The sequence below is a fragment of the Frischella perrara genome (assembly GCF_000807275.1).
Classification (GTDB): Bacteria; Pseudomonadota; Gammaproteobacteria; order Enterobacterales; family Orbaceae; genus Frischella; species Frischella perrara.
On sequence record NZ_CP009056.1, the window covers coordinates 1 to 57,671 of the forward strand.

The window sequence follows — 57,671 nt, forward strand, 5'->3', positions numbered from 1 at the left end:
AATTAACCTCAACTGAAATTATTTTTAAAAGATTATGACTGAATAAGGATTTATAAGATCCACAGATTTTACTCGTCTTTTTTATTACGTCAAATGATCTATCTGCGATCACTAAATAATTAAAAAAGGATCTTTTAATCTTTTAGATTATTTTTATTGTTATTAACAGAAAAAGATCTGTGAATAAATTGGGTGATCTTAGTTTTTGCAATGGATTAGGTAGGATCAAAACGTGTTAATAAGTAATATAAAAGCTCTGTTTAAGCTCTGGATAACGATCCTTCTTATCCACAACAGATCACCTCTTATAAGTTATAATCACCTTGATAACAGGATTGTGATCGTTTTAATGACAGAGTTATCCACAAAAATTTATTTTGATCGCTGTTTTTATGTTTATTGTTTGCTTGTTTTTTAACCGCGATCCGATCTTGTTTTTAGGATCTATCTTAGAAGGTTGGCTATTTTTAAATAAGATCTTTATTGGTTTTTATTATGGGATCATTATCAAGATCACATTTTAGAAAGAGATTAAAAACGAAAGATCCAAAGAAATTAAGCAGAGAAGATCCCTGCTTAAATGATCACTTTTTATAATAATGATTTACATTTTATTCGATCTTTTCAATGATCTTGTGATGATCAATGTGCTTCATCCCAATTATTCCCATAACCTACATCTACTTTTAGAGGGATATCTAACTGATAACAATTTTCCATTATTGTTTGTATTTGTTTGCAAATTGTCGCCAGGTGTTCTTCTTTAACTTCAAAAACCAGCTCATCGTGGACTTGCATTACCATTCTAACGTTATTCTCTTGCGTTTGAATATAGTCATTAACAGCTATCATTGCGCTTTTAATGATATCTGCTGCGGTACCTTGCATTGGTGCATTAATTGCTGCTCGCTCAGCGGCTCGTTTCTCTAATCCACTGCTAGAGTTGATTTTAGGGAGATAAAGTCTTCGACCTGATAATGTTTCTACATAGCCTTTTTCTGAAGCTAATTGACGGGTATTTTCCATGTATTTCTCTACACCGGGATAGCGCTCGAAATAACGATCAATATAGAATTTTGCTTCATTTCTTGGGATGTTTATTTGTCTAGATAGACCAAATGCGCTCATTCCATAAATTAAACCAAAATTAACGGCTTTAGCTCGTCGACGTTCTTCAGATGTAACATCCTGCTCAGCTTTACCTAATATTTCACTCGCAGTAAAACGATGAATATCTTTATCGTTAATAAAAGCATCTAAGAGATTTTTATCTCTTGATAGATGAGCCATAATACGCAGTTCAATCTGTGAATAGTCAGCTGACACAATTTTATAACCTTTTGGTGCTATAAATGCCTGACGAATTTTGCGTCCTTCTTCATTACGTACAGGGATATTTTGTAGATTAGGATCGTTGGAAGATAGTCTACCTGTTACAGTACCAATTTGATTGTAATTAGTATGTACTCGATGATCCACAGGGCTTATCATTAATGGCAGTTTATCTGTATAAGTATTTTTTAGTTTAGCCAACCCACGATATTCAAGAATTAACCTTGGTAATTCATAATCATTAGCAAGCTCACTTAATACCTCTTCGTTAGTTGACGGATCGCCTTTTGGCGTTTTTCGAATAATGGGTAATTGATTCTTTTCAAATAAAATGACTTGTAACTGTTTTGGTGAAGCTATATTAAATTTTTCACCCGCTAATTCATGAATTTGTTGTTCAAGTTGGTTGAGTTTTAATTGAATATCTTTTGAATATTGTCTTAATTGGCTTTCATCAATGAAAACACCTGTTCGCTCCATATTAGCTAGAATAATGGCTAATGGTAATTCAATATGATTAAATAAATCAGCTAGTTTTTGGTTTTGTTTGAGCTCTGGCCATAATTTATGGTGAATCATTAATGTTAGATCAGCATCCTCACTAGCATAGCGAGTAGTTTGCTCTATATCAATTTGATCAATGGTTAATTTCTTTTTGTCTATTTTAGTTAATTCATCATAACTAATTGTTTTTACATGGAGGTGTTTGTGTGCCAAGTTATCTAAATCATGACGTTCATTACTGTTAAGAACATAAGATTCTAACATCGTATCGTAGGCAATCCCTTGCACGTTAATGCCGTAATTTGCCAAAATAGCGTAATCAAACTTAACATTTTGACCAACTTTTTTAATATTTTTATTCTCAAATACTGGTTTTAATTTCGAGATAACTTCATCAAGCGCAAGTTGTTTAGGAACGCCTAAATAGTGATGATGAATCGGAATGTAACAGGCATTATTTGCGGAAACACTAAAAGAAATACCAACTAATTGAGCATGAAAATGATCGACATTATTAGTTTCAGTATCGAAAGCAATTAAATCACTATTAGTTAATTTTTCAACCCAATTGTCGAGTTGTTTACTCGTTAATATAGTTTCATAATTTTTTTCAGTTTGTTGTGGATCCGTTTTTGCTACGTGATTATCTGGTTGTAATGTAACAGTTTGATTTGCTGGAAGAAGCTGAGATTTTATAAATCGACCATGATTAAGTTCAGTTAACCAACGATTAAAACCGTGATATTCGAAAATTTGTTTAAGTTTTTCGATATTAGCGGGTTCTGGTTTAAGTTGTTCATTACTAAAATTAAGTGCAACATCGGTTTTTATCGTGGCCAGTAAGTAAGATAAACGCGCATCTTTCTCATTTTCAATTAATTTTTTCTGGATTGATTTTGCACCACGGATAGCTAAAGTTGCAACGTTATTAATATTATTGTAGATATCATCAATACTGTTGAATTCTGTTAGTAAGCTACAAGCTGTTTTTTCTCCTACGCCCGGTACACCAGGAATATTATCAGAACTGTCACCCATCAGCGCTAAATAATCAATAATTTTTGATGGAGGCACCCCAAATTTTTGCTCAACACCATGTGGATCTAGTATGACATTATTCATTGTATTGATTAAGGTCACTTTGTCTGATACTAATTGAGCCATATCTTTATCACCAGTACTGATTAATACGGAAAGCCCTTCTACTTCGGCTTGTTTAGCTAATGTCCCTATCACATCATCAGCTTCAACATTATCAACACACAATAATGGTAACCCCATTGCTTTTAAAATAGTGTGGATTGGTTCAACTTGAACTCGTAAATCCTCTGGCATAGCATCACGGGTTGCTTTATAGTCGGGATAAAGGGTTTTTCTAAACGAACCACCTTTCGCATCAAAGACGACAGCAATATGAGTAGGTTGGTATTGGTTAAGCAAACTTCTTATCATGTTTGTTACCCCATAGATAGCACCGGTGGGTTCTCCTTTGCTATTAGTTAATGAGGGGGTAGCAAAAAAAGCACGGTAAAGATAGGAAGAACCATCAATGAGGATGATAGGATTTTCGGTTTTCATAGCAATTCACTTTATTGAGATAAACAGTTTATTGACTATGAGTATACTAAAAAGTCATAGAAATAAAAGCGATAGCATAGAAAAGGCTAAGTCTTGCGATCAAAAACCAATATATAATTATATTGTCTAGATTAATATCTTAATGGCATAGATTATGATGTTAGGTAAAGATGAGTGGTAAATATTGATTAGAATAAGGATATTAAGCATTATCTTAATATCCTAAACTATAAAATATGACAATTAATCTTTAAGTTCGATTAGATAATTAATAACACGACTATAGTCGTTTATACTTGATTCATTTGAACGATTATCAAGTCCATTAGGATTAATCAGATATCGACCATTGATATAAAAACTTGGAATCTTAGCGGGTTGTAACTCTTCAATGGCTTCATTTTGTTGTAATTCGAAGGCTTTAACTAAAAAGTTATCCTTCATGTTCTCGAATTTTTTTTCATCAATACCTAAGTTTACAAAAACACCTTTTATATCATCAGCCGTTTTAATAGTCTTATCATTATGAATACCATTAAATAACTCAGTGGCGATTTCATCTTGTATTCCTAATACATTTGCAATAGCCCATGCTTGTGCCAGTTCTTTGTCTAACGGACTATAATTACTTAAGTGATAACGTTTGAATTTAACATTTTTAGGTAAATTAGTGCTAACTTTCTGTGTCAAATTAAATGTTGTATCTAATTTGAAACATGTTTCACTATTAAACGAAAAAAACTCAATAACTTCCTTCTCTGGTCCCGCAAACTTCGCTAATGCGTAATACTGTTGACCATCAGTAATTTCAGGTAAGGTTGTTGTTTTTTCTTTATCATCAGCAAGAACTTGAAAAGATAAAATAACGGCAGTTAAGGTGATAAGAAACTTTTTAAACATTTAAGAAAACTCCTAAAATTCATTCCATTAAAACTCTATATAACATTATGGTAGATGATGTTATCAATAGTGATTAAATGATGCCACGTGCTTTTAATAACGCAGATTTAAAATCATCTTCATAATCTTTTTTTAAACCCGGTATTGCTTCAGTTTTATCACTATCGCGCATTTTTAAATGATAAATTAAGACTTCATCACTCAAGTTATTCAATTCTCCGTCAAATCCAGCTTCTTTTGCTAAATTAGCTAAAAATTCAAGGAGATTCAGGTCTGAATCTTTTTGCCAGGCTGGCTCTAAAAGTTCAATAAGTTCTTCAATTCTATGGCAGGCCATAATTATACCTATTTATTTTGTTTAATTTTCCTTATAGTAATAGTATTTGAAATTTTAGCAATGGCAAAAAAGTGAATATTTATGTTTGAGATGCCTATAACAGCAATTATTCTGGCTGGTGGTAAGAGTATGCGAATGCATCAAGATAATAAAGGATTGCAGCTATTAAAAGGTCAACCACTTTATAGCCATGTTATTGCTAGAGTTAAACCTCAAGTTAATTATATATTAATTAATAGTAATCGAGATATTGCACAATATCAGCAATCACAATATCCCGTCATTTCCGATAAAATCGGTGGTTATTTAGGACCGCTAGCTGGAATATATTCGGGGTTGATGGTAACCACGACAGATTGGAATTTGATTGTAAGTTGTGATACACCATTTTTACCTTTTGATTTAGTGAAACGATTACAACAACATTGTAGCGATCATTTAGCCGCTTACGTGTTCGATGGAGAAAGAGCACATCCAACAATCATGTTAATCCATCGCCAATTAGCGTCGCTAATTAAACGATATTTACTACGAGGTGAGCGTAAATTATGCAGTTTACTTGAAGAAATAAATGCTATCCAAGTTGATTTTAGTGATAATCCACAGGCATTTAGTAACATTAATACGTTTGAAGAATTAACATATTGGAATCAGAAAACATGCATATAATTGGCATATGTGGCTTTAGTGGCAGTGGTAAAACGACTTTATTAAAACAGTTAATTCCTTTATTAAAGCAGTACGGTATTAGACTTGCTGTAATTAAACACAGTCACCATAACATGGATATTGATCTACCGGGAAAAGATAGCTATGAGCTTCGTAAATCAGGTGCAGATCAAGTAATCGTTGCAAGTAATCAACGTTGGGCATTAATCAGCGAAACCTACAATAACTCACCGAATTTAACCACTTTAGCTAGTCATTTCAACCAAGTTGATTTAGTTTTAATTGAAGGATTTAAAGATGAAGCTATCAGCAAAATTGTATGTCATCGGCAAGCTAATCAACAACCGGTTTTTTATGATGAAAATACCCTTGCTATTGCCTCTGACGTTGAACTTCCTGTATCACTTCCTCAACTAGATCTTAATAATATTCAATCTATTGGGAAGTGGATTTATGATTATATTACTAAAATGGATCAACAAAGGTCTGAAAGATAATTATCTTTAATCTTGTTTAATGTTATACCGTTTGCTTAAATAACATATCCTTTTAATAAATGAAATGGTTTTATAACAAATAAAGGCTATTGTTAGCCTTTATCTGCTGATAATTCTGCCAATAGTTGCGCTACAAAACTTGGTACGATTTGACTAGCTGGTCCATAAATTTTGCTTGAAAATTGATTTTCTTTTAATGATGGTTCTAAATTAAGCTCAATCGTTTTGACACCATATTCATTAGCAAATTGAACAAATCCAGCAGCAGGATAAACATGTCCAGATGTACCAATAGCTATAAAGTAGTCAGCTTGAGCTAATTGTTGATATATTTGTTCCATGTATAGTGGAATTTCACCAAACCAAACAATATGAGGGCGAATTAATTTATTATCGGTATAGCAAATATCTTGATAACAATCAAAAATTTGGCCTGTTTTTTCATTACGGACTTTTAATAATTCTCCATGCATATGAAGAACATTTTTAGATCCTGCTTGTTCGTGTAAATTATCGACGTTTTGCGTGATAATTGTTACATTATCGCTGCCTAATTTTGTTTCTAATTCAGCTAATGATAGATGAGCTGGATTGGGTTTTACTGTTGGTTGTTGTAATTGATTTCGTAACATATTATAAAAATTATGCACTAAAATAGGATCACGTAAATAACCTTCATAAGTCGCAACATCATTAACATTGTGTCCTTCCCATAAACCATTTTGTGCACGAAAAGTTGCTAGACCTGATTCAGCCGAAATGCCGGCACCAGTTAAAACTACAATCTTGGGTATTGCCATGGTAATTGCCTCTTTAAGGTGATACGAGTTCTATTAAATACATCTATTGTAACGGTTTAATAAGGGAACGGATATGGTAATCTTTAATAGCTTGGTTTTTATGCTTTGATGTTCATGTTAATAAAAACAAACTTAAAAAATTTCATAAAATCAAACAGATATAAATGTAATGGATATTGTGCTAACTGTTTTTTTTGGATAATCTGTATAGTATGTTTTTAGATAAATTTTTGAGTTTTCTACAAAAATTAAAAAGTGATTTAGTTATCACAAACTCATCAACCCGATTTTGATTCTGTATACATTATAAAAGAGTAATTAGGAGCAAATGATGAGTAAAAAGTCTCACAAAGCTGTTATGCCAGACCGTCGCGCTGTACACCCTCACACTTTTGATACTGCACCAAGTGACATTAATATCAAACCCACCCCATCACCAACACAACCCGGTAGTGAGCCCTATGCAGCAGGTTCACAAAAATTACCACAAAATGATAATGCGAAACTACAAGATTTAGATGCGTATCGTAGTTATGACGATAATCAATCTTTAACTACGACAACTGGGGTTAAATTGGCGGATAATCAAAATTCCCTTAAAGCTGGAGTTCGTGGACCAACGTTAATGGAAGATTTTTTATTACGCGATAAAATGATGCATTTCGACCGTGAACGTATTCCTGAAAGAGTTGTACATGCTCGTGGTGCTGCAGCACATGGTTATTTTCATGTATATAAATCGTTAGATAAATATACAAAAGCGGGTTTTTTAAACGATTCTGCCTTAAAAACGCCAGTATTTGTTCGATTTTCTACGGTACAAGGTTCGCGTGGTTCTGCTGATACTGCACGTGATGTACGCGGTTTTGCGGTTAAATTTTATACTCAGGAAGGTAACTTTGATATTGTTGGGGTGAATACACCTACTTTTTTTATTCAAGATGCAATCAAATTTCCTGATTTTGTTCATGCTATTAAACCTGAACCTATTAATGAAGTACCGCAGGGTCAAAGTGCACATGATAGCTTTTGGGATTATGTCTCTTTACAACCCGAGACGATTCAAAATGTTATGGTTGTGATGTCTGACCGTGGCATCCCTCGTAGTTATAGTAATATTGAAGGATTCGGTATTCATACGTTTCGCTTTGTAAATAGTAAAAATGAAAGTTATTTTGTGCGTTTTCATTGGAAACCTGTAGCTGGTACGTGTTCATTAATTTGGGATGAAGCTCAAGTATTAATGGGACGCGATCCTGATTTTCATCGTAAAAATCTCTGGGAGAGTATTGAAGCGGGTAATTATCCTGAATATGAATTAGGTCTACAGATTATTCCTGAAGGGAGTGAACATAATTTTGATTTTGATATTTTAGATCCAACTAAACTTATTCCAGAAGCGCTTGTTCCGGTGCAAAGGATCGGTAAATTAGTATTAAATCGTAATCCAGATAACTATTTTGCTGAAACAGAGCAAGTCGCTTTTTGTCCAGCTAATTTGGTTCCTGGCATTGATTTTTCTAACGATCCATTACTTCAAGGTCGTATATTTTCTTATGTCGATACTCAGATGCACCGATTAGGTGGCGCTAATTTTAATGAAATACCGATTAATAAACCTATTTGTCCTTTCCATAACCAACAGCGTGATGGTTTTCATCGTATGGAAATTAATACAAATCCTGCTAATTACGAACCAAATTCGATTAATAACAATTGGCCACGAGAAACTGCGCCAAAAGCTAAAAATGGTGGATTTAGTAGTTATCATGAGAAAATTGATGCGGATAAAATTCGCCAGCGTAGTGAATCTATGACTAATTTCTATTCTATGCCACGTTTATTTTGGCAAAGTCAGACCCCAACAGAACAACAACATATTATTAACGCATTTAGTTTTGAATTAGGGAAAGTAGCACGACCTTACATTCGTGAACGGGTTGTGGATTTGCTATGTCATATAAATAGCCAACTTGCCCAAAGTGTGGCTAAAAATCTCGGTATTGAATTAACCAGCGAACAAAAAACTCGACCTGCGCCGGTGCTTTTTAATCAGCTAGATAATGATCCAACCTTAAGTCTCTATGCCTGTAAAACTTTACCATTGACCGGTCGTAAAGTAGCGATTTTAGCTACAGATGGTGTTTGCGGAGAATCTGTCGATAATATCCGTGAAATCCTTTCAAAGAATAAAATATATAGTTTACTACTCGCTCCACATATGGGCATGATAAAAACGTTGCAAGGAAAAATGCTTAAAGTCGATGGAACAATTGAAGGTAATCCTTCGGTGACTGTGGATGCTGTCATTGTACCCACTAATCAAAATATGATGATGTTAGTAAAAGATGGCAATGCAAAATATTATTTACAGCAGGCCTATAAGCATCTTAAAGCAATTGCATTGCATGATAACGCTAAAGCTTTATTTGATCATTCTGGACTTGAAGCGGACAATGGAACCTTATTGAGTGATAATATTGAAGATTTGGTTAAGGCACTCATGAAAGTCATGACATTGCATCGTTTTTGGGAACGAGAACAAAAAGTTATGGCTGTGCCAGCTTAAGCTATCCGTTCAGTAAGTGTAAAAGTTTGTGAGTAACTCTACTTTTCTTAAATAAATCAATTAGTTAACCTGTTGATATAACTAATTGATTTATTTATAAATATTTTTAAACCACTTAAACTTTCATTATTTTGCTAAAAATTGTTGTTAAAACAAATAAAAAAGTAATTATTTGTGTTTAAGATCAACACTTATTTTAAAAAAGGTGTATAATTTTGCGCCTAATTATCCTGTTAATGATTCTGGAATCGATATTGTGATTGAAAATATAAGAAATATTGCCATTATTGCGCACGTTGACCATGGTAAAACAACTTTGGTCGATAAACTCCTTAAACAATCGGGAACACTTGATTCACGTGGTGACGATACTGAACGTGTTATGGACTCGAATGCATTAGAGAAAGAACGTGGTATTACAATTTTGGCAAAAAATACCGCTATTGATTGGAATGGTTACCGTATTAATATCGTTGATACCCCGGGCCATGCTGACTTTGGTGGTGAAGTTGAGCGAGTAATGTCTATGGTTGACTCAGTATTATTACTGGTTGATGCCATGGATGGTCCTATGCCTCAAACTCGTTTTGTAACTCAAAAAGCGTTTGCTTATGGTTTAAAACCGATTGTTGTAATTAATAAAGTAGACCGTCCGGGTGCTCGTCCTGATTGGGTTGTAGACCAAGTGTTCGATTTGTTTGTTAATTTAGGTGCAACAGATGAACAACTTGATTTCCCTATTATTTATGCTTCAGCGTTAATGGGAGTTGCGGGTGAAGATCATGAAGCAATGGCTGAAGATATGACACCATTATTTGAAGCGATTGTTAAACATGTTGAGCCTCCAAAGGTTGATGTTGATGGTCCATTCCAAATGCAAATTTCTCAACTAGATTATAATAATTATGTTGGGGTTATAGGTATTGGTCGAGTTAAGCGCGGACGTATTAAACCAAATCAACAAGTAACGATTATTGACGCTCAAGGTAATAAGCGCAATGGTAAAGTTGGTCAAGTGTTAAGACATTTAGGCTTACAACGTTATGAAGCAGAAGTGGCAGAAGCGGGTGATATCATTGCCTTGACTGGCTTAGGTGAATTAAATATTTCAGATACTATTTGTGATGTAACAGCTGTTGAAGCATTACCCGCACTAACTGTAGATGAACCAACAGTAACGATGTTCTTTAATGTTAATACTTCACCGTTTGCCGGTAAAGAAGGTAAATTTGTTACATCTCGTCAAATTTTAGATCGTCTTAAGAAAGAGTTGGTACACAATGTAGCCTTACGCGTTGAAGAAACACCTGATCCTGATGCATTTAAAGTGTCAGGACGTGGTGAATTACACTTGTCAGTATTAATTGAAAATATGCGTCGTGAAGGTTATGAGTTAGCAGTATCACGCCCTAAAGTTATCTTTAAAGAAATTGATGGACGTAAGCAAGAACCGTTTGAACAAGTAACGATTGATGTTGAAGAACAACATCAAGGCCCGGTAATGGAAGCATTAGGTTTACGTAAAGGTAACTTAACTAATATGATGCCAGATGGTAAAGGACGTGTTCGTTTAGATTACGATATTCCAAGCCGAGGTTTAATTGGTTTTAGAACTGAATTTTTAACCATGACATCTGGAACGGGGTTACTTTACTCAACTTTCAGTCATTATGATGATGTACGCCCAGGGGAAATTGGTCAACGTATCAATGGAGTATTAATTTCCAATGGCACAGGTAAGGCATTAGAGTATGCATTACATAGCTTACAAGATCGTGGACGTTTATTCTTAGGTCATGGTGTTGAAGTTTATGAAGGTCAAATTATTGGTATTCATACACGTTCAAACGACTTAACTGTTAACTGTTTAACAGGTAAAAAATTGACAAATATGCGTGCTGCGGGTTCTGATGAAGCAACTACATTATCACCACCAATTAAAATGACATTAGAACAATCATTAGAATTTATTGATGATGATGAATTAGTTGAAGTCACACCATTATCAATTCGTTTACGTAAACGTCATTTAACCGAAAATGACCGTAAGCGAGCTTTCCGAAATAATAACAATAATGATTAATTATCATTAAAGGTTTGTTAATAAGCGCTAACGATACCGTTAGCGCTTTTTTATTGCCATATTTTATATTTGAAAGACTATTACGAAATTCTATTTGCTATATGCCTTGCCCATTAAAAACACTTCTTGCTATTATTTTTTACTATTTTTAACTAATTTATATACTGATTAATCATTAAAAATATCTTACATGTTATATTTACATGTAAGATATTTCTGTTAAGATAACTTCATCTTTCGTATTATATGATTATCTTTGATAAAGAGATTATATGGAAAAAAACAAAGCAATTAAGAATTCTGCATATTATCAGCGGCGATACCGGCAACGTTTACAAGAGCAGGGGTTGGTAAAAAAAGAAGTATGGATCTTGCCGGAAAATACGCATAAATTGCAGGAAATTGAAACTTACTTACGTCAATTACCTAGTCATAGTTTGATTGACAATAATAATATACTACAGGGAAACAAAACGATGAAAAAAAATGAAGTTTGGTTGGTTAACGATTTATATCAAGCTTTAAAGAAAGAGCCACTCTTTGCACAAGGTACAGCAAGTATAGAAATAATTGATGGTATTGATGCTTGTCTTCATATCATTATGCATCAATATGGTGATTTACCGCTGTTTTTAAGTGTTTCAAATCAACAGATTATTGTTGAAGCCTTATTATGGCCAGTCGATATGGTTAAACAAGTTGAACAATTTAATCAAGAGGTATTATGTTCACGTAAACTCTTCCCTCTGTCATCGATTGCGATAGAAAAAGCCGGTGATGGTTCAGTTAATTACATTATGTATGGTGCATTAAGTTCATCATCAATACTAAGTAATATTATTTATGAGCTAGAAACGTTATCAGATAACGTAATTAAAGCGACAGAGGCTTACGAACAATTTTTAAATATTAATGCTTAAGACATATCTATCCAATTAATAAGAAAACGAGGTTAAAGATGGCTATTTTAAATAAACTAATTACAGCATTACGTGGTGGCATTAATGATGTGGGTGAGTCTATCGTTGATTCACAAGCTTTACGTATTTTAGATCAAGAAATTCGTGATGCTGATGCAGAATTAAAACAGGCAAAAGAGTCACTAGCAAATATAATGGCTCAGCAAAAACTAGCAGATAAGCAAGTAGCTGAAATTAAAACAAAAATCGCCGAATATGAAGGTTATGCTATTAAAGCGTTAGAAAATAATAATGATGACTTAGCACTTGAAGTCGCTGAGAAAATAGCAAAACTGGAAAATGATTTAACTAATCAGCAAAAACAAGCAACCTCTTTTGCTGATAGCGTAAGTAGCCTACGTCAAACAATTTCACAAACTGAAATTAATATTCGTAATCTAAAACAACAAGTTGATATTGTTAAAGCAACAGAAAGTGTTCAAAAGGCACAAACTGCGATTTCTCAACGTTATGGTGGTTCAACGGCTAAATTACAAACTGCTTTAGACTCATTAGATAGAATTAAAAAACGTCAGGATAAAACAGCAGCAAAAATAGAAGCTAAAAATGAATTAGCTATGGCAGAAAACAATGATGAACTTGAAGCAAAACTTGAAGCAGCAGGTATAAAAAACGATAGTTCGAAGGCAAATGCGATTTTGGCTAAATTAAAAGATAAACAAAATTTACAAAAGTAGTTATCTATTTTAGTAAATTTAGTTAAAATGGAGCAAAAATAATAAAAGGCAATTTAAAGCTCAGATTATTAGTACAGAAAGGAAACAGCAATGGAAATTTACGTAGGGATATTTTTGTCTTTTCCCGTAGTTATTTTTACCGGCTTGCTAACATTATCAATTTTATATTGGTTATTTGCCGCAATCGGATTATTTTCTATTGATTGCTTAGATTTTGATTTTGGTACCGATATGGATTTTGATATGTATCATGCCGAAATTCCTTCGAGTGGTCTGGGCGGGGTTTTGATGAAATTCGGGTTTAATCAAGTACCGTTAACTTTGATTATTACCTTAATTTCATTAATTGGTTTTATTATTTCTTATTTTTGTCACCACTTCTTTTTACTTCCAATTTACGAAGTGCCTTGGCTATATTATTTAGCTGGGGCGTGTACCTTCTTGATTGTATTAATCATAGCTACATTTCTCACAGCTTATATTATTCGCCCAATTCGCCCATTATTTAAACAGTTAAATAGTACTACTCATAATTCATTACTTGGTCAAAGCGTAGTTATTCGATCCAGTGTTGTTAATGATATTAAGGGCGAAGCGATTTATGAAGATGGTGGGGCTGGATTAATTTTACAAGTAAGATGTTATGTACCTAATCAATTTAAACGTAATGATGTAGTTATTTTGCTAAGTTATGATTCTATTACCAATAGTTATCAGATTGTTAGCGTTGACGAATTTAATGGTTTATAACTAAAAAAATGAACTATAAATATGTCTATTAATGTCTATCTTTTGGGAGTTATCTTAATCATCATTCTTATTGGTGCAGTTGGATTATACCAATTACTATTTATAAAAATTCCTCAAGATAGTGTTTTAATCATAAATGATATGGGGCAAGAACCCAAAATACATTTTTCGGGACCAGTATATTGCCCATTGATCTATAAAAAAACGTTTATCAAAATTAAGTTAATCTCTTTTAAGATCGAGCTAAATAATAACAAAAATCTAGTTTTTAAAGATAATGAGCAAGCCAATATCTGTGTTATTTTTAATTTGAAGGTTAATGAAACATCTGAAGATGTATTAAAAGCGGTTAAAGCAATGGGGGTAAGGCGTATATCCAACCAAAAAACCGTTAGTGCATTTTTTTATGCAAGGTTTATTGAGGCATTAAGAAAAGTTGTAGAACAAACCGAGTTAGTCAATTTATTACAAAATCAAGCGGATTTTTGTGATGATATCATTAATACAATCGGTAGTGATTTAAATGGCTATGTTTTAAAAGAAGTAATTATTAATCATGTCGCACCAACTGTTATTTTCACACAGGAAGGGGAAAATACAGATGAACCAGATGCAATTAGTGAAATGAATGCGATGATCGCAGCAAATCGGGAACAATTAAATAACCGAAACTTGAATAAGATTTAATTTAATCAGATAGTTAGAAGGTTATTTTCTTTATAATTTAATGAGTGATGAAAGTTAATTTTAGGGAGAAGAATAAATATGAGTTTTAGTATGGGCGCCTTTACTTTTTTTGGAATTATCGTTGGTATTATAGCGATAGTTCTGGTCGGATTTGTTGCATTATTCAAATCGTTTTACATAAAAGTTCCACAAGGTACAGCATTAATTGTTAATGATATGACATCAAAACCAAAAGTCCATTTTACTGGTGCTTTAGTTTATCCGATTATTTATAAAAAAGAGTTTATGAAAATCTCCTTAATCTCTTTTGATGTTGAACGTCGTGGAAAAGATGGTTTGATTTGTCGTGATAATTTGCGTGCAGATATTTGTGTTGCATTCTATTTACGCGTTAATGAAACCACAGAAGACGTTTTAAAAGTTGCTAAATCAATTGGTGTTGATCGCGCTTCTGATCAAAAAGCTGTTAGTTCATTATTCAGCGCTAAATTCTCTGAGGCATTAAAAACGGTTGGTAAACAGTTTGAATTAGCAAAATTGTTCGAAGATCGTATGAATTTCCGTGAACGTATTATTGACGTTATTGGTAAAGATCTTAATGGTTATGCACTTGAAGATGTGGCAATCGATTATTTAGAACAAACACCTATTAAATCTCTCGATCCAGATAATATTTTTGATGCAGAAGGTATTAATAAAATTACTTCAATCACGGCTGTTCACAAAGACGAAACTAACAAACGTGAGCGAGATCTTGAATTAGCTTTGAAGAAAAAAGATACGGAAACTATTGAAGCAAAACTTGAGCTTGAGCGTCAACAAGCAGATGCCGAAGCACGTCAAAAACGCGAAATAGAGACAATTAGAGCGCGCGAATTAGCTGAAACCTTAAAAGTTCAAGAAGAAGAACGCCTTAAAGCGGAACAAGCGCGAATCCAATCTCAACAGGAAATAGAAGTAAAAGAAGAAAATCGTCTTCGCGAAGTTGAAGTAGCCCAACAAAACCGTTTACGTGCGGTTGCAATTGAAGAAGAGCGTGTGGAAAGAGCACGTTTATTAGAAGTCGTTGCTCGTGAACGTGAAGTAGAATTACAACGAATTGATAAAGATAAAGCATTAGAAGAAGAACGTAAAAATATTGCTAATGTTATTCGTGAACGTGTTTCAGTTGAAAAAACGGTTGCGATTGAGGAAGAGCACATCAAAGAAGTGCGTGAAATTTCCAAAGCAGATCGTGAAAAACAAGTCACTGTTCTTGAAGCACAAGCTAAGGCTGAACAAGAACTGGTTAAACAGGTTAAACAAGCTGAAGCAAATGAACAAGCAGCTAAACATGAAGCTGTTGAAATTAGTATTATTGCTCAAGCAAAACTTGAAGCCGCAGCGAAAGATGCTGATGCGAAAAAACAATTAGCTCAAGGTGTTGAAGCAGAAGAAGCAGCAATGGGACTTGCAGAAGCAACAGTTCGTAAAGCTAAAGCTGAAGCAGATGAAAAAGAAGGACTTATTCTTGCCCGTATTTCAGCAGAACAAGGTTTAGCAGAAGCAAAAGTTATTGAAGCTAAAGCAGCCGCATTAGAAAAACAAGGTTTAACTGAAGCTAAAATATTAGAAGAGAAACTTTCAGCCCAAGCACGCGGAGATGAAAGAATTGGTATGGCTAAAGCTACAGCTACAAAAGAACAAGGTCTTGCTGATGCGTTAGTCATTCGTGAACGTTTAACTGCTGAAGCGAATGGTTTAGTCGAGAAGTTCCAAGCGTTAGGCACTATGAATGAACAATCGAAGAACCATGAAGAATTCCGTTTAGCTTTAGATAAAGGTTTAGAACAAGCCTTAGCAGGCATTGCTGCTAATAAGGAAATTGCTAAAGAACAAGCGGAAGTACTTGCTGCTGCATTTAGTAAAGCAAATATCGAAATTGTGGGCGGTAATGATAACTTCTTTAATAGCTTCTCTAAAGCGATCACTATAGGTAAAGCAATCGAAGGAACGGTAAATGAAAGTCCGGTTCTGCAATCAGCATTGCAAACAGTGTTATCACGTATAGCTGGTAATGATAAAGATAGTAACAATAAAGGAAATTCTGTTAATACAGATTTAAAAGCTTTAGCTAAACAATTCTTATCTTCACCAGATAATCAAAGCTAATAAAATTGTAGTTTAGATCACTTAATAAAAGGTGATCTTTAGCATCTGTTTTTATTAAGCCTAAATTAGGCTTAATAAAAATGGTTATCCTTTTCTGCATAAAATAATTAATGAGTTTAACATGACAGAAGTTCAACAAGATAATCAACAACAAACAGTGCTTGATAATGCCGTTGCCGAAGGTGGTGCCTATGAGATTCTTCGAAAACGTTTATCATCACTTGGTCAGGAACTTAATCAGAAAACTGAATCTTTAAACCAACAGCGCTTAGCTGAATTTGGTAAAAGTGATACGTCAATTATTAGTCGTATACGGATTCGTACTGAAAATAATTGCATAGCCCGTGATATTGTTCGTTTTGGTGACTGGCTTTTATTTGGTTATAACGTATTTATAGGGCTAAAAAAAGAGACCAAAATAACCGATGTATTTTCACTTTATAAACTAGTCGAACGTGATGGTAGCTATGAAGCTGAATCTGTTGATCTGTCTGATACTTTTTTATCTATTGAACGTTTTGTTCAAGATTTTAGTGAACTCTACACCTATTATAAAAATGCGCAACTATTGCAATTAGTTGAACGGGATGGAAAATTATTAGCTAGTTTCCAAATTGGCGAGCGAGTAAGTGATATTCGCGTATTTCGCTGGTCAATTTCAAGCGATAAGAAAACCATTAATTATATTGATAATCGTGGTGAACGTGATATAGCGTTACCACCGGCTTACGATTTTGAATGGACGGAAACTGTACGGGAAAATATTGTTAACGGCCGTTTTCCCCATATAAATATTCTAGATACTGTTTTTGTGGAAACCATCGGTGGTGATCTCACTATAAAATGTGAAAACAATACTAATGATGGGCTAGGGATTTATCGTGAAGAAGTTCTCGATAAAAATCAATCAATCAATGACGCTAAAATTGAGTATGCCAAAGTAGGGTCGTTAATTTTATTAAAAATATTACCGTATCGCGAAGATAACTGGCGTTACCTTATCTATAATACCTTAACACAGCATGTACAACGTATTGATTCTATTGGTCAAGCCTGTATCCAATTACCCGAGGATCATGGGGTAATCTTCCCTGGGGGTTACTACTTACAAAATGGTGAGTATAAATCCTTTGATCAATCCATGAACGGGATGCGTTTTCGCCGTATTCGTCGTTCACCAAATGGTGAAGATGTGATGTATATTTTCTATGATCCAAGTTCGGGGCGCTTAGCACTGTATAACTATAATATGATTGAGCGTAAGTTGAATAACCCAATTCTAGGTCATGGTTATGCTGTTTTTGAAGATGGTCGTATGGTGGTTTTTGAAGGTGAAAATGACGAGCCAACCCGCGTACATCCAATGCAAATTTGGCAAACACCATTTTATAGTGATGAATTTGCTGCTCAACAACCTACTAATAATTCATTTTTAGGAAAAATTGGTAATGCAGAGTTAGTTCGGGGTATTTCTGATCTTTATTTTATCGCGCGTGAAATTGATAATCAGAGCGTTTCATTATCGTTATATAGTAAATTAATTACCGATACAAAACATTTATTTGATAGCTATTTCTGGCTAAGTGATGAACGTCATTTATCATTTAATACTATCTTACACAATATTTGTCAGACTAGTGAATTGGTTCTTGATGAGTATGAAAAAGTTGAGAGCATTCGCCGCCAGTCAGATAATGCTATGCGCGAAGCCATTACCAATCAAAAAGAGTTATTAACTAAGCTTTATCCTGATACTTGGCAAGAAACCCAATTATATGTTGATGCACTTAATGCCATTAAGATGCAATTAGGTCAACTAGTTACATTAAGAAGTTATCGTTACATTGATCTTGAACAGATCGATGCCATGGAAAAAGAGTTAAAAGAACGCCAATCAATGGTTTCTTTGGCTACAGGCGAATTTTTGGCTGGTGAGCAAGCGTTACAACCATTTTTAAATAAAATTGATGCGTTAGAAAAGACAATTGCAAGTGTTACAACGGCTGGACAACTCAACGAACCGATCAAACAGACTGAACAAATGTCAGCTGATCTCGATATGTTGTCACAATTAATTTCGACATTAAAATTTGATGAAGTCACCTTACAAACGCAAATAATTGATGCTATTGCTGATGTGTATAGTAAGTTAAATCAAACAAAAGCACGTATTAATCAAAAACGTAAAAATCTTGCTAATGTTGAAATGGTGGCGCAATTTGGTGCACAGTTCAAGTTATTTGGTCAAAGTATAGCTAATGCTATAACTATCGCAACCACACCAGAAAAGTGTGATGATGAGTTATCAAGATTATTAGTTCAACTGGAAGAGCTAGAAAATCAGTTTAGTGAAAGTGATGAATTTCTTAATGATATTTTAGCTAAGCGCGAAGAGATTCTAGAAACCTTTGAAACACATAAGCAAGTTTTACTAGAAGAACGCTCCAAAAAAACGCAGTCATTACTTACTGCTGCGCAGCGTATTTTAGATAGTATTCCAAGACGAACGGCAAAATTTATTAATGCAAATGAATTAAATGCCTTTTTTATTGCCGATCCGTTGGCATTAAAAATTAAAGAGTTGGTCGAAAAATTACGTGAATTATCTGATAACGTCAAAGCAGATGATATTGAATCACGTTTTAAAAGTGCCAAAGATCAGGCTGTTCGTGCATTGCGTGATAAATCCGAAATTTTTGAATCGGGTGGCAATATTATTAAACTTGGGCCTCGTCATAAATTTAGCGTTAATACCCAAGAACTTGATTTAACAATGGTCATGAAGGATGAACACCTTTATCTACAACTTACTGGTACTGATTATCAAGAGCGGATTGAAGATCCAAAATTAAATAGTTATAAAGCATTTTGGTCGCTATCTTTAGAATCAGAATCACCAACAGTTTATCGTGCTGAGTATTTAGCTTATAGTATTATTTCCTCTGCATTAAAAAATGAAAATGACTTAACTTATGCTAAATTAAGCTCGCAAATCAATCATGATGATGATTTAAATAAACTCGTTCGTGATTATGCGGCAGTGAGGTATCGTGAAGGTTATGAAAAAGGGATTCATGATCATGATGCGGCTAAAATTATTGCGAAATTGATACCACTTGGTGAATCAGCAGAATTACTCCGTTATAATCCTTTAGCCCGTAGTTTAGCTATTTTGTATTGGCATTATAAACATCAAACCGATATTGCGATGTTATGGCCAGAACGTGCAAAAACGTGTATGGATATTCAGGCACTATTTGGTCATGATGAGGGATTACAGAATCTTCGTTTGGAAATTGCGAACGAATTAGGTGAGTTTTTACGGCAACATCCAATAAAACATGAACCCTATCATATTAAACAGGCTGCTGAGTATCTAAGCTATGCCTTAGCGACAACACCACAAAAATTCGTACTAAGTCGATACAGTAAACGGTTATATGAGGCGCTAAAAGATCACTTAAATCGTTCACATATGTGGTTGGATTTTAACCAATCTCAATTGAACTTAGTTGAGCGAATTACGGATAGATGGCAACTTATTGAGAGTTGGTTAAAAGGATTGTGCACTATCCCACAATTACATAACTTAGCAAATTATATCGCTGAAGCTGTAGTATTACTTATTTTAGATAATGAAAATGAACTTAATATATCAATTAGTGAACTTGAACTTGATGTCACCATTAATGATTTATTAGGTCAGCATCCAACTATTAAACAGGGTAGTTTAACTATTAACTTAGATAATTTCTTCACGCGCATGCGTCATCAATCGCGTGTTGTGATTCCTGAGTTCCAGCATTATCAAGCTATTCGTCAAGAAGTATTAAACGATCAACGCCATCATTTACACCTTGATGAATTCAAGGCGAAGCCATTAAGCTCATTTGTTAGAAATAAACTAATTAATCAGGTTTATCTACCTATTATTGGCGATAACTTAGCCAAGCAAATGGGAACGGTGGGTGAAAATCGTCGAACCGATTTAATGGGATTATTATTATTAATTTCTCCGCCAGGATATGGTAAAACCACATTAATGGAATATGTTGCTAATCGGTTAGGCTTAATTTTTATGAAAATTAATGGTCCGGCTTTGGGGCATAGTGTTTTATCATTTGATCCAGAACAGGCGCCGAATGCAACAGCACGTCAGGAATTGGAAAAACTCAATCTAGCATTAGAGATGGGTAACAATGTCATGTTATATATTGATGATATTCAACATACGAATCCCGAATTCCTACAAAAGTTCATCTCATTATGTGATGGTTCTCGTCGTATTGAAGGGGTATGGCAAAATAAGACTAAGACTTATGATTTAAGAGGTAAAAAATTCTGTGTCATTATGGCAGGTAACCCTTATACTGAATCCGGTGAAGTCTTTAAAATTCCTGATATGTTGGCTAACCGTGCTGACATTTATAATCTTGGTGAAGTATTAGGTGGCATGGATGAGGTATTTGCATCAAGTTATATAGAAAACTGTTTAACTTCTAATAACGTTTTATCACCTTTAGCATTACGTGAGTTAAGTGATCTTTATCACCTTATTGATCATGCTCAAGGTAAACCGCTCAATACCAATGAACTCAGTTATGCTTATAGTCAGGCCGAAATTGGTGAAATTGTTGCTGTGTTAAAGCACTTACTAAAAATACGAGAAGTTGTATTTAAAGTGAACCAACAATATATCATTAGTGCAGCTCAATCTGATAAATATCGTACCGAACCGCCTTTTAAGCTACAAGGTAGTTATCGAAATATGAATAAATTGGCTGAAAAAATCTCTGCTGTCATGAATGACCAAGAGATTAATCAAGTAATTGAAGATCATTATTTGGGCGAAGCACAATTGCTAACCACTGGTGCGGAAGAAAACTTACTGAAATTAGCTGAAATTCGAGGTGTTTTATCAGATGAACAAAAAACTCGATGGCATCAAATTAAACAAGACTTTATGCGTAACAAGGCATTAGGTGGAGATGATGGTGATACTGGTTCACGGATTGTCACACAACTGGCAGATCTAGTACAAAGTGTTCAGTCTTTAAAAGACTAGGTCGTCTATTTATTATGCCGGTCCTAACATAAATTATTTATTTAGGGCTGGCATAACTTATGGCTTAAATAGAGTCATTACTTTAGGCTTTTGTTTAAGCATAATTCTATACACTACATTATTAATACAAAAGTTGTATTGATAATAGTCATACTATTAAAATTAACGATACATAATCTTATTTTTATGTCCAAATCTAAATCATAAAGTCGGTTTAATTGTAGACCTGAAACAATACCTAAAACAATAGCCTTAAATTAGTCGATTTACTTGAGATATAAGTGATAGGCAAAATGAGTCTACCGAATTTGTGATTGGAGTGATTATATTTCACCAAGACTCCGGAAAATATAATCAATCTAATTATACTAATCAAGCAATAGGCGTTAAAACAATAATCTTGCTTTGATGGTTCCGTCAACTTTTTTAAGTTCAGCTAGAATCTGTTCTGATTGTTTTAAATCAACACTATCTATATCAATCACCACATAACCAACCTCTGCGGAAGTTTGTAAATATTGTCCAGCGATATTTAAACCTCGGCTAGCTAATAAATTATTAATAGCATTTAGTACACCGGGTTGATTTTTATGAATATTAATAAAACGGCTTACCCCTTTGCTTGGAATAGGTAATGATACTTCAGGGAAGTTTACAGCACTTAACGTTGATCCTGTATCGGAATATTTTGCTAATTTAGTAGCAACTTCAATACCGATATTCTCTTGTGCTTCAATGGTAGAACCACCAATATGAGGCGTAATAATGACATTATCGAATTGGCATAATGGTGATGTAAATGGCTCGCTATTACTTGCAGGTTCACTTGGGAACACATCAATCGCAGCACCAGCAATATGTTTGTCAGCCAAAGCGTTAGCTAGTGCCTCAATATCCACAACTTTACCCCTTGAGGCATTAACCAATATAGAACGCGGTTTCATCATTTCCAATTCTTTTTTACTAATCATATTGATAGTTGTTGCATTTTCAGGGACATGTAAAGAAATTACATCACTTTCAGCAAACAGTGCCGCTAAACTTGGCATTTGTTTGGCATTTCCTAATGGAAGTTTTGTTTCAATGTCATAGAAAAAGACTTTCATACCGAGTGATTCAGCTAGCACACTAAGTTGGCTACCAATATGCCCATAACCAATAATTCCTAAACTCTTTCCACGTGTTTCATGGGAACCAATGGCGATTTTGTTCCATTTTCCTAAATGTGCTTGAGCATTAGCTTCTGGGACACGGCGTAATAACAAAATAATTTCAGCTAAAACTAACTCAGCCACTGAACGTGTATTAGAAAAGGGAGCATTAAATACAGGGATCCCTTTTTTACTTGCTGCCGAAAGATTCACTTGATTTGTACCGATACAAAAACAACCAATACCCGCTAACTTTGGTGCACAGTTGATAATATCTTCAGTCAGTTGTGTTCGAGAGCGAACACCTATAAAGCGTGCATCTTTTATCGCTTCTTTCAATTCTTGCTCAGTTAAAGCACCTTTGTAATATTCAATGTTTGAATAACCTGCATTTTTTAATATTTCAATAGCACTTGGATGAACGCCTTCAAGTAATAAAAATTTGTTTTCATCTTTTGTTAAAGTTTGTACGACCATTTTATTCCCTTATCAATTATAATTAAGCTTATTTGCTTTTCTACTTGATCTCTTTTACTCCATTTGCAGTACCGATCAGTGCCACATTAGCACCGCGATTAGCAAATAGTCCGACCGTCACAACGCCTGGGATGTTATTGATTTTATGTTCCATTTCCAATGCATTAGGAATCATAAAATCATGAATATCCAAGATTACATTACCATTATCGGTTACAATACCATCACGATAAATAGGTTTACCACCGAGTTTGAAAAGCTCTCTTGCAACATATGATCGCGCCATAGGAATCACTTCAATTGGTAATGGAAATTTACCTAAAGTCGTTACTACTTTTGACTCATCAGCAATACAAATAAATTGTTTACTGATCGCTGCAATAATTTTTTCACGTGTCAGTGCTGCGCCACCTCCTTTTATCATTTGCATCTGATGATTAATCTCATCTGCCCCGTCAACGTAAATATCTAAACTATCGACGCTATTACAATCAAAAACAGGGATACCATAATCTTTTAGTTTTTGGGTTGAAGCCTCAGAGCTAGAAACCGTACCGATAATGGTGTGTTTAATGGTTGCTAAGGCATCAATAAAATGGGCTGCTGTTGAACCAGTACCAACCCCAACAATGGTATTAGGTTTCACAAATTTAAGGGCGGCAAAACCGACTGCTTTTTTTAATTCATCTTGAGTCATTCGTGTTACCTTTAATTAATTAAGCTGAAAATAAAAAAAATTTATAAGCAATATTTAGTAAGATATGGCATAGTAGCGAATTAAGAAACAAAAATCATTATGATTTTACTAAAATTATGTAACATTTGATCATCAAAATTAAAGATAAATAATTATAACACTATGAAACGTCCAGATTATAGAGCATTACAAGCATTGGATGCAGTGATTAAAGAGCGAGGATTTGAGCGCGCGGCAGATAAGTTGTGTATTACACAACCGGCTGTTTCTCAGCGTATCAAGCAGTTAGAAAGTTTTTTCGGACAACAATTGCTAGTTAGAACCATCCCTCCCAAGGCAACCAAACAAGGCGAACATTTATTAGGCTTACTCCATCAAGTTGAACTACTTGAACAGCAATGGTTAGGTGATAATGACCATACCACTACACCTTTGTCTCTTTCAATTGCGGTTAATGCTGATTCTTTAGCAACATGGTTATTACCAGCATTAAAACCTGTTTTAGATAAAAATAATTTGCGTTTTGATATTCAAGTTAAAGATGAAGAACACACTTTAGATCTTCTTCGTTTAGGTACTGTAGTTGGTGCTATTAGTATTCAAGAATTACCATTACCGGGTTGTTTGTCAGATCGTATTGGGGCTTTGGATTACATTTTTGTGGCATCTCCCGATTTTGCTAAACGTTATTTTCCAAATGGAGTAACACGATCAACATTAATGAAAGCACCGGCTGTCGCTTTTGATCATTTAGATGATATGCATCAAATGTTTTTAAACGAAAATTTTAATATGGCGCCTGGTAGTTTGGTATGTCATATTACGAGTTCTTCAGAAGCATTTGTACAATTAGCTAAACAAGGTTCTGCTTGTTGTATGTTACCGATTCTGCAAGTTCAAAATGAGCTAAAAAATGGTGAATTAATTAATTTAACAGAAGGGCTATTTCAGCGTCGTATGTTATATTGGCATCGCTTTGGTCCAGAAAGCAGTGTTATGCAGAATATTTCTGAGACACTTATCAATTATGCTAAGGATGTATTATGGCAGCATGATTAATTGTGCTGCTTAAGTTTGTTTAAAAAATCACTTCGAATAGAATTTTTCAATGTGGGTCATTTAGACCCACGTCTAATTAATCTTAACTAAGAAAAGCGACTTAGCTTTTTATTCCAGTGCCATCAATAAATTAGCTAAAGCTCTTACACCAACACCAGTTGCCCCAGTTGCCCATAGCGCATTAGCGCTTTTACGAAATGTTGCAGAGCAATCGATATGTAACCAATTATTTTTATAGTTATTTACAAAATATGATAAGAATGCTGCTGCGGTACTCGCACCGGCTGTATTAGGTAAACCAGAATTTCCAATATCAGCAAACGAAGATGGAAATTGAGAACGATGAAATTCAGCTAGTGGTAATTGCCAAAATGGTTCATACTCAGCTTGTGCGCAGGCTAATAGGCGTTGTGACAATGCTTGGTCGAAGGATAATAATGAGTGGTAATCGTTACCCACAGCCACTTTAGCTGCACCGGTTAATGTCGCACAATCAATAAGGTATTTTGGATTATCGTCATTTGCGCATAGTAGACCATCGGCTAATACTAGACGGCCTTCTGCATCGGTATTTTCAATTTCCACGCTGACATCATTTCGATAGCGGATAATATCGCCTAGTTTAAATGCATCACCGCTAACCAAATTATCAGCACAGCATAAGTAAAGTTTTACCCGACTTTGTAATCCTCGGCTGATAGCTAAAGCAAGTGCGCCTGTAACTAAAGCGGCGCCACCCATATCGGCACGCATAGTTTCCATAAATTGTGTTGGTTTTAAACTGTAACCGCCAGAATCAAAAGTGATGCCTTTACCAACTAAACAAACGGTTACTGGCGTGTCTTTATCTTGGCTAGGATTATAATCAAGCTCCAATAAGACAGGAGGACGCGATGATCCTTTACCAACCGTATAAATACCCATTAGATTGTTATCTTTGAGCATTTCACCAGCAAGATATTTAAATGTGACATGCTTAGATAATGAGGAAATTAAGTCAGCACTGCATTGAGCTAACTGCATCGGACTTTGCTCATCAGCAGGTTGATTAATGGTATTACGAGTCCAATCAATAATCGCTAAACGATTATTTAATTCCTGTTGTTCGGTTTGATTAAGGTTAGACCAAGTGATTTTTGCTTTATGATAGGTTTTAGGATGACGATAACCAAGCCAAAAATGCCAGTTTGCTTCTAAATCCCAAGCATCTCCAACAAGTTGTAGATCATAAATACCTTGGCTTTCAATCTTTCTACCTGCTTTTTGAATGGTTTCTAGATGTTGCGTTGTACTACAATGAATGGTGATACCTTGTTCGGAATAACTGAGTAATGCTGATTTACCCCACTTTTCGTCAGCAGGAGATAGGGATAGAAAAATTGACATAGTTGCCATAGTGTTTATTACTCCATGAAAAATGATTCACTTTCTGTTTAATTATTTTAGCAAAGCTAGTAAGAAAATACTTATTATTCTGCATAATTACTTTTATTGTTACTAGCTTTTAACATGAATTGTTGATTGGAGACCTAATAAATTCAGTTATAATTGAGGAAATCTAAATTTAATTTTTACAAGAGGTCAATGATGTCATTATCACCACATATTGTACCCATTAAAAATGGTATTAATTTCCGCGATTTAGGGGGAATAAAAACAAAAAACGGGCGCCAGATTCGTTCAGGATTATTATTTCGATCGGGTGATTTTTCTAAGATTAGTCAAGAGGAACAGACCTTTATATCACAACAATTAGGCATTGACGTTATACTTGATTATCGTGATATTAGTGAGGCACAACGACGTCCAGACAACCTCTGGCATCAGGTGCAATATTTCAATGTACCGGCAAATCCGCTGACTGGCGATGTGAGTGCTAATTTAACCCAAGAATTAACAGATGCAAATGATTTAAAAAAACGTAGTCCAGCAGACTTCATGATTAAATTATATCAGTTATTGCCATTTAATAATCCTGCATATCATACTCTCGTTGATTTATTAGTTAATAATCATGGTAAGTCACTCGTTCAGCATTGCGCAATAGGTAAAGATCGAACCGGTATCGGTGTTGCTTTGACTTTATTCGCTTTAGGGGTTGATGAGGAAACGGTTATGTTAGACTATATTTTGTCTGAACAATTATTAGCGCCAGTCCGAGAGCAGATTTTTGCTGATTATCAAAATATGTTAGATCCGCAGCAAATGGAACTACGTAAACCAATTTTTGCAGCTAATCCTCTTTATTTACAATCGGCATTTGATGCGATAAAAGCAAAATATGATACGTTTGATAATTGGCTTGAGAGTGAATACCAATTAACGGATGAAAAACGGCAGATAATTCAAAATCATTATTTAATTTAATTTTCATTTACGAATAGTTACATATGCAATTGCTATTAGCCGCATAGTTATTTTGAAGCACGACTTATGCGAAATAATTGATAATAGTAATTGCTTATGAACTGCTGATTACTTTATTGATTGGATAATCGCAACAAATTGATAAATAAATTTGTGCTAATTGTTGATGCTGAAAATAAAAATCGTTACCGAAGGTCGCACTCATTTTTTCGTGTTGCATATCAATTTGTAGCTCCTTCATTTGCCAGACACCTTTAGCGTATAGTTTTAGTGCAGATTCACGTAATGTCCATAATTGCCAAAATGCCGATAAATTGTCTTTTTGTTGGTTCATCCATACGATTTCTTGCTCGGAAAAAAACTGCTTAGCAATATTTAAAAATTGCTTTCTTGGTCGATGCTGCTCTATATCTATACCGATTTTCCCTTCACTACAAACGGCAACAGCAATGTAATCTCCACTATGGCTAATATTGAAGTCCGGTAAATTAGCTTTTTCAAAATGGGGGCGTTGGTTAAGACCAATAATGATACTGGGTAAGCTAGGTATATCGAAATAATCATTAAGTAATTCCGCCAATAAATAACGACAAGCGACAAATTGTAATTGTCGTTTGCCACTAAATTGACTAGCTTGTTCAATCACTTGTTGCGAAATTAATGATGAATTTAATAGCGATGTTGAATCAAACTGATTCAGATTAGCTGACCGAACAAATACGTAATTTTCACGCATAATCTGTAATGGCTTAGTAGTAATAACAAATATTGATTATTCTAACAGGATTTTGTAGAGTTGTTTTAAAACATGCTATGCTAATGCATAATTATTTATCACATCCATCACTGAGAGACCATTATGAAATTCCCTAAAGAAATTCAAACAACCTTAGTTCATTCAGGTCGAAAAAGACTTTATACACAAGGTGCGGTTAACAGCGTTGTGCAACGTGCCTCTTCGATTGTATTTGATACCTTAGAAGCCAAAAAAGAAGCTACCAAAAACCGAGCAAATGGTGAGTTATTCTATGGCCGTCGAGGAACATTAACCCATTTCTCCTTACAAGAAGCCATGTGTGAATTAGAAGAAGGTGCTGGATGTTATCTTTATCCATGTGGGACTGCCGCGATAACAAATGCAATTTTAGCATTTGTCAAAACGGGAGATCATATTCTGCTGACGGAAGGTGCTTATGAACCAACACAAGAATTCTGTAATCATATTTTACAAGATCTGGGTGTTGAGACTACTTATTTTCCAGTCATGATCGGAGAACACATTGCCCAACAAATCAAACCAAATACTAAAGTCGTTTTTCTTGAAGCGCCTAGTTCAGTTACAATGGAAGTACATGACATTCCAGCTATTGTAAAAGCAGTACGCAAAGTTAATCCTGAAATTGTCATTATGATCGATAATAGTTGGAGCGGAGGCGTATTTTTTAAAGCACTGCAACATGACATTGATATTTCAATCCAATCTGGAACCAAATATTTAGTCGGGCACTCTGATGCAATGATTGGTACAGCCGTAGCTAATGAACGTTGTTGGCCACAACTGCGTGAACGTAGTTATTTAATGGGGCAAATGTGTGATGCAGATACGGCCTATGTCACTGCAAGAGGGCTTCGTACATTAGCGGTACGTTTAAAACAACATCAAGAAAGTAGTTTGAAAGTCGCTCAATGGTTAGCAAAACATCCATTAGTGGATCGTGTCAATCATCCAGCATTAGCAAATAGTGTCGGTCACAAGTTTTTTAAACGAGATTTTCTAGGTCATAGTGGATTATTTTCCTTCATATTGAAAGAACGACTATCCGATGCGCAATTAGCTGAATTTTTAGATGAATTCCAACTCTTTTCTATGGCTTATTCATGGGGAGGATTTGAGTCATTAATTTTGGCAAATCAACCCGAAGATATTGCAGCAATTAGACCGGTTAGTGGTGTGGATTTTAAAGGAACTTTAGTGAGAATTCATATTGGTTTTGAAAACATTGATGATTTAATCGCTGATTTAGAAGCCGGCTTAAATCGTATCAACATTAATAAAAATAAGATCACCGCTTTGCAATCGTTAGTATAGTCGGAGTTAGAAATAAATTAATATGGCAAAGCAGCAAGTATCGCAGTTAATCCAAAATACAATATTAACTCAATTAGGTTCGCATCGCAGGATATTAGTTGCCTATAGTGGCGGTATTGACTCTACCGTATTACTCCATGCTTTAGTTACGTTAAAGTTAGAAAAATTACCCGATCTACAATTGACGGCGATTTATATCCATCATGGTATTAGCGCGAATGCCGATCAATGGGCATTGCATTGTCAACAACAATGTCAACGTTGGCAGGTACCCTTTGTCATTGAAAAAGTCACACTAGCATTGGAACAAGGTAATATCGAAGCACAAGCACGACAAGCTCGTTATACGGCTATTGCACAGCACATTCAGTCAGGGACAATTTTATGCACAGCACAACATCTTGATGATCAGTGTGAAACATTTCTTTTAGCCCTTAAACGAGGTAGTGGACCTGCGGGTTTGTCGGCAATGCCACATCAAAGTCAATTAGCCGGTTATTTACTATTACGTCCTTTATTAACGATTCGTCGCCAGCAGATTGAACAATATGCGAGTGAGCAGCAAATTCAATGGGTAGAAGATGAAAGTAATCAGGATGATTATTATGATCGCAATTTCTTACGATTAAAGATAATACCACAACTTAATCAACGTTGGCCTCATTTTAGCGAAATGGTAGTTCGTAGTGCAGAACTCTGTCAACAGCAAGAGCTGTTACTTAATGAGTTACTCGCCGATACATTAGCGCAATTAGTTGATGAACATGGATGTTTATGGATTTCGCCATTATTAAATTATTCCGAAGTAAAACGTAATGCATTACTACGGATGTGGTTCAAACTTGGTCAGGTTGGTATGCCTAGCCGTAAGCAGTTGGCCGTGATTTGGCAAACTGTTATTTTAGCTAAAGAGGATAGCAATCCAAGTTCTATATTGGCAAATAAACAGATTCGTCGTTACCAAGATAAGCTCTATTTGCTACCACATTTTCAGGATTTACAATCAGTTAGCTTAGCTTGGAATTTATCTTCTCCGCTTAATTTACCGGATAATTTAGGACAATTATCAATAAGTTTCCAAAATGGCGAGTGTCGATTACCAAACGATGATGAACAGGTGAGCGTCAGATTTATTGCCCAAGGCACATTTCATATTGTGGGACGAAATGGCTCAAGACAAATAAAAAAATTGTGGCAAGAATTCAATATTCCACCGTGGATGCGTACGCGTATCCCACTTATCTACTATAATGAAAATCTAATTACTGCTGTTGGTGTATTTGTGACTGAATTTGGTAAAGGTCAACAGATTAAATTCATATATCATTGATCATTGCCAGTTGATTTGTTTAAGTCACACTAAAAAATGATTGCCTTTTGTTATTTATTATTTAACAAAAGACAATCATTATTATTCCTCTATCTAATCATAGCTATAATTGTTAGCGTTTATACAATACGGTCACAGAGGCTGTATCAATTGTTACTGAATTTAATATAAATCGAACCACTGCATTTGGTGCTTGTGGATCAATATTTAAACTTTCACAATTTAAAGCATGTATTTTAAAAATATATCTATGAGCTATATCACCTTTAGGTGGACAAGGACCAGAATACTCATTAAATCCGTAATCTGTCATTGCTTGTTTAAAAGCTGTAGCTGATGGTGAATTGTTAATATCTTCAGGAAGGCTAGAAATTGTTGTTGGAATATCATATGCAATCCAATGCCAAAAACCACTGCCAGTTGGTGCATCAGGATCATACACTGTGAGAGCGAAACGGATAGTCTTGCCATCTTAAGCTAGGAGAAATATTATTGCCTTCCCCATCAAATTTATTGAATTCATTTGCTTTGCTTAGAAAAGCATAATTATCTAAATTATTAATAATTAGTTTCATGGTTATTTCCTTTTTATTACTGTTGTTATTTTATTTATACAATATATGTATATAAGTAAGGTCCTTGCCAAACAAATAGTTATCTAATTTAGTATTTTTTATTACAAATAATAGTTGCATTATGTATTATAATCATGCTTTTCTATATTTCATTGTTTATTTAAATATAAATATTTAATTTCTAACCCAAATAATAAGTCAATTTCCTTAATGTCTTCCTTTAGTTAGAGTAAGACTTTATTCGGGTAAGAAATGTTAGTAAATTGAGTAATGAGATATGATATGACGATAAGAACATCCCAGCATAAGCTGGGACGTAAGATTAGATTGTTTTAGTTTTTAGGCTTCAATCGCTACGCGTAATTTTTGCATAGCGTTCTTTTCAAGTTGGCGAATACGTTCTGCTGAAACGTTATATTTAATCGCTAACTCCTGTAAAGTTGATTTACTATCATCAGCATCTAACCAACGTGCTTTGATAATGTCTTGGCTACGTTCATCTAATTTTGATAATGCATCATGAAGTTTATCAGCAGCATCATTTTCCCAGTTATCGTCTTCTATTGATTTAGAAAAATTAGAAGATGCATCTTCTAAATAAAGAGCAGGAGCGACAATTGAATTATCTTCGTCATCACTGTCAATATCAAATGACATATCTTGTGCTGACATACGTGATTCCATTTCTAAGACATCTTTACGTGATACACCTAATTCTTCAGCTACCATGCCTACTTCATCATTACTAAACCAACCTAGACGCTGTTTAGTTTTTCTTAAATTAAAAAATAATTTACGTTGAGCTTTTGTTGTTGCAACTTTAACTATACGCCAATTTTTTAACACATACTCATGAATTTCAGCTTTTATCCAATGTACAGCAAATGAAACTAAGCGAACGCCCATTTCTGGATTGAAACGACGTACGGCTTTCATTAAACCAATATTACCTTCTTGAATTAAATCTGCCTGAGGTAAACCATACCCAGAATAACCACGCGCGATGTGTGCTACAAAACGTAAATGAGATAAAATAAGCTTCCTCGCAGCATTCACATCATGATTGTAATAAAGTTTTTCACTAAGTTCTTTTTCTTCTTCTGCGGTTAACATTGGATAGGTGTTAATCATACGCAGATAGGATTCTATGTTTCCTTGTGGAATTAAAGCAACTGATTGCATTTTAAGTTCGTTACTCATTTCATTCCCCCCTTTGGGATTACCCGTGATAAATATCATCACCAAGTAAGATTCTGAATTGCAATAATAAAATTTTAAGTGTCTTATTACTTGCTTGTGAATTTAGACTCTAAAAGTGTGATTAAGTTCTCATTTTTTGATTTTTTTTTAGCTAAGAGAGAATTATTAGCTGGTTATTGAAAGAAAAATCACGCTATTGAGTAATATGTGGTGTATTTAAGTACATTTTCGTTGCCATTAAGGCTGATGACCACCCAATCATCGTAGAAATTAAAATGATAAAAAAGCTCTCATCCCAATTTAAACCTTCCAGATTAAATATTGTTCCAAAAACTGAGGAAACATTCAAGATAATACTATCAATTTGAAAGATAAATATTTCCGATAGTATTAAAGCTAAGATTGCACTGATAAATCCATTAAACATGCCACTATATAAAAATGGTCTTAAGATAAATCCATCTGTAGCACCAATAAGCTGCATGACTATAATCGTTTGACGTCGACTGAAAATTGCTAACCGTATACTATTGCCGATGACCAAAGCGACGGCAATAATCATAAATACTGAAATTGTCATTACAATGGTTCTGACCATATCAGTAAAAGTAGTTAGACGTGTAAACCAACTATCATCAAGCCTAACATCATCTACACCTTTTAGTTTAATGATGGCTGCTTGCATGGCGTGTAAGATTTCTGAATGTTTTGCTTCTGTTTTAGGTATAACTATGGCAACGGCTGGAAGAGGATTTTCATCTAACAAATCTAAGGCTTCACTAAATCCTGACCACGATTTGAATTCTTGTATTGTTTCATCACGAGATAAATAAGTAAGTGTCTCAACTTGGGGAAACTGTTTAATTTGTGTGATTAAAGCATCAGTATCTTTGGCGTTAAGGTTTTTAGCAATATAGACTGTTAAATTGGGAGTAGGATACCATTGGTGAGCGGCTTGATTCGCATTTTTCCACAATAAATAACCAATAGTTGGTAGTGTAATTGAAATAGCAATAACAATAATTGTTAATAAAGAAGCTATCGCATGTTGACGAAAATCATTAAACACATTTTGCCATGCATATTGGATTTGTCTTTTCCAGCGCGGAAAAAACAGATTATCGTCGCCTTGTTGATTCTTCTTTTTAATTCTCAGCATCTGATCCCCCCGTTAACCGTCCTTGATTTAAATTTAATATCCTATGATGTTTACGTTTGATTAAACTTAAATTATGTGTTGCCATCAATACGGTTACACCGGTCTGGTTAAGCTCTTCAAACAATTTTAGAATATCTTTGGACAATTTGTCATCTAAATTACCGGTAGGTTCGTCGGCTAGTAATACCATCGGGCGATTGACAATAGCGCGTGCAATACCAACTCGTTGTTGTTCTCCACCTGAAAGTTGAATCGGGTAGAATTTCATTTTATCAATTAACCCGACCTTATCTAAGGCAGCGGATACTCGACGACGAATTTCTTCAGCGGGTTTACCTAATATAATTAATGGAATCGCAACATTATCATATATATTATGATCCATTAATAACTGGTGATCCTGAAAAATCATACCAATATGGCGTCGTAAAAAGGGGATATCTTGTTTTTTTAATTGGCTAACGTCATGGCCATTTAATATAACTTGACCATCATTTGCCCGTTCCAGTCCACAAATTAATCGTAATAATGTACTTTTACCTGCGCCGGAATGCCCAGTTAAAAAAGCCATTTCACCATTATTAAGATGAAAATCAATATTCTGTAGAGCGGGTCTACCGCCTGAATAGGCTTTACTAACGTGCTTGAATTGAATCATGAATTTTGATTATCTTCCGTTGTTTGGTCAAATAATGCCTCAATGAAATCAGTTGCAATAAATGGTCTTAAATCATCTATTTTTTCACCGACACCAATGTAACGTATAGGAATGTTAAATTGATCGGCAATACTGAAAATAACACCACCTTTGGCTGTTCCATCAAGTTTAGTTAAGGTAATGCCGGTTAAACCGACAGCTTCGTTAAAAATTCTGGTTTGGCTAATTGCATTTTGTCCAGTACTGGCATCAATGGTTAACATAATTTCATGTGGTGCAGTTTCATCCTGTTTTTTCATTACTCGGACAATTTTCTTCAGTTCATCCATTAGATGACTCTTATTTTGTAAGCGACCAGCCGTATCTGCGATCAAAATATCGATTTTTCGTGATTTAGCCGCTTGGATCGCATCAAAAATTACAGAGGCTGAATCGGCATTAGTATGTTGGGCTATAACTGGAATATTATTGCGTTCGCCCCATACTTGTAGCTGTTCGACAGCAGCTGCTCTAAATGTATCACCCGCAGCAAGCATGACAGATTTACCTTGATTTTGAAACTGTTTTGCTAGTTTACCAATGGTTGTGGTTTTTCCAACACCATTAACACCAACCATAAGAATAACATAAGGTTGATGGGTAGTGACATCTAAAGGTTGATCAACTTTAGCTAAAATCGTATGTAATTCATCTTTTAATAATTGATTTAATGCCTCAGCATTAGTTAATTGTTTTCGAGAAGCATGCTCAGTTAATGAACGAATAATTTTCTGGGTAGTATCAACACCAACATCGGCAATTAATAACTGTTCTTCTAGTTCTTCAAAAAGTTCATCATCTATTTTTTTTCCGCGGAACAAACTAAATAAACCAGAACCAATATTCTGCTTGGTTTTAAATAATCCATTTTTTAACCGGGCAAAAAAACCTGGTTTTTTCTGTTCACTCATCTTATCTATAGCTCCAAATGTATCTTGCTAATGATTTATTATTGTCCAAAATCTAAGTTTTCTCAAATGACTTATTTAAACAATAACTGATTACTATAATTAATATGGATATAAAATCATAATTATATCCATCCTCTAAAATTATAAGGTTAGCTGTAATTATGCTTGACTAGCAATTTTAGCCGCAACCTCAATTTGTTGTGTAGTTGGTATTTTACCTGTATATAAAATAAATTGTTCAACAGCTTGTAATATCATAACTTCTTTACCCGAAATAGTTACCTTATTTTGTCGATTAGCTTCATTAATTAATGGAGTTATAACAGGAATTGCTACCACGTCAAAAATCACGGAAGCTTGCGATATTAAATCTATTGAAAATGACAATTGATCTGCTTCAATTCCACCAGACATACCAATTGATGTTGCATTAACGAGTATGTCATGCGCTTCTTGGGTTTGGCTGGTATGTGGGAAATGATATTTTTGTGATAGTTTCGTTCCTTTTTCGACATTACGTGCCAGAATCGTCACCTGTTTAAAACCATTATCATGGAAAGCTGCAATAACTGCTTTTGCCATTCCACCACTACCATGAATCATAACAGATTGTGTTGGATTAAGTTGATACTGTTTAATCAATTTGGATATTGCAATGTAATCTGTGTTATAGGCTTTCAGATGCCCATTATTGTTCACAATAGTATTTACGGAGTCGATAGCCTTCACTGAATCTGTCAATTCATCCAAAAATGGAATACACGATTCTTTAAATGGCATTGATATAGCACAACCACGAATAGCTAAAGCACGAATACCTTTTACAGCATCTTCAATATTGGTTGTAGAAAAAGCCTTATAAATATAATTTAAATCTAATTGTTGATATAAACTGTTGTGAAAACGGGTACCGAAATTACCAGGTCTACCTGATAATGACATGCAAAGCTGAGTATCTTTATTAATCATAACTATTATCCCTATCAAGTTTTAAATTATTTTACAGTTTGATTTAATAATTTTTGATCTAATGCTTGCCATTGTCCTAAAGCAAGATGGTGATCAAAAAGATTGATATTACCTATTTGCACTCTGATTAATCTTAAGCATGGAAACCCAACGGCTGCGCACATGCGTCTAACTTGGCGATTTTTGCCTTCGGTAATTGTAATGCAAAGCCATGAAGTCGGAATCGTTTTTCGTTCGCGAATGGGTGGGTTTCTTTGCCAAAGTAGCGTTGGTTCAGCAATTACTTTTGCTTTAGCTGGTTGAGTTTTAAACTCTTTTAACTGTACGCCTCGTTGTAATTGATTAATAGCATTTTCTGTCAGTTCACCCTCTACCTGTGCCCAATAGGTTTTGGCTAATTTAAATTTTGGCGATGCGATTTTAGCTTGAAGCTTGCCATTATTAGTTAATAGCAATAATCCTTCGCTATCTGTATCTAATCTTCCAGCAGGATAAAATTCTGGTAAATTAATATATTGCTTTAGAGTAGGGTGCGTTGTGTGCTCGGAAAACTGGCAGATAACACCATAAGGTTTATTAAATGCAATTAACGAAATCGCCATAATATTTAGATCTTGTGAATGATTGAAAGTCAGTATAGCACAAGGCAGAGGGTTTAGTGACATAAAAAAACCGGGCAAGAGCCCGGTAAGTAGTGAATTAAATTAGTATTTATACCAATTTCTTCATTTGATCGGCAATTTTTTCAGCTTGCTGACCAACAACGATTTGAACGCCTTCTTTACCTAATTTAATTACCGCCATTGCACCTAAAGCTTTCGCTTCTGCTTCATTAATTAAATTAGAATCTTTAACATTTAAGCGTAATCGAGTAATACATGCATCAATATTAGTTAAGTTTTCTTTACCACCAACAATAGTAAGATACTGTTGAGCTAAAGTATTAATATCGGTTGTTGTATTTTGTGTAGAAGATTCAGTTTGTTCAACATCAGCTTCATCATCTTCACGTCCCGGTGTTTTCAGATTGAATGTTACAATGACGAAACGGAATACGACATAGTAAATTACAAAGAACACGAGGCCTTGTAAAATCAACATATACCAATTTACAGCTAATGGGTTACGTGATTGCAGTAACATATCAACAAGACCCGCACTGAAACCAAATCCTGATATCCATTGCATACTTGCAGCAATATAAACAGAAACACTGGTTAATATAGCGTGAATAAAGTAAAGTTGTGGCGCTACAAACATAAATGAGAATTCAAGAGGTTCTGTAATTCCTGTAAAGAATGCAGCAAAAGAAGAGGCTAACATGATTGATGCAGTTTTATCTTTGTTACCTTTTTTAGCCGTATGATACATAGCAAGTGCTGCACCAGGTAAACCAAACATCATAATTGGGAAGAAACCAGCTTGATAACGACCAGTAATACCTATAATTGCTTTACCTTCGTCAATAGATTTTTGTCCACCTAAGAAGTTAGGAATGTCATTAATGCCTGCAACATCAAACCAGAATACAGAATTAAGCGCATGGTGTAAGCCAACAGGGATAAGTAGACGGTTGAAGAAACCATATATTCCTGCACCAACAGCACCTAAATTTTTAATATGTTCACCAAATATGACTAAACCATCAAAAATAAATGGCCAGATATAAAGTAAAGCAAAGGAAACGAATAACATAACAACTGATACAATAATTGGTACTAAACGTTTTCCACTAAAGAATGCCAACGCTTTATGTAGTTCAACACCACTGAAACGATTATAAAGTTCGGCGGACATTACCCCAACAAGGATACCAACAAATTGGTTGTTGATTTTTTTAAAAGCTGGAGATACTTGATCAACAGGTGTTGATGTTAGTAGTGAAACAGATGAAGGTGATAAAAGTGTTGTTATCACTAGAAAACCAACCAATCCACTAAGGGCTGCTGCACCGTCTTTATCTTTCGACATTCCGTATGCTACACCAATAGCAAAAAGAATTGGCATATTATCAATAATTGCAGCACCAGATTTAATTAAGAATGCAGCAATAATGCTGTTGGCACCCCACCCTTCAGGGTCAACCCAATAACCGACTCCCAATAAAATAGCTGCTGCTGGTAAAACAGCAACTGGAACCATTAGTGAGCGTCCAATCCGCTGTAAATATGCTAGAACTCCCATATATTTATTACTCCCAATTTATCATTCATATGATGTTTATTTATGCTATATATTTGACACTATAATATTTTACTTAACAAATTAATTATACTATTTTGTGACCAATATCACTAAAAATTTACATATTCCCACGTTCAATATAAGCTTTTTATGCCTATTTATTTTATAATATAAAAAAACTTTGTAAAAAACGGCTATAATGTATAAAGTAGCAAAATAGCACAACGAAAACAAAATCTATATACCGTTTTCGTTCCATTAAAATAAATTTAAACATACTAATAAGGCAATATTTGTACAAGGAGAAACTAAATGCGTTTAATTCCATTAAAACATAGTCAAGAAATTGGCGCTTGGGCAGCGGATTATATTGTTAAAAAAATTAATGATTTTAACCCAACGGCTGAACGTCCTTTTGTTCTAGGTTTACCTACTGGAAGTTCTCCTTTAGTGATGTATCAACAATTAATTAAGCGTTATCAAGCAGGCTTAGTAAGTTTTAAACATGTTGTTACCTTTAATATGGATGAATATGTTGGAATCCCGGAAGATCATCCACAAAGTTACCATACATTTATGTACCAAAACTTTTTTAACCATATCGATATTAATAAAAATAATATCAATATTCTTGATGGTAATGCGCAAGACATTGTTAAAGAATGTGAGGAATATGAAGCAAAAATTAAATCTTATGGAAAGATAGATCTATTCATTGGCGGAGTGGGTCAAGATGGTCATATCGCTTTTAATGAACCAGGTTCTTCTTTGTGTTCACGTACTCGAATTAAAACCTTAACTGAAGATACACGTATAGCTAATTCACGTTTCTTCGATAATGATATCACTCAGGTTCCTGAATATGCATTAACTATTGGGGTTGGAACTTTAATGGATGCTAAAGAAGTGATGCTATTAATTTCCGGTCATAATAAAGCAATCGCTTTACAACAAGCCGTAGAAGGTGCTGTTAATCATTTATGGACAGTTTCTGCTCTACAAATGCATGCTAAATCATTAATTGTTTGTGATGAACCGAGTACCGATGAATTAAAAGTAAAAACTTTAAAATATTTCAAACAGTTGGAAGCAAAAAATCTCGAAGTTACTATCATGTAATATTCGTTAACCTATTTAATTTATTTGAGGCTGTTAAACATAATGTATGCATTAACCAATTGTCGAATTTATACGGGATTAGAAATCCTTAATAATCATGCTGTAGTTATTGATGGTGATAAAATTGTTGATGTATGTCAACAAGATGCATTACCACAAAATATTACTGTTGAAAATCTGAATGGTGCGATAGTCGCACCAGGATTTATTGATATTCAATTAAATGGTTGTGGTGGTGTTCAATTTAATGAAACCCTTGAATCATTAAGTATTGAAACACTTGAAATTATGCAAAAAACCAACCTTTTGACAGGTTGTTCAAGCTATTTACCTACCTTGATTACTTCAAGTGATGAATTTATGCGTAAAGCTGTTGAGGTAATGCGTGAATATCTTAAAAAACATAAAAATCAGGCATTAGGTCTTCATTTAGAAGGTCCTTATATTAATATTGAGAAAAAAGGTATTCATAATCCTGATTTTATTCGTCAACCTTCACAAGAAATGATTGATTTCTTATGTGAGAATGCTGATGTAATTAAAATTATTACACTGGCTCCAGAAAAAGTTGATAAACGTTTTATTCGTCAATTGTCTGATGCAGGTATTAATGTTTCAGCAGGTCATACCAACGGTACTTATGAAGATGCACGTGATGGGTTTAATGCTGGTATTCGTATGGGAACCCATCTATTTAATGCTATGCCGGCTATAGCGGGAAGAACGCCAGGTGTTGTCGGAGCTATCTATGATGAGCAAGAAGTGTATAGCGGAATTATTGCAGATGGTCTTCATGTAAGCTGGGCAAATATTCGCAACAGTCATAAAATTAAACGTGATAAATTAATTTTAACTACCGATGCGATTTTACCTGTTGGTACAAATATGACGGAATGTACCTTTGCGGGTAAAACTATTTATTATAAAGATGGTAAATGTACTGATATTAATGGCACATTAGGTGGTTCTGCATTAACAATGATTGAAGCTGTGAAAAATACAGTTAATCATGTTGGTATTGCGCTTGATGAAGTGTTAAGAATGGCAACATTATATCCAGCCAAAGCACTCGGTGTAGACAAAGATCTTGGTACGATTACGGTTGGTAAGATTGCCAATATTGTCGTTTTCAGTAATGATTTTGTTGTAGAACGCATGATTGTTAATGGCAAATTAGTTTAATTTTAATTAACTATTATTGTAGAATGGGTCGCTTAAGACCCATTTTGTTTTAATAAGATATGCTTTGCGCAAACTATATACTTAATGGAATGATGTTTACAATTACGATAAATTAATGATAAGGGTAGCTTTATGGCTTTAAATTATTTAAATTTAGTTGGTAATGCTGAATTAATGAAACAGCTAAATTATGCAATGATTTATCGATTGATTGTGCAACAAAGCCCTATTTCCCGTATTCAATTAGCTGAAATTAGCCAATTAGCTCCAGCAAGCATCACAAAAATTACTCGTCAATTATTGAATACAAAATTGATTAAGGAAGTGGATATTCAACAATCCACAGGTGGTCGACCAGCGGTATCAATCGTTGCAAAATTTGATTATTATCAGGCTATTTCTATTCAACTAAGCCGTTCCCATGTAATGATTGAGCTTTATAATCTTGGTGCTAAGACCTTAGCCAGTAAACGGTTTCCGCTAAATGATTTTAGCCAACAACAGACTCAGAATTATTTAATTAGCTTAATTGAATTATTTTGCTTAGAGCAACAGAAAAAAATTAAGAATTTAATTGCCATTTCAGTTGTTATGCCAGGGGTAATTGATTCTGTTAAAGGGATTGTTCGTTATACACCACATATTGATGTTAATAATTGGGCATTGGCTGAAATTCTGACGGAAAAATTTTCTGTGCCAATATTTATTGGTAATGACGTACAAAGTTTAGCTTTAGCCGAAAGTTACTTTGGAACGACTCAATCAGTTGATGATTCTATCTTGGTGCGCGTACATCGTGGTATCGGTTCTGGGGTTATTATTAATCAACAATTATTGATGAATCATAATCAAAGTGCATGTGAAGTTGGACACATTCAAGTTAATCAATTGGGTGAACGTTGTCACTGCGGTAATTTTGGTTGCTTAGAAAATCAAGTAATTAATGTTGAAATTGAAAAACGAGCTCGATTATTACTAGAACAAGGTTATAAGAGTAAATTAACTCCGAGTAAATGTGATATTTTAACAATTTGCCAATTGGCAAATCAAGGCGATGAATTAGCAGAAAAATTGATAAGGAGTGCCGGAGAACATCTAGGAAGAGCGGTTGCTATCATGGTGAATATTTTTAATCCACAATGCATAGTGCTTGCAGGTGAATTGACAAAATCGCCTGAAATTTTACTTAACGCGGTAAACAATGCCTTAAATTCACAAAGTTTGAAACAATTACGCGAGAATTTGCTTCTTAAATGCTCTAGCTTAGATGATCGATCCGCGATAGGTGCATTTGCTTTAGTACAACAAGCATTATTTGACGGATCGTTATTGATGAAACTCCTAGATGAAAAATGATAAGTATGTAAACTCGCTACCATTGTTATGTAGCGAGTAACAACAATCTATTAACCTAAAATTCTTAACATTCTTCTTAATGGTTCTGCTGCACCCCAAAGTAACTGATCACCAACGGTAAAGGCTGATATAAAATCTTTACCCATGTTTAACTTACGTAATCGTCCAACAGGGGTTGATAATGTGCCAGTCACGGCTGCTGGTGTTAGTTCTTTCATTGATAATTCACGATCATTTGGAATGACTTTAACCCATTCGTTATGGGATGCTAATAATTGCTCAATTTCCGGGATCGCGATATCTTTTTTAAGCTTAATCGTGAAAGATTGGCTATGACAACGAAGCGCACCAACTCGGACACATAGACCATCAACAGGAATAATTTTTGATGTGCCAAGAATTTTGTTGGTTTCAGCCTGACCTTTCCACTCCTCGCGGCTTTGACCATTATCCAATTGTTTATCAATCCATGGAATTAAACTTCCAGCAAGTGGTACTCCAAAATTATCAGTTGGTAATGATCCATCACGCATTTTGGCCGTCACTTTTTGTTCAATATCTAAAATAGATGAATTTGGATTAGCCAACTCTTTAGCAACCTCTGCATGTAACATTCCCATTTGTGTAAGTAATTCACGCATATGACGTGCACCACCACCAGAAGCTGCTTGGTAAGTGGATACCGATACCCAATCAACTAAATCTGCGGCAAATAACCCACCTAAGGACATAAGCATTAGGCTGACGGTACAGTTACCACCTACGAAGGTTTTAATACCTTGATTGAGTGCTGAATCAATGTTAGCACGGTTAACCGGATCTAGAATAATGACTGCATCGTCTTTCATTCTCAATGTTGAAGCTGCATCGATCCAGTAACCTTGCCAACCCGCATTACGTAATTTAGGATAGATATCGCTAGTATAGTCACCGCCTTGGCAGGTTACGATAATGTCTAAGGCTTTAAGTGCTTCAATATCATTAGCATCTTGTAATACACCCGTTTTACCCGTAAAACTTGGTGCAGCTTGTCCAACTTGTGACGTTGAAAAAAAGATAGCATTAATACCATCAAAATCATGTTCTTGGATCATTCTTTGCATCAGAACTGATCCAACCATTCCTCGCCAACCTATAAAACCGACATTTTTCATAATTTATTATCCAAAGTGTTAAGCAAATATTTTTGTAAACTAAACTATATTGTGATGATAACTATCTATTAAATCAAAATACCAATATAAAACAAGTTAGATAATAAATTATTTATAGTGATTGTTGCGTTATAAAGGTAGTTTATATACAAATTGATTAGAGCAATTTATAACAGCACAAAAAATGACGATAATGTGTAATGTATTTCACTATCTTCTTCATAGCACTCAATCTTATATTGATTAATACCACATTGCCTTTATGATCTACGGTATTATAATGCAGCAGATTTTGTAAATTATGAGATTGATTTTTATATGAATTATTCATCATCACCAAAGTTATCTCAATGGGTGATCTTACTAATGGCTATTGCAGTAGGTATTGCTGTAGCGAGTAATTACTATGCTCAACCCCTTTTGCATTCTATTACTAATGATCTCCATATCTCAACTGAGAATGCTGGCTCCATCATTACAGTAGCACAATTCAGTTACGCCTTAGGATTATTATTTGTCGCTCCCTTAGGTGACAAAATTGAACGTAAAACATTAATTATTCTTTTAATGTTATTAACAACTTGTGGATTAATCATAAGTGCACTGGCTAATTCATCACTGATGCTAATTATAGGTACGGCTATTGCAGGGATTTTTTCTGCAGTTGCGCAGGTAATCATTCCTTTTGCGGCTACTTTGGCTTTACCAAATCGGCGCGGTAAAGTCGTTGGGATTTTAATGAGTGGCATGTTATTAGGTATATTGTTAGGTAGAACTTTTGCTGGTGCGATATCGACTATAGTTGATTGGCGAACAGTATATTGGGTCGCTGCCATCATCATGTGCTTAATTACTTTAATGTTAAGTTTAGCTCTACCACGATATAGTCATAAGAGTGATCTTAATTACTGGGAATTAATTTTTTCGATTTTTGGATTATATCGGCGGGAAAGAGTGCTAAGAATTCGATCATTTATTGGTGCAATCTCTTTTGCTTTATTTTCTTTATTATGGACACCGTTAGCTTTTTTATTGACTGATGCACCTTACCATTATTCTGATTTTGTTATTGGTTTATTTGGTTTGGCAGGTGCAGCAGGGGCAATGTGTTCACCTATTGCAGGTCGTTTATCGGATAAAGGCAAAGGTAATCTATTAACCACGCTTGGTTTAACTTTATTAGTGCTTTGTTGGTTACCACTATCGTTGGCAAAGATGTCATTAATTGCTTTAATTATTGGTATTATTGTTATTGATTTTGCAGCTCAAATAACTCATATATCCTCGATGAATGATATTTATCAAGGAAATGCAGCCATGCGTACTCGCTTAAATGTTGGTTATATGTTGAGTTATTTTACGGGGGGTATGCTAGGTTCATTATGTTCCACATATCTTTACGCACACTATGGTTGGTATGCAATAGCGATCGTCAGCATCGGTTTAGCTATTATTGGAATAATGTTCTGGTGGTATTATCTTAAAACCCTCAAAAATAGCTCTAAAGAAGGTGCATAACATTTGAATGTATAAATAGCATGATAATTGCATATTGTTCTACTTTATGGTCTTGAGTTTTAATCAATATAATCACTAGACCTCGAAAAATTATGCATTAAAATAGACGGCATCAATTTTTATTAATTAACGGAATACTTAATGGCACAATACGTTTTTACAATGAATAGAGTGGGTAAAATCGTCCCACCTAAACGTTATATTTTGAAAGATATTTCACTCAGTTTTTTCCCCGGAGCTAAAATTGGGGTACTTGGGTTAAATGGCGCGGGTAAATCTACGCTTTTGCGGATTATGGCTGGCATTGACAAAGAAATAGAAGGTGAGGCTCGCCCACAACCAGGTTTAAAAATTGGTTACTTACCGCAAGAACCTAAACTCAATCCCGAACAAACGGTTCGTGAATCAGTCGAAGAAGCAGTGAGTGAAGCCAAAAATGCACTCACCCAATTAAATGCTGTTTATGCAGCCTACGCTGAGCCGGATGCGGATTTCGATAAACTTGCCAAGCAGCAAGCAGAACTAGAAGCAATCATTCAAACGCATGATGCTCATAATTTAAATGTACAACTGGAAAGAGCTGCTGATGCATTACGTTTGCCTGATTGGGATGCTAAGATTGGTCATTTATCAGGTGGTGAACGACGTCGCGTTGCTTTATGTCGATTACTACTAGAAAAACCGGATATGCTATTGTTAGATGAGCCAACGAACCACTTGGATGCGGAATCAGTAGCATGGTTGGAACGCTTTTTACATGATTATGAAGGAACGGTGGTTGCAGTAACCCATGATCGTTACTTCTTGGATAATGTCGCGGGTTGGATTTTAGAGCTTGACCGTGGTGAAGGTATTCCTTGGGAAGGAAATTATTCGTCATGGTTAGAGCAAAAAGAGCAACGATTAGCGCAAGAAGCATCATCTGAATCAGCACGTCGTAAATCGATCGAAAAAGAGTTAGAGTGGGTGCGACAAAATCCAAAAGGTCGTCAGGCAAAAAGCAAAGCGCGTATGGCTCGTTTTGATGAACTCAATAACACCGAATACCAAAAACGGAACGAAACTAATGAGCTCTTTATTCCAACAGGTCAACGCTTAGGTGATAAGGTTATTGAAGTAGAACATCTGACAAAATCTTATGGTGACAGAGTATTAATTGATGATCTTTCCTTCCGTATACCAAAAGGGGCAATAGTTGGGATTATTGGACCAAATGGTGCCGGTAAATCAACGTTATTTAGAATGTTATCGGGACAAGAGCAACCCGACTCCGGTATGATTAGTTTGGGTGAAACCGTTCAATTAGCATCGGTCGATCAGTTCCGTGATAAGATGGATGATAAAAAAACCGTTTGGGATGAAATATCAAATGGTCAAGATATCATGCGAATTGGTAATTTTGAAATACCAAGTCGGGCTTATGTTGGTCGATTCAATTTTAAAGGTGTTGATCAGCAAAAACTTGTCGGTGAGCTTTCAGGTGGCGAACGTGGACGAGTTCATTTAGCTAAGCTATTACAAGTTGGTGGCAATGTGTTATTGCTTGATGAACCAACCAATGACTTAGATGTAGAAACATTACGAGCATTGGAAAATGCATTATTAGAATTTCCTGGTTGTGCTTTAGTTATTTCACATGACCGTTGGTTCTTAGATCGTATAGCAACGCATATTCTTGATTATCAGGATGAAGGTCATGTTGAATTTTTTGAAGGTAACTTTACTGAATATGAAGAATGGAAAAAACGGACTTTAGGCGCTGAAGCATTAGAGCCAAAACGTGCTAAATATAAGCGAATTAGCAAATAATTTAGCATAAGTTTTTTAGCGAAAATTGTATTAAAAAAGCCGAATTCTCGGCTTTTTTTATGGAACTTTATAAGTATATTAAGCAAATTTGAGTAGCGTCATGCCAACAATTAAGCCGGCAACACCTAACCAACCACGCCAATTTAGTTGTTGCTCAAATAACAGCCATCCTGCCAATGTTGTCGCTATTAATCCGAATCCGCCCCATAAAGCATAAGCTACCGACAAGTCAATGGCTTTTACCGCTTCAGCTAAACAACTAAAAGCGATAAGTACAAATAAAATAGATAATGTTCCAAATATTTTATTTTTAAAACCATTAGAGTATTTTAAAAAAACGTTCGCCACTATATCCAAGATAGCGGCTAAGATTAAAAAGCTCAAATGATACCAATCAAAATTATGCATAATAAATCCTAAGATTCTTTAGCGGTTGTTTTTTCACCGGATTCAATTAAAGCAATACTTGCAAAAATAATGATTAACCCTAGTATTTTTTGAAAACTCATTGGGTCATTAAATAAAATGATACTAAAGAAAATAATAAATACAGTGCCAATCCCTTCCCATAACGCATAAGCTATTCCGATAGGGATACGCTTAATAGCAATAGCTAAGCAAATATAGGAAAAAGTGATCATCACATACATAATAAGATGACCTAATTGATAGCCATGTATACTGGCATATTTCATTGAGATTGTACCCGTAACCTCGAACAGAATAGCTAATAACAAGAATAATCGATAAAACATAATATCGTCTGAATAACTTAACTTTATATTGATAAAACGTGTTTTTATTTAATAATTTTCAACGCTTAATAAGAGATATTGCTAATTGAATTTAAAAAGCAAACAAGGTGCAGCGAATTACAGAGAAGATCGCCAGATGAATTCACCTGCTAAAATGGAAGAAATATAAAAAACAAACGTTGATGATGTGTTGAAGAACATAAATATATTATTAAATTAATTGCTTAGCTTAATTTTAACATAGATATTATAAAAAATCACCATTCACAGGTTAATCGACGTTATAACATTTGTTAAATTATAATAACTAAAACTGAATTAACTAGAATATGGTGATTTTTATCCGATTGAGTAAAATAAATTAATCGTCTTCTTGTTTTTGCTGCTCCAATTTCGTTAATTTATCCATAATTTTTTGATGAATTCCACCAAATCCGCCATTACTCATAACTAAAATAACATCCTTTGATTTAGCATCCTTAGTAATCATTTCGACTAAAAGATCTAAATCACTTGACCAATAAGCAGGTTGTATACATTTTTCGGTAATTTCAGAGACTAACCACGGGAGATTTTCAGGTTGATAAATAAAGACTTCATCAGCACGCCCTAAAGCTGGGGCAATTTCATCTTTGCTTACTCCTAATTTCATAGTATTAGAGCGCGGTTCAAGTACGGTAAATATGCGACGATTAGACCCCACTTTACTTCTTAATGCTTCAAGTGTAGCTAAAATAGCTGTTGGGTGATGGGCAAAATCGTCATAGATTTCAATGCCATCGACTTCCCCATATAATTCTAACCGACGTTTGGCATTTACAAAGGTGTTTAAGGCATCACAGGCTTCTTTGGGTTCAATACCAACATTATATGCGGCTGCAATAGCCATTAAGGCATTATGCATATTATGTTCACCGACTAAATCATACTCAACGGTACCAACTAATTTTTGCTGTAAATAAACATTAAATTTGCTGGCATTATTTGTCAGTTTTTCTGCCTGCCATCCTGATTCGGATTCGGTGTGAGTCTGCTCACTCCAACATCCCCTCGCTAACATATTTTTTATATTAATATCATCTTGCGGTGAAATAATTAACCCTTTATTTGGAACTAATCTAACTAAATGGTGGAACTGTTTTTGAATAGCTCGTAGATCATCAAATATATCAGCGTGATCATACTCAAGATTGTTTAAAACCAATGTTTTTGGACAATAATGCATAAATTTAGAACGCTTATCGAAAAATGCACAATCGTACTCATCGGCTTCAATCACGAAGAAATTACTATCGCCCAAACGTGCTGAAACATTATAATTTCCAGGAACGCCACCAATTAAGAATCCCTGTTGATAATTAGCTTTTTCCAATATCCAATTAATCATACCTGCGGTAGTTGTTTTTCCATGTGTACCAGCAACCGCAATGACCCAACGATCTTTAAGTACATTGTCATGTAACCATTGTGGCGCGGAGATATAAGGAATATTGTTATTTAAAATATGTTCAACACAGGGATTACCTCTGGACATCGCATTACCAATAATCACTAAATCTGGTTCTGGGGACAATTGACTCGGATCATAACCTTCAATCAGATTAATATTTTCTTGCTCAAGTAATGTGCTCATAGGTGGATAAACGTTTTTATCTGAACCTGTTACGTTATGCCCTAATGAACGTGCTATTAGGGCAATACCGGTCATAAATGTGCCGCAAATCCCTAAAATATGAATATGCATGATAAATCCTTATTTGATTGTTGCTAGCGAATTATTATACTTATCTTATCGTAAATTAACACTTAAACTGGTTAAATAAACAGTATTTTTTAGTACATTATGTGCTGTTAGTATATTAAAAAATCTTATGATGATATAAATTTTTATAGCAATATTTTATTTGTAAGTTATTAATTTAATTATATATGTTAAATGGTTAACTAATAGGCCAGAGATGTCGAATTAATAAATTGATAGTTTCATTACCTCTAAATTCGCTGATCTCAAGCTGATAAACAGCTTTAATTCTTTTAATTGATTGATCTGGCCAACAATTTAAATCGACATTAAATGCAATCGCATTAAGCAATTGCCCACCGTTTAATGGTTCAAGCACCATGCTTAGGTGATTATTTTTAACGCGCTTTTGTTGGTGGATTAGAAATTCTCCATCAAAAAGGGGCTCTGGGAAGTTTGCCCCCCAAGGTCCACCTTCTCGCAATATTTTAGCCGTTGCTAGATTAAAATCATGGCTGTCAATTTCACCATCAGTCATAATTTCCTTTTTCAGACTAACGGTTTTGAGAATATTATTTACTTCTTCTTCAAAATAATGACTAAACTTATTAAGATTTTCTTCTGGTATTGTTAATCCGGCTGCCATAGCATGTCCACCAAAACAGGTGATTAATTTAGGATAGCGGTTATGAATAGTCTCCAAAATATTACGTAAATGGACGTTATTAATTGAGCGTCCAGATCCTTTAAGAAAACCATTATCTGCTTTAGCAAATGAAATGACAGGGCGATAAAGTTTATCCTTAATGCGAGATGATAATACGCCAATGACTCCTTGATGAAATTCTGGATGATAAATGACAAAGCTGTTGGAACTTTTGACACTTTTATTGTCAAGTTTATCAATAAATGATAATGCTTCTTGTTGCATCGTTTGCTCAATCATTTTTCTTTCACTATTGAGTGATTCTAAAACTTCAGCTATTTTCAACGCACTTTTATCATCCTTAGTGAGTAACAACTCAACACTTAGAGACATATTATTAATTCTACCGGCGGCATTTAATCGGGGTGCAAGATAAAATGAAAGATCCTGTGCGGTTAAATTGCGTATATTACGACCGGCAATGGTAATAAGTGCTTTTATACCTGCACAACAGTAGCCGGCTTGAATACGTTTCAAACCTTGTTGTATTAGTATGCGGTTATTTTGATCGAGGGTCACCACATCGGCAACAGTCCCTAATGCAACTAAATCTAGCAATGCACCCAGCTTATATTCGGGTAAATGATGTTGTTCAAACCAATTATACTGGCGTAATAATGCTCTAAATGCTGACATAAAATAAAATGTCACACCCACACCGGCTAGGTTCTTAGATGGAAATGGGCAATCTTGCAAATTAGGATTAATAATCGCATCCGCATCCGGCAGTATTTCAGGTGGCAAATGATGATCAGTAATAATCACTTTGATATCATGTTGTTTAGCATAATCAACCGCTTCTGTGGCTGAAATACCGTTATCGACAGTAATGATTAATGAGGCTTGTTGTGCTATAGCGCGTTCGACAACCGATATACTTAGACCATAACCATCTTCAAAGCGATCTGGAATGATATAGCTAACATTCTTAACACCAAATTCTCTTAAAGCCGTCATAATTAGCGCCGTGCTAGTAGCGCCATCCGTATCAAAATCACCCACTATCAGGATTTTTTTTTCTGCGTTTGCCATTTGATAGAGCAGTTCTGTCGCTTGTTTAATATTAGCTAGTGGATGATAATCCAATAATGCTTGTGTAGAATTATCTAACTGATCATCAGATGTAATACCTCGCGCGATATAGATACGTCGCAACAAAGGATGAATCGTTTCGGAAAGTTTGATTTGTTTATTGACTTCGCGTCTGGTTATCACAGAATTTGGCATAATTTTTTAATTTTAATAAATGGATAGGTTTACGATATCGTCATAAACCCATTTTGAGGATTAAATAAAGCAATAATTAGTTAATATCATCAAGAACTTTTATTAATTCCGCTGCCGGTACATAGCCAGAGAGCAATTGACCGTTTTGCAGAACAATTGCCGGCGTACCAGTAAGACCAATTTGACGACCTACTTCATATTGTGTTTTAACAAAAGGAACTAGACTTGATGCAGGTGTGATAGTGCCCCCTTTATATGCATTATCAAAGGCTGCTTTGCGGTCTACAGCACTCCATATTGATTGCATATCTTTAGCTACTTGAGAATTTAACCCTTGTCTTGGAAAGGCAAAATAATGGACTGAAATACCAGCATCAAGATAACTTTGAATCTCTTGGTGAAGTTTCTTACAGTAGCTACATGTGTAATCAGTAAATACTGAAATCACATATTTTTCATTTTCCGCCTGATATACAATTGCATTTTTGTCTATACTAGCGATTAACTTTGCATTATAAGGATTGGCTATATTTTCGGGTTTATCACCTTGCATATTAAATATAGGACCTTGTGTGATGAATTGACCATCTTCAGTGATATAGAGTACCCCATCTGGAGAAATAACCGTTTTAATTGAAGCTATAGGTGATGATTCAATTTTGATATCTGTTGATGGATAGCCTAGTTTATTTAATGTGTTTAAGATATCAGCGTCAGACGCTTGAGCGACACTGATTGATGCTCCTAAGACGATTGTTAAAGTAGAAATCAGTTTTTTCATTATTTGGATCCTAGTATCAATATTGTTGATAAATATAGAAATTTAAGCTCTTGGATGGTGTATACGATGTAAATGCTTCAGGCGTTCAGTTGCAACATGAGTATAAATTTGTGTTGTAGATAAACTACTATGTCCTAATAACATTTGAACTACCCGTAGATCTGCGCCATGATTAAGTAAATGCGTGGCAAACGCGTGACGTAATACATGGGGCGATAACGCATCCACATCAATATTCGTTAGTATGGCATAATATTTGATACGATGCCAGAATGTCTGTCTGGTCATTTTTATTCCCAAACGGCTAGGAAATAAAATATCATTAGCTCCTCGTTTGAGTAAATTATCACGACTATATTTTAGATAGTATTCTAACCAATAAATTGCTTCCTCGCCAATAGGAACTAAGCGCTCTTTATTTCCTTTACCTATTATCCTAACCACACCTTGATTTAAGCTGATATCATTTAAATGCAATCCTACTAGTTCCGAAACACGTAACCCTGTTGCATAAAGTAGCTCTAACATTGCCTTATCACGTATTTCTAACTCATCTTCAAGATTAGGCGATTGTAATAATGCCTCAACCTGTGATTCAGTTAAGTCTTTAGGTAATTTCTTGGGTAGTTTTGGTGAGGATAAAACGACGGATGGATCGTCATGGCGATAATTTTCACGATATAAATATTGGTATAAGCGCTTAATTGCACTAAGTAAACGTGCTGAACTACTAGCTTTATAACCTTTTTCTACTCTTTGCAGTAAAAAATCTTGTAGATGACTAGTTGTGGCCGTTAACAATGTCACATTGTGTTCTTCTAGCGCTTTCGTTAAGGCTTGTAAATCTAAACGATAAGATTGAATGGTATTATCAGCCAAGTTTTTTTCAAACCAAAGTGAATCTAAAAACTGTTCTAATAATACATTGTTCTGTGACATCATTAACCTTTTCCGCTAGTAATTAATAGATAGTCCGGCTATTTCTAAAGCATAACTTTTCAATACCACTGACGATATTTTTAGCTAATCGTTCCGTAATTTTCTTACGTCGATGATATTTAACACTGATAATTTTATAACTATCTATTAGTGAAAGTATAACATCATCACTTGTATTAATTTCATCTACTAGTCCTTTCTCTTTTGCTTGTACGGCAAACCAATGTTCTCCTGTTGCAACTTCTTGAATATCAACATTTGGACGGTTTTCGAAAACAAAATCCTTAAATAATAGATGTGTTTCTTCTAATTCTTGTTGGAATTTCTTTCGTCCTTCTTCTGTGTTCTCACCAAACATGGTTAAAGTTCGCTTATATTGACCAGCAGTTTGTAATTCAATGTCAATGTCATTTTTTTTCAATAACCGATGGAAATTAGGTATTTGGGCAACAACACCAATTGAACCTATTATGGCAAACGGGGCAGCTATTATTTTGTTTGCAGTACATGCCATCATATAACCACCGCTAGCAGCAACTTTATCGACTACCGCAGTCAGGTCAATGTCACGTTGACGAAAACGTAATAGTTGTGATGCAGCAAGTCCATAACCATGCACAACACCGCCAGGACTTTCCAGTTTTAATAGTACTTTATCTTCGGGTTTTATTATTGAAATAATGGCGGTAACTTCTTGACGAAGATCTTCCACTTCGTGGGCATCGACACTCCCATTGAAACTCAATACATAGCAGTTTGGTTTATTATGATTTGTATTATCAGATTGTGACTTTTGAGCTTGTTTTAGCTGTTTTTTTTCTTTTTTGCGTTGTTGCTTTTGTTGTTTATTGAATTCTTTGGTAGCAACATCATCCATGATATTGCGTAGCATTGTTTCTTTGGTGTTCTGATATTCTTCCGTTATATCTTTAATTTCAAAGCTACCAGTTGGCATTGATTTCTTTTTTTGAGCAAAAATAAAAAGCAAAACAGCAAAAATAGCGATAACAATCGTCACTGTTTCAGCAAGAAAAACGAAATATTGAGAAAGCCACTGCATAATATATTTATTCCCCTTAATTATTAATCGGTATGCCATGCGTTATTGCGTTTCATTAAGCACACTCGGTTTATTACGATTTAAACCGATTCATGATTGAGTAATGAACGTTAATCTCATACTTAAAACTATTTTAATGATGAAGTAAGACTATCATAGCAAATTTACGCAACAATCGTCGATTTTACGTGTTTTTTACTCAATAATTAATGTTAGTAAGAATCAATATTTCGGTATTATGTTGTCGATTATTGGGCTATTTTCTTTTAAGGTTTATTATAGAAAAAATCTATAACTTATCGTAGGTTAAAATCATATCTTTATTCAATAAAACAATTTTAATATACTATTCTACTCACGCAAACGGCGTAATAAACTAAACAATGAGACGCTCATTATGACAAAAATAAATCAGTTATTGCCAATTGATCAGATAGCACAACAATGTGGCATTGATCATGATCATCTAATTCCTCATGGCAAATACGTTGCTAAAGTTGATTTATCAATTATTAAAGCCAATCAGAATAAAGCTAAAGGTAAACTGGTACTGGTCACAGCGATCACCCCAACACCTTTAGGGGAAGGAAAAACCGTTAATACTATCGGGTTAAGCGAAGGTTTAAACTATATCGGTAAGAAAGCAATTGCTTGTATTCGACAACCAAGTTTAGGACCCGTATTTGGTGTCAAAGGTGGCGCTGCAGGTGGTGGTCAAGCTGAAGTATTGCCAATGGAAACACTTAATTTACACCTGACTGGTGATATACATGCTATCACCGCCGCCCATGACTTAGCATCAGCTGCAATTGACTCACGCTTATACCATGAAGAGCGTTTGGGTGATGAATTTACCGCTAAAACCGGTTTACCGCGGCTAAATTTCGATAAAGATCGAATTATTTGGAAGCGTGTAATTGATCATAATGATCGTGCATTACGTCATGTAACAGTCGGCCTCGGTGGTGGTGTCAATGGTATCGAACGTCGAGATGGATTTGAAATAACGGCTGCATCTGAATTAATGGCAATATTAGCATTAGCCAATGATTTACATGATATGCGTCAACGTATTGGTAAGATTATTCTTGGTTATAATACGGAAGGTGGTGTTATTACCGCTGAAGATTTGGAAGTCGCAGGTGCGATGACAGTATTATTGAAAGAAGCTATTCATCCTAACTTGATGCAGACAATTGAAAATACGCCAGTATTGATTCATGCCGGACCATTTGCCAATATTGCTCACGGTAATTCATCCGTTATTGCTGATCGCGTTGCTTTGCCATTAGCTGATTATGTTATTACTGAAGCCGGTTTTGGCTCGGATATGGGGATGGAAAAATTCTTCAATATTAAATATCGTCAATCTGGTATTGCGCCGTCATGTATAGTCTTAGTGGCAACGGTACGTAGTTTAAAATCCAATAGCGGTAAATATAACATAAAACCAGGACAGCCTATTCCTAAAGAGATATCAGAATCAAATGTCGAATTGCTCGAAATTGGTGCAGCTAATTTAGCTTGGCATATTCAAAATGCCAAAAGTTATGGTATGCCAGTGATTGTAGCAATCAATCGTTTTCCGCATGATAGTGATGAAGAATTGGCATTTTTACAACAATATGCATTACATCATGGTGCTTTTGCATGTGAAGTCAGTGAGGTCTTTACTAAAGGTGGTAAAGGTGCAGAAAAATTGGCAAGACATGTCGTCAATGCCTGTGAGCAAAAGAGTGAAATTAAGCTACCTTATCAAAGTGATGATAAATTAATGGTTAAAATTGAGAAAATAGCTAAAAAATATGGTGCTAAGAAGATAAACTTATCGGAACAAGCAAAAAAAGATATTCAGGATATTGAGAATCTGCAATTAGATCATTTACCATTATGTGTGGCTAAAACGCCAATGTCCATTAGCGCTGATCCAGCACTAAAAAATGTGCCAATTGATTTTGATATCGATATTAGTCATTTAGCTATTTCAGCAGGGGCTGGATTTATTCGCGTTTATGCCGGTAATATTATGACAATGCCAGGGTTAGGTACTAATCCAGCATATCGTCAAATTGATATTGATGAAAATGGTCAAGTAGTTGGTTTAAGTTAATGACAACAGTTTTAACAGCTTATATAGATGAGCAAAATTGTATCGGTTGTGGTAAATGCATACGTGTTTGCCCAACTGATGCTATTGTAGGAGCAAGACATTTGCTTCATACCGTTATTCCTCAATACTGTACTTCTTGCGAGAACTGTATTAATGCTTGTCCGACGAATTGTATTATTCTGCAAACACCATCAATTGCGATGTCAAAGTATGCTGAAAATCAATTAAAAATGAAGAAGCAAATTCGCTTAACTGCTAAACCGCTATTAGAAGTCAAACCAGCTACTACGTCAGCTGTCACGGGAGACATACGTAAACAGCAGGTTGCAGATGCCATTGCTCGCGCTAAAGCTCGTCGAAATCAAGCGCAATAATACCTTAAAATCAAAAGACCTGCTCTAACGGCAGGTCTTTTAAAAAATTATTATTTTTGGTTCCAACTATTTTACAGCGTCTTTAAGACCTTTACCAGCAACGAATGCAGGAACAGTTGTTGCTGCAATTTTAATTTCTTTACCAGTTTTAGGGTTACGGCCAGTTCGCGCTTTACGGCTATTTACCTTAAAGGTACCAAAACCGACTAACTGTACAGAATCACCTTTTTCTAAGCTTTCAGTGATCGCAGACAACGTTGCTTCAAGGGCATTTTTAGCCGCAACTTTAGTAATGTTCGCTTTAGCCGCAATAGCATCTACAAGTTCTGTTTTGTTCATGGACATATCCTTACATAATAATTTATAGTTGAGAATAGAAGTTAAAACTACGATACGAAGTATAACTCCAAGTTAAGCACAGATCGATATTACCACCCAATGTAGACTATATTTCACTAAGATTAAAGTATAATTTAAAAAAAATGTTTAAAAGCTAGATTGTTGCCTACTAATTGCTCAAAAAAACACCTATATTGCTAATTTGATCCTCTCGCAAATCCTGTTTTAAGCCTTTTATAAACGCTAACCCATTATTTATTTCGTCATTTTTTATCAGTCGATAGATCTCCCATTGAATATCGAGTTCATCTAAAATAGCCGGTAAAGTTTTAATCTCATCGATAGATAATTGTTGGTTAGTTTGATTCATTTCTAATTCAGCGATAGTTTTAAGCGATAATTGGCTTATAGATACGGCAAATTCAATGAAATCACCGCTTAAATTAGCATGCAACAGTTCGCTTAATGCCTGACAAGCATCAATTGCTGGATAAACACTGTACACACTATCAGGTTGCGCCAATGGGATAATTTCCTCTAATTTTTCGAGCTGATTATCAAAGTTAATCTTAGTATTTTTAACTAATAATGTTTCCCAAATTAAGTCGAGAATATTCTTATAGATCCGGTGATCAGTATTGCCAATTTGTTGACAATAAAAAGCAAAATTAGGATACATTCTTTCGCAAAGACAAACCATAAATAAAGTTAGTTGCTGATTTGAGAGTTTTGCTAAACGTAAATGTATAGGATTTTGTATCATTAATATAACCTTTAAAAACTTATTATCTTTTAGATCGTTGATGGACAACGTTAATCAAAATATCGACACTTTCTAATGGTGTATCTTGATTAATGCCATGACCAAGATTAAAAATGTGACCGTTATAGTGACCATATTCTTTAAGTACTTGGTTAGCACTTTCTTCAATAGTATGGCGATTACCATATAATACAGTAGGATCAAGATTACCTTGTATGGCGACTTTTTCTTTTGGTAATGAACTAAGATCAACAGTCCAATCAACGCCAATAGCATCACAGCCTGATGACATTA

General features: G+C 34.8%; 47 protein-coding genes and 2 pseudogenes (1 of these 49 running past the window's edge). 21 read left to right on the forward strand and 28 right to left on the reverse strand.

Annotated features, from left to right (window positions below):
- Positions 1 to 642 precede the first annotated feature (642 nt).
- From polA to FPB0191_RS00015, 3 genes are all read right to left on the reverse strand, one after another.
- Positions 643 to 3,420 carry a DNA polymerase I gene (gene polA, locus FPB0191_RS00005; protein ID WP_039103096.1) on the reverse strand — a complete coding sequence of 926 codons (2,778 nt, stop codon included), beginning with the start codon at positions 3,418 to 3,420 and terminating at the stop codon, positions 643 to 645.
- Positions 3,421 to 3,657: 237 nt separating this feature from the next.
- Positions 3,658 to 4,314: a DsbA family protein gene (locus FPB0191_RS00010; protein WP_039103098.1), complete on the reverse strand. Its 657-nt coding sequence runs from the start codon at positions 4,312 to 4,314 to the stop codon at positions 3,658 to 3,660.
- Between the two features lie 73 nt (positions 4,315 to 4,387).
- Positions 4,388 to 4,651 (reverse strand): YihD family protein, encoded by a 264-nt coding sequence (locus FPB0191_RS00015; protein WP_039103100.1) that lies wholly within the window; start codon positions 4,649 to 4,651, stop codon positions 4,388 to 4,390.
- 81 nt (positions 4,652 to 4,732) lie between these two features.
- Here FPB0191_RS00015 and mobA point away from each other — a divergent pair, with 81 nt between their 5' ends.
- Entirely contained in the window at positions 4,733 to 5,320 is a 588-nt protein-coding gene (mobA, locus tag FPB0191_RS00020; RefSeq protein WP_202965351.1) for a molybdenum cofactor guanylyltransferase MobA, read from the forward strand.
- Positions 5,311 to 5,817 carry a molybdopterin-guanine dinucleotide biosynthesis protein B gene (mobB, locus tag FPB0191_RS00025; protein WP_039103102.1) on the forward strand — a complete coding sequence of 169 codons (507 nt, stop codon included), beginning with the start codon at positions 5,311 to 5,313 and terminating at the stop codon, positions 5,815 to 5,817. Before mobA ends, mobB begins: the two co-directional genes overlap by 10 nt.
- Before the next feature lie 92 nt (positions 5,818 to 5,909).
- On the opposite strand, the gene cobB is transcribed toward mobB, so the two are convergent.
- Positions 5,910 to 6,617 (reverse strand): Sir2 family NAD+-dependent deacetylase, encoded by a 708-nt coding sequence (gene cobB, locus FPB0191_RS00030; RefSeq protein WP_039103104.1) that lies wholly within the window; start codon positions 6,615 to 6,617, stop codon positions 5,910 to 5,912.
- Positions 6,618 to 6,948: 331 nt separating this feature from the next.
- Between cobB and katE the strand changes: the two genes are divergently transcribed.
- The 8 genes from katE to FPB0191_RS00070 all read left to right on the forward strand — a co-directional run bounded on the left by katE (position 6,949) and on the right by FPB0191_RS00070 (position 21,579).
- A complete protein-coding gene (gene katE, locus FPB0191_RS00035; RefSeq protein ID WP_039103106.1) occupies positions 6,949 to 9,186 on the forward strand; it encodes a catalase HPII in 2,238 nt (745 codons plus the stop codon).
- A 256-nt stretch (positions 9,187 to 9,442) separates the two neighbouring features.
- Complete coding sequence (gene typA / locus FPB0191_RS00040) at positions 9,443 to 11,269, forward strand: translational GTPase TypA (protein WP_039106340.1); 1,827 nt, start codon at positions 9,443 to 9,445, stop codon at positions 11,267 to 11,269.
- 272 nt (positions 11,270 to 11,541) lie between these two features.
- Positions 11,542 to 12,189 (forward strand): YjfI family protein, encoded by a 648-nt coding sequence (locus FPB0191_RS00045; RefSeq protein ID WP_039103108.1) that lies wholly within the window; start codon positions 11,542 to 11,544, stop codon positions 12,187 to 12,189.
- Positions 12,190 to 12,227: 38 nt separating this feature from the next.
- Positions 12,228 to 12,926, forward strand: coding sequence for a PspA/IM30 family protein (locus tag FPB0191_RS00050; RefSeq protein WP_039103110.1), 699 nt, complete (start codon positions 12,228 to 12,230; stop codon positions 12,924 to 12,926).
- A gap of 90 nt (positions 12,927 to 13,016) precedes the next feature.
- Positions 13,017 to 13,676: a hypothetical protein gene (locus FPB0191_RS00055; protein WP_039103112.1), complete on the forward strand. Its 660-nt coding sequence runs from the start codon at positions 13,017 to 13,019 to the stop codon at positions 13,674 to 13,676.
- Between the two features lie 21 nt (positions 13,677 to 13,697).
- On the forward strand, positions 13,698 to 14,363 hold the full coding sequence (locus FPB0191_RS00060; RefSeq protein ID WP_039103114.1) for an SPFH domain-containing protein: 666 nt from the start codon (positions 13,698 to 13,700) through the stop codon (positions 14,361 to 14,363).
- 90 nt (positions 14,364 to 14,453) lie between these two features.
- Complete coding sequence (locus tag FPB0191_RS00065; RefSeq protein ID WP_419185264.1) at positions 14,454 to 16,514, forward strand: hypothetical protein; 2,061 nt, start codon at positions 14,454 to 14,456, stop codon at positions 16,512 to 16,514.
- 121 nt (positions 16,515 to 16,635) lie between these two features.
- Positions 16,636 to 21,579 carry a DNA repair ATPase gene (locus FPB0191_RS00070; protein WP_039103116.1) on the forward strand — a complete coding sequence of 1,648 codons (4,944 nt, stop codon included), beginning with the start codon at positions 16,636 to 16,638 and terminating at the stop codon, positions 21,577 to 21,579.
- A gap of 386 nt (positions 21,580 to 21,965) precedes the next feature.
- On the opposite strand, the gene serA is transcribed toward FPB0191_RS00070, so the two are convergent.
- Together serA and rpiA are read right to left on the reverse strand one after the other, a co-directional pair.
- Positions 21,966 to 23,207 carry a phosphoglycerate dehydrogenase gene (gene serA / locus FPB0191_RS00075; protein WP_039103118.1) on the reverse strand — a complete coding sequence of 414 codons (1,242 nt, stop codon included), beginning with the start codon at positions 23,205 to 23,207 and terminating at the stop codon, positions 21,966 to 21,968.
- 40 nt (positions 23,208 to 23,247) lie between these two features.
- Complete coding sequence (gene rpiA / locus FPB0191_RS00080; RefSeq protein ID WP_039103120.1) at positions 23,248 to 23,904, reverse strand: ribose-5-phosphate isomerase RpiA; 657 nt, start codon at positions 23,902 to 23,904, stop codon at positions 23,248 to 23,250.
- 162 nt (positions 23,905 to 24,066) lie between these two features.
- Here rpiA and FPB0191_RS00085 point away from each other — a divergent pair, with 162 nt between their 5' ends.
- Entirely contained in the window at positions 24,067 to 24,963 is an 897-nt protein-coding gene (locus tag FPB0191_RS00085) for a LysR family transcriptional regulator ArgP (RefSeq protein ID WP_039103123.1), read from the forward strand.
- Positions 24,964 to 25,071: 108 nt separating this feature from the next.
- Here FPB0191_RS00085 and pepB read toward each other — a convergent pair whose 3' ends face one another.
- Positions 25,072 to 26,349, reverse strand: a complete 1,278-nt coding sequence (pepB, locus tag FPB0191_RS00090; protein ID WP_039106344.1) for an aminopeptidase PepB — start codon at positions 26,347 to 26,349, stop codon at positions 25,072 to 25,074.
- A gap of 198 nt (positions 26,350 to 26,547) precedes the next feature.
- Between pepB and FPB0191_RS00095 the strand changes: the two genes are divergently transcribed.
- A complete protein-coding gene (locus tag FPB0191_RS00095) occupies positions 26,548 to 27,330 on the forward strand; it encodes a tyrosine-protein phosphatase (protein ID WP_082018192.1) in 783 nt (260 codons plus the stop codon).
- Between the two features lie 94 nt (positions 27,331 to 27,424).
- Here the strand turns inward: FPB0191_RS00095 and FPB0191_RS00100 are convergent, their stop codons facing one another.
- Complete coding sequence (locus FPB0191_RS00100; RefSeq protein ID WP_052236650.1) at positions 27,425 to 28,066, reverse strand: 4'-phosphopantetheinyl transferase family protein; 642 nt, start codon at positions 28,064 to 28,066, stop codon at positions 27,425 to 27,427.
- Positions 28,067 to 28,189: 123 nt separating this feature from the next.
- On the opposite strand from FPB0191_RS00100, the gene metC reads away from it, so the two are divergent.
- On the forward strand, positions 28,190 to 29,419 hold the full coding sequence (gene metC, locus FPB0191_RS00105; protein ID WP_052236651.1) for a cystathionine beta-lyase: 1,230 nt from the start codon (positions 28,190 to 28,192) through the stop codon (positions 29,417 to 29,419).
- A 22-nt stretch (positions 29,420 to 29,441) separates the two neighbouring features.
- Positions 29,442 to 30,749 (forward strand): tRNA lysidine(34) synthetase TilS, encoded by a 1,308-nt coding sequence (tilS, locus tag FPB0191_RS00110; protein ID WP_039103128.1) that lies wholly within the window; start codon positions 29,442 to 29,444, stop codon positions 30,747 to 30,749.
- Positions 30,750 to 30,861: 112 nt separating this feature from the next.
- On the opposite strand, the gene FPB0191_RS00115 is transcribed toward tilS, so the two are convergent.
- From FPB0191_RS00115 to nagE, 9 genes and pseudogenes are all read right to left on the reverse strand, one after another.
- Positions 30,862 to 31,191, reverse strand: a complete 330-nt coding sequence (locus tag FPB0191_RS00115) for a YbhB/YbcL family Raf kinase inhibitor-like protein (protein WP_202965354.1) — start codon at positions 31,189 to 31,191, stop codon at positions 30,862 to 30,864.
- Complete coding sequence (locus FPB0191_RS12265) at positions 31,184 to 31,324, reverse strand: YbhB/YbcL family Raf kinase inhibitor-like protein (protein WP_202965355.1); 141 nt, start codon at positions 31,322 to 31,324, stop codon at positions 31,184 to 31,186. The genes FPB0191_RS00115 and FPB0191_RS12265 overlap by 8 nt, the downstream gene beginning before the upstream one ends.
- 339 nt (positions 31,325 to 31,663) lie before the next feature.
- Positions 31,664 to 32,524 (reverse strand): RNA polymerase sigma factor RpoH, encoded by an 861-nt coding sequence (gene rpoH, locus FPB0191_RS00120; protein ID WP_039103130.1) that lies wholly within the window; start codon positions 32,522 to 32,524, stop codon positions 31,664 to 31,666.
- 193 nt (positions 32,525 to 32,717) lie between these two features.
- Positions 32,718 to 33,683: a permease-like cell division protein FtsX gene (gene ftsX / locus FPB0191_RS00125; protein WP_082018193.1), complete on the reverse strand. Its 966-nt coding sequence runs from the start codon at positions 33,681 to 33,683 to the stop codon at positions 32,718 to 32,720.
- The gene (gene ftsE, locus FPB0191_RS00130) at positions 33,670 to 34,341 is read right to left on the reverse strand and encodes a cell division ATP-binding protein FtsE (protein WP_039103132.1); all 672 of its coding nucleotides are present in this window, start codon (positions 34,339 to 34,341) and stop codon (positions 33,670 to 33,672) included. The genes ftsX and ftsE overlap by 14 nt, the downstream gene beginning before the upstream one ends.
- Positions 34,338 to 35,291, reverse strand: a pseudogene (ftsY, locus tag FPB0191_RS00135) (signal recognition particle-docking protein FtsY); the annotation flags it as partial. The gene ftsE and the pseudogene ftsY, both read right to left, overlap by 4 nt.
- 159 nt (positions 35,292 to 35,450) lie before the next feature.
- Positions 35,451 to 36,260 (reverse strand): shikimate 5-dehydrogenase, encoded by an 810-nt coding sequence (locus tag FPB0191_RS00140; protein ID WP_039103134.1) that lies wholly within the window; start codon positions 36,258 to 36,260, stop codon positions 35,451 to 35,453.
- Positions 36,261 to 36,286: 26 nt separating this feature from the next.
- On the reverse strand, positions 36,287 to 36,862 hold the full coding sequence (locus FPB0191_RS00145) for an rRNA large subunit pseudouridine synthase E (RefSeq protein ID WP_039106350.1): 576 nt from the start codon (positions 36,860 to 36,862) through the stop codon (positions 36,287 to 36,289).
- Between the two features lie 121 nt (positions 36,863 to 36,983).
- Positions 36,984 to 38,444: pseudogene (nagE, locus tag FPB0191_RS00150) on the reverse strand (N-acetylglucosamine-specific PTS transporter subunit IIBC); the annotation flags it as partial.
- A 312-nt stretch (positions 38,445 to 38,756) separates the two neighbouring features.
- Here nagE and nagB point away from each other — a divergent pair.
- The 3 genes from nagB (at position 38,757) to FPB0191_RS00165 (ending at position 42,101) form a co-directional block, all read left to right on the forward strand.
- Positions 38,757 to 39,563, forward strand: coding sequence for a glucosamine-6-phosphate deaminase (gene nagB / locus FPB0191_RS00155; RefSeq protein WP_039103138.1), 807 nt, complete (start codon positions 38,757 to 38,759; stop codon positions 39,561 to 39,563).
- Between the two features lie 42 nt (positions 39,564 to 39,605).
- Positions 39,606 to 40,745 (forward strand): N-acetylglucosamine-6-phosphate deacetylase, encoded by a 1,140-nt coding sequence (nagA, locus tag FPB0191_RS00160; protein WP_039103139.1) that lies wholly within the window; start codon positions 39,606 to 39,608, stop codon positions 40,743 to 40,745.
- Between the two features lie 132 nt (positions 40,746 to 40,877).
- Positions 40,878 to 42,101, forward strand: coding sequence for an ROK family protein (locus FPB0191_RS00165; RefSeq protein ID WP_039103141.1), 1,224 nt, complete (start codon positions 40,878 to 40,880; stop codon positions 42,099 to 42,101).
- A gap of 50 nt (positions 42,102 to 42,151) precedes the next feature.
- Here the strand turns inward: FPB0191_RS00165 and asd are convergent, their stop codons facing one another.
- On the reverse strand, positions 42,152 to 43,255 hold the full coding sequence (asd, locus tag FPB0191_RS00170; protein WP_039103143.1) for an aspartate-semialdehyde dehydrogenase: 1,104 nt from the start codon (positions 43,253 to 43,255) through the stop codon (positions 42,152 to 42,154).
- A 366-nt stretch (positions 43,256 to 43,621) separates the two neighbouring features.
- Between asd and FPB0191_RS00175 the strand changes: the two genes are divergently transcribed.
- Positions 43,622 to 44,773: an MFS transporter gene (locus tag FPB0191_RS00175; protein ID WP_202965357.1), complete on the forward strand. Its 1,152-nt coding sequence runs from the start codon at positions 43,622 to 43,624 to the stop codon at positions 44,771 to 44,773.
- A gap of 141 nt (positions 44,774 to 44,914) precedes the next feature.
- Positions 44,915 to 46,582, forward strand: a complete 1,668-nt coding sequence (gene ettA / locus FPB0191_RS00180) for an energy-dependent translational throttle protein EttA (protein WP_039103147.1) — start codon at positions 44,915 to 44,917, stop codon at positions 46,580 to 46,582.
- Positions 46,583 to 46,660: 78 nt separating this feature from the next.
- Here ettA and mdtI read toward each other — a convergent pair whose 3' ends face one another.
- The 7 genes from mdtI to sohB all read right to left on the reverse strand — a co-directional run bounded on the left by mdtI (position 46,661) and on the right by sohB (position 53,791).
- Positions 46,661 to 46,990: a multidrug/spermidine efflux SMR transporter subunit MdtI gene (gene mdtI, locus FPB0191_RS00185; protein WP_039103149.1), complete on the reverse strand. Its 330-nt coding sequence runs from the start codon at positions 46,988 to 46,990 to the stop codon at positions 46,661 to 46,663.
- An 8-nt stretch (positions 46,991 to 46,998) separates the two neighbouring features.
- Entirely contained in the window at positions 46,999 to 47,337 is a 339-nt protein-coding gene (locus tag FPB0191_RS00190) for a multidrug/spermidine efflux SMR transporter subunit MdtJ (protein WP_039103150.1), read from the reverse strand.
- A gap of 361 nt (positions 47,338 to 47,698) precedes the next feature.
- Positions 47,699 to 49,081 (reverse strand): UDP-N-acetylmuramate:L-alanyl-gamma-D-glutamyl-meso-diaminopimelate ligase, encoded by a 1,383-nt coding sequence (gene mpl, locus FPB0191_RS00195; protein WP_039103152.1) that lies wholly within the window; start codon positions 49,079 to 49,081, stop codon positions 47,699 to 47,701.
- Positions 49,082 to 49,277: 196 nt separating this feature from the next.
- The gene (recJ, locus tag FPB0191_RS00200; RefSeq protein ID WP_052236652.1) at positions 49,278 to 51,011 is read right to left on the reverse strand and encodes a single-stranded-DNA-specific exonuclease RecJ; all 1,734 of its coding nucleotides are present in this window, start codon (positions 51,009 to 51,011) and stop codon (positions 49,278 to 49,280) included.
- 76 nt (positions 51,012 to 51,087) lie between these two features.
- A complete protein-coding gene (dsbC, locus tag FPB0191_RS00205) occupies positions 51,088 to 51,792 on the reverse strand; it encodes a bifunctional protein-disulfide isomerase/oxidoreductase DsbC (protein ID WP_039103154.1) in 705 nt (234 codons plus the stop codon).
- 42 nt (positions 51,793 to 51,834) lie between these two features.
- The gene (gene xerD, locus FPB0191_RS00210) at positions 51,835 to 52,734 is read right to left on the reverse strand and encodes a site-specific tyrosine recombinase XerD (RefSeq protein WP_039103156.1); all 900 of its coding nucleotides are present in this window, start codon (positions 52,732 to 52,734) and stop codon (positions 51,835 to 51,837) included.
- 19 nt (positions 52,735 to 52,753) lie between these two features.
- Complete coding sequence (gene sohB / locus FPB0191_RS00215; protein WP_039103158.1) at positions 52,754 to 53,791, reverse strand: protease SohB; 1,038 nt, start codon at positions 53,789 to 53,791, stop codon at positions 52,754 to 52,756.
- A 397-nt stretch (positions 53,792 to 54,188) separates the two neighbouring features.
- Between sohB and FPB0191_RS00220 the strand changes: the two genes are divergently transcribed.
- Both FPB0191_RS00220 and FPB0191_RS00225 read left to right on the forward strand, forming a co-directional pair.
- Positions 54,189 to 55,901, forward strand: coding sequence for a formate--tetrahydrofolate ligase (locus FPB0191_RS00220; protein WP_039103161.1), 1,713 nt, complete (start codon positions 54,189 to 54,191; stop codon positions 55,899 to 55,901).
- Positions 55,901 to 56,275 (forward strand): RnfABCDGE type electron transport complex subunit B, encoded by a 375-nt coding sequence (locus tag FPB0191_RS00225; RefSeq protein ID WP_052236653.1) that lies wholly within the window; start codon positions 55,901 to 55,903, stop codon positions 56,273 to 56,275. Before FPB0191_RS00220 ends, FPB0191_RS00225 begins: the two co-directional genes overlap by 1 nt.
- Before the next feature lie 66 nt (positions 56,276 to 56,341).
- Here FPB0191_RS00225 and FPB0191_RS00230 read toward each other — a convergent pair whose 3' ends face one another.
- The 3 genes from FPB0191_RS00230 to hemE all read right to left on the reverse strand — a co-directional run.
- Positions 56,342 to 56,614, reverse strand: a complete 273-nt coding sequence (locus FPB0191_RS00230) for an HU family DNA-binding protein (RefSeq protein WP_039103163.1) — start codon at positions 56,612 to 56,614, stop codon at positions 56,342 to 56,344.
- Positions 56,615 to 56,783: 169 nt separating this feature from the next.
- Positions 56,784 to 57,377: a YjaG family protein gene (locus FPB0191_RS00235; RefSeq protein ID WP_039103165.1), complete on the reverse strand. Its 594-nt coding sequence runs from the start codon at positions 57,375 to 57,377 to the stop codon at positions 56,784 to 56,786.
- A 22-nt stretch (positions 57,378 to 57,399) separates the two neighbouring features.
- Positions 57,400 to 57,671 carry the 3' end of a uroporphyrinogen decarboxylase gene (hemE, locus tag FPB0191_RS00240; RefSeq protein WP_110021821.1) on the reverse strand. Its footprint extends 790 nt past the window's final position, so 272 of the gene's 1,062 nt are visible here — the last part of the coding sequence; its start codon lies beyond the right edge, outside the window; its stop codon occupies positions 57,400 to 57,402.

What these genes read in the sequence shown, in the direction of transcription:
- FPB0191_RS00010 (WP_039103098.1), bottom strand. Translation starts at nt 4,314, where the DNA reads ATGTTTAAAAAGTTTCTTATCACCTTAACTGCCGTTATTTTATCTTTT.
- FPB0191_RS00015 (WP_039103100.1), bottom strand. Translation starts at nt 4,651, where the DNA reads ATGGCCTGCCATAGAATTGAAGAACTTATTGAACTTTTAGAGCCAGCC.
- mobA (WP_202965351.1), top strand. Translation starts at nt 4,733, where the DNA reads ATGTTTGAGATGCCTATAACAGCAATTATTCTGGCTGGTGGTAAGAGT.
- mobB (WP_039103102.1), top strand. Translation starts at nt 5,311, where the DNA reads ATGCATATAATTGGCATATGTGGCTTTAGTGGCAGTGGTAAAACGACT.
- cobB (WP_039103104.1), bottom strand. Translation starts at nt 6,617, where the DNA reads ATGGCAATACCCAAGATTGTAGTTTTAACTGGTGCCGGCATTTCGGCT.
- katE (WP_039103106.1), top strand. Translation starts at nt 6,949, where the DNA reads ATGAGTAAAAAGTCTCACAAAGCTGTTATGCCAGACCGTCGCGCTGTA.
- FPB0191_RS00045 (WP_039103108.1), top strand. Translation starts at nt 11,542, where the DNA reads ATGGAAAAAAACAAAGCAATTAAGAATTCTGCATATTATCAGCGGCGA.
- FPB0191_RS00050 (WP_039103110.1), top strand. Translation starts at nt 12,228, where the DNA reads ATGGCTATTTTAAATAAACTAATTACAGCATTACGTGGTGGCATTAAT.
- FPB0191_RS00055 (WP_039103112.1), top strand. Translation starts at nt 13,017, where the DNA reads ATGGAAATTTACGTAGGGATATTTTTGTCTTTTCCCGTAGTTATTTTT.
- FPB0191_RS00060 (WP_039103114.1), top strand. Translation starts at nt 13,698, where the DNA reads ATGTCTATTAATGTCTATCTTTTGGGAGTTATCTTAATCATCATTCTT.
- FPB0191_RS00065 (WP_419185264.1), top strand. Translation starts at nt 14,454, where the DNA reads ATGGGCGCCTTTACTTTTTTTGGAATTATCGTTGGTATTATAGCGATA.
- FPB0191_RS00070 (WP_039103116.1), top strand. Translation starts at nt 16,636, where the DNA reads ATGACAGAAGTTCAACAAGATAATCAACAACAAACAGTGCTTGATAAT.
- serA (WP_039103118.1), bottom strand. Translation starts at nt 23,207, where the DNA reads ATGGTCGTACAAACTTTAACAAAAGATGAAAACAAATTTTTATTACTT.
- rpiA (WP_039103120.1), bottom strand. Translation starts at nt 23,904, where the DNA reads ATGACTCAAGATGAATTAAAAAAAGCAGTCGGTTTTGCCGCCCTTAAA.
- FPB0191_RS00085 (WP_039103123.1), top strand. Translation starts at nt 24,067, where the DNA reads ATGAAACGTCCAGATTATAGAGCATTACAAGCATTGGATGCAGTGATT.
- pepB (WP_039106344.1), bottom strand. Translation starts at nt 26,349, where the DNA reads ATGTCAATTTTTCTATCCCTATCTCCTGCTGACGAAAAGTGGGGTAAA.
- FPB0191_RS00095 (WP_082018192.1), top strand. Translation starts at nt 26,548, where the DNA reads ATGATGTCATTATCACCACATATTGTACCCATTAAAAATGGTATTAAT.
- FPB0191_RS00100 (WP_052236650.1), bottom strand. Translation starts at nt 28,066, where the DNA reads ATGCGTGAAAATTACGTATTTGTTCGGTCAGCTAATCTGAATCAGTTT.
- metC (WP_052236651.1), top strand. Translation starts at nt 28,190, where the DNA reads ATGAAATTCCCTAAAGAAATTCAAACAACCTTAGTTCATTCAGGTCGA.
- tilS (WP_039103128.1), top strand. Translation starts at nt 29,442, where the DNA reads ATGGCAAAGCAGCAAGTATCGCAGTTAATCCAAAATACAATATTAACT.
- FPB0191_RS12265 (WP_202965355.1), bottom strand. Translation starts at nt 31,324, where the DNA reads ATGAAACTAATTATTAATAATTTAGATAATTATGCTTTTCTAAGCAAA.
- rpoH (WP_039103130.1), bottom strand. Translation starts at nt 32,524, where the DNA reads ATGAGTAACGAACTTAAAATGCAATCAGTTGCTTTAATTCCACAAGGA.
- ftsX (WP_082018193.1), bottom strand. Translation starts at nt 33,683, where the DNA reads ATGCTGAGAATTAAAAAGAAGAATCAACAAGGCGACGATAATCTGTTT.
- ftsE (WP_039103132.1), bottom strand. Translation starts at nt 34,341, where the DNA reads ATGATTCAATTCAAGCACGTTAGTAAAGCCTATTCAGGCGGTAGACCC.
- FPB0191_RS00140 (WP_039103134.1), bottom strand. Translation starts at nt 36,260, where the DNA reads ATGATTAATAAAGATACTCAGCTTTGCATGTCATTATCAGGTAGACCT.
- FPB0191_RS00145 (WP_039106350.1), bottom strand. Translation starts at nt 36,862, where the DNA reads ATGGCGATTTCGTTAATTGCATTTAATAAACCTTATGGTGTTATCTGC.
- nagB (WP_039103138.1), top strand. Translation starts at nt 38,757, where the DNA reads ATGCGTTTAATTCCATTAAAACATAGTCAAGAAATTGGCGCTTGGGCA.
- nagA (WP_039103139.1), top strand. Translation starts at nt 39,606, where the DNA reads ATGTATGCATTAACCAATTGTCGAATTTATACGGGATTAGAAATCCTT.
- FPB0191_RS00165 (WP_039103141.1), top strand. Translation starts at nt 40,878, where the DNA reads ATGGCTTTAAATTATTTAAATTTAGTTGGTAATGCTGAATTAATGAAA.
- asd (WP_039103143.1), bottom strand. Translation starts at nt 43,255, where the DNA reads ATGAAAAATGTCGGTTTTATAGGTTGGCGAGGAATGGTTGGATCAGTT.
- FPB0191_RS00175 (WP_202965357.1), top strand. Translation starts at nt 43,622, where the DNA reads ATGGCTATTGCAGTAGGTATTGCTGTAGCGAGTAATTACTATGCTCAA.
- ettA (WP_039103147.1), top strand. Translation starts at nt 44,915, where the DNA reads ATGGCACAATACGTTTTTACAATGAATAGAGTGGGTAAAATCGTCCCA.
- mdtI (WP_039103149.1), bottom strand. Translation starts at nt 46,990, where the DNA reads ATGCATAATTTTGATTGGTATCATTTGAGCTTTTTAATCTTAGCCGCT.
- FPB0191_RS00190 (WP_039103150.1), bottom strand. Translation starts at nt 47,337, where the DNA reads ATGTTTTATCGATTATTCTTGTTATTAGCTATTCTGTTCGAGGTTACG.
- mpl (WP_039103152.1), bottom strand. Translation starts at nt 49,081, where the DNA reads ATGCATATTCATATTTTAGGGATTTGCGGCACATTTATGACCGGTATT.
- recJ (WP_052236652.1), bottom strand. Translation starts at nt 51,011, where the DNA reads ATGCCAAATTCTGTGATAACCAGACGCGAAGTCAATAAACAAATCAAA.
- dsbC (WP_039103154.1), bottom strand. Translation starts at nt 51,792, where the DNA reads ATGAAAAAACTGATTTCTACTTTAACAATCGTCTTAGGAGCATCAATC.
- xerD (WP_039103156.1), bottom strand. Translation starts at nt 52,734, where the DNA reads ATGATGTCACAGAACAATGTATTATTAGAACAGTTTTTAGATTCACTT.
- sohB (WP_039103158.1), bottom strand. Translation starts at nt 53,791, where the DNA reads ATGCAGTGGCTTTCTCAATATTTCGTTTTTCTTGCTGAAACAGTGACG.
- FPB0191_RS00220 (WP_039103161.1), top strand. Translation starts at nt 54,189, where the DNA reads ATGACAAAAATAAATCAGTTATTGCCAATTGATCAGATAGCACAACAA.
- FPB0191_RS00225 (WP_052236653.1), top strand. Translation starts at nt 55,901, where the DNA reads ATGACAACAGTTTTAACAGCTTATATAGATGAGCAAAATTGTATCGGT.
- FPB0191_RS00230 (WP_039103163.1), bottom strand. Translation starts at nt 56,614, where the DNA reads ATGAACAAAACAGAACTTGTAGATGCTATTGCGGCTAAAGCGAACATT.
- FPB0191_RS00235 (WP_039103165.1), bottom strand. Translation starts at nt 57,377, where the DNA reads ATGATACAAAATCCTATACATTTACGTTTAGCAAAACTCTCAAATCAG.